Below are 47,020 nucleotides of genomic sequence, written 5' to 3'. Positions count from 1 at the left end.
CGGTGCCGGAGTCGAAGATCGTGGAGACGCTGATCGAGGAGGCGTTGAAGCTGGCCGAGCAGATGCAGGACGAGGGCGTCGCCTCCGGCGCACCCACCGTCGCCGTCAGTGAGTAGTAGCCACCAGGTGCCGGCCGGTCCCAAGCGCTTGCGCCCCACCCTCTTCCCATCCTGAGCCGACGGGATAGGGTTCCTCAATGCTGAGCAGTTCGGTGACGACGACCCGGGTCCTGGAACCCGGCGACCTCCCGGCTGCCCTGGAAGTGCTCGACCGCGACCCCATCGCCAACGCGTTCGTCGCCTCACGTGTCGCCGTCGCCGGGCTCGACGCCTGGCGGCTCGGCGGTGAGATGTGGGGCTGGTACGACGGCCGCCGCCTGGACGGGCTCTGCTACGCCGGAGCCAACCTCGTCCCGCTGAGCGCGGGTCCCGAGGCCGTCCGCGCTTTCGCCGAGCGTGCCCGCCGCCAGGGCCGCCGCTGCTCGTCCATCGTCGGCCCGGCCGAGTCCACCGCTCTGCTCTGGTCGCTGCTGGAACCCAGTTGGGGACCGGCCCGTGAGGTGCGCCCCAACCAGCCGCTGATGGCCACCTGGGAGCCCTCCACCGAGATCGCCCCCGACCCCCGGGTGCGCAGGGTGCGGCGGGACGAGATGGACCTGCTGATCCCCGCCTGCGTCGCGATGTTCACCGAGGAGGTCGGCGTCTCCCCGCTCGCGGGGGACGGCGGCCTGCTCTACCGGGCCCGGGTTGCCGAGCTGGTCAGCACCGGCCGCGCCTTCGCCCGCTTCGAGGCGGGGAAGGTCGTCTTCAAGGCGGAGATCGGCGCGGCCACACCGAGCGCCTGCCAGATCCAGGGAGTCTGGGTCGCCCCTGGACACCGGGGGAGAGGCCACTCCGAGAGCGGTATGGCCGCTGTGGTCGAACACGCGCTGCGTGAGGTCGCCCCGGTCGTGAGTCTGTACGTCAATGACTTCAACACCGTCGCCCGGGCCGCCTACCGTCGAGTGGGTTTCTCCGAAGTAGGCACGTTCATGAGTGTGTTGTTCTGAACCAGAGCTGCTTCTGAGCGCTTGAGGGACAGCTGCGTCAGGAGTTCCGGGAACCCGCTCGCACGGTCGCACGCCATGCATACACTCGCGCCGTCATCACCTTGAGTGACATTCCCTCCCCCGGGACGGGCTCTTCCCCGCCCGTATGTCACCTTCCCCCGAGGTGCCCTCTGACAAAGGACCGCGAGTGTCACGTACCCATCAGCGCTCCAGCCGACACGCAGGTCAGCGCGACGAACGACGCCCCGCGCAGCACCGCTCCTGGCGCCACCGGATGCGCCGGAACCGCTACGCCACCCTCATCGGCGCACTGGCCGGATTCCTCGGCCTCGCCACCCTCCTCGGCACCGCCTTCGGCGCGACCACCGCGGCCCCCGCCGCGCAGGCCCCGGCAGCGGCAGCCACCCCCAACGCGAACTGCACCCTCACCGTTCCGGCGAACCCGCTGAGCGCCAAGGGCCTCTCGACGCCCTATCAGCTCTCCGCCACCGACGCCGCCCAGGGCCCGTGCAACGAAGCCAACGTGAACCAGTCGGCGTTCGTCCAGGCCACGGTGGTCGATCCGGCAACCGGGGCACTCTCCGTCTACAACCCGCTGGTCATCGACAAGGGCACCAAGGCCGCCGCCGCCCCCGTCGTCCCCGCCCTACCCGCCGGAGCCGTGGTGGGCATCTGGTTCGGCTTCAACGGCAACAACCTCACCCTGCGCAGCCAGCGCAACAGCCTGGCGGCGGGAGGCTGCGTCAACGGATCCAACGGGTCGATCTTCGGTCAGTTCGCCTACTGCAACGCCGGTAAGTTCTTCGCCGCCGCCAACACGGCGCAGGCCGCAGGGAAGCTCACCGTCCCCGCGATCGGCACCGGCAAGGACGGCAAGTCCTGTCTGACCACCCGTGACTTCGGGCTGGTCGACCAGGACCAGAGCGACAACGTCACCTCCGACTACCTGGCCAACGCCAACGGGCAGATCGCGCAGAAGACCGCGGCCAACACCGCAGCGATGGTCGGTTCGGTGTCCCTCCTGAACGGGAGCGACAACCTGCTGCTGACCGCGTTCGTGGATCCCGCACTGGGCTGCACCGCGTTCACGGCGCCCGACCTGGCGAACCCGGGCCAGCAGGCCACCTCGCTCGGACTGGACGAGATCCAGGCGGCCAAGGCCCAGGCCGCGCCGATCGCGCTCGTCCCGCTGAACGACCCGATGGTGCAGGTCAACGCCAAGGCCAGCCGAACCAAGACCAACCTCTACCGGGTCGGGGTGGGTCAGGCCCGCCTCGGTGCCGCCAACAACGGCGATCCACTGGCCTACTGCAAGAGCCTGTCCACGCTCGGGGCCCAGCGCATCAAGGCCGACCAGCAGTTCTTCGCGGCTGCTCCCTCACCGCAGGCCGGACAGAACCTGTTCGACTTCCTGACGGCGCGGCTCGCGGCGTCACTGACCAACCTCAACTGCCCGCAGGCCGCGGCACCTGGCGCGAGTGCCTCGGCGAGTGCGTCCGCGTCCGCGTCGAGCAGTGCCTCGACCAGCGCGTCGGCAGTGGCGTCGGCAAGCGGTACGCCGATGATGAGCGCGCCGGCGTCAAGCGCGCCGGCCTCGGCCCCGGCGTCGGTCGGCGCCTCGGCTCCGGCATCAGCGTCCGTCCCCGCGGCGCCTTCGGTCCCGGCCAAGACGACCCCCGCCCGCCCCAGCCCTGTCGTCGGCTCCGCGACCGCGGTCGCGGCGCCGATGATGAGTGCGCCGGCGCCTGCGTCCGCGCCGGCGTCGATGGCAGCCGCCATGAGCCCTGCGCCCGCAACGGGCCCGGCCATCGGGATCCCGGTCTCGGCGACCTCCCAGTCGGCCCCCCGGGTCGTTCCTGCGCATGACGTCGTCCCGCAACCCAGCGCGGTCGGCACGGTCCTCGGCAACGCGGCCACCATGCCCGCCACCATGACGACCGCCGCGGGCGCCGCCACCCGCTCGGCCGCTCCCGCCGCCTCCGCCGTCCGTTCCGCAGCCGCCACCGGAGTCCTGGCCAAGACCGGCGCCTCCAGCACGACGCTGCCGATCATCGGCCTCGCCGTGTCCCTGCTGCTGCTCGGCCTGTCGGCCTTCCTCCTGGTCGGGCGACGTCGGCCGCGATGACTCTCCGTCGGCCACGGGCGCGGGAGACTGTCCCGCCCCGTGGCCGACCGGGTACCGTGCGAGGCGATGAACGACGTCACGATCGAGCCATTCGACCTCGCCGGGCGGGCAGCGGAGGCCCTGGCGGTGCAGGCCGCCGCTTTCGGCCTGACCAGTGAGGAGGTCTCGGTACGGCTGCAGATCGTGGGACGGCACGCCCTCGCCCCCGGGGTACGCGCCTTCGGCGCGGTGGCGCGGAGCCGTCCCGGCGACTTCGGACAGTTGGTGGGCTTCGGCTACGGGATGCCCAATGACCGCTCCCACTGGTGGAGTTCCGTCATCGAGCCGCATCTGGAGGCCAACGGGAACGGCTTCTGGCTGGACGACTCCTTCTCCGTCACCGAACTGCACGTGCACCCCGAGTACCAGGGGCTGGGCCTCGGTCGACGCCTCATCACCACCCTCTGCGCGAGTACGCAGCTGCCGCGGACGATCCTGTCGGCCATCGACCGGGAGACCCCGGCCCGGTCCCTGTACCGCTCGCTGGGATACCGGGACCTCGCCCGCCACGTGATGTTCCCGAACACGGCGGTCCCCTACGCGGTGATGGGCGCTCCGCTGCCGTTCCCGCCCCGCTACTGAGCGCCCCGCGCCGACCCGACTCCACCGATCCCGTGTCGTGAGCGCTTCGTCAGCGCTGTGCCGGCAGGGTCGCGAGCAACTGGAAGCCGGCCTCCGACGGCTCTGCCGTCAGCGTGCCGCCGGCCTCGACCAGACGTTCCGTCAGCCCCCGCAGCCCGTTGCCGTGCCCGTTCGCCGACTGCGGGCGGCCCGCGCCGTCGTCGCTGATGCTCAGCCGCACCGGGTCCGTGTCGCGATCGATCCGGATCTCGCAGTGCCGGGCGCCGTTGCTGTGCCGCACCACATTGGTCACGCCCTCCCGGACGACCCACGCCAGCAGGCCCTCGGCCTGCGCCGGCAGCGACGGTCCCGACTCCCGTACCACCGGCTCGATCCGGGCCGCGCTGAGCAGCGAGCGCGCACGCTCGAGTTCCTCGGCGAGCCCGGTCTCCCGGTAGCCGCTGACCGCCTCGCGGATCTCGGCGAGGGCCTTCCGGCTGACCTGTTCGATCTCCTCCGTCTGGGCCAGGGCCGCCTCCAGGTCGGTCGGCGCGAGCCGCCGCACCACCTCAGCCTTGAGCGCGATCACGGACAGGCTATGGCCGAGCAGATCGTGCAGGTCGCGGCTGAACCGCAGCCGCTCCTCGGCGACCGCGACCCGGGCCAGTTCCCGGCGGGTCTCCCGGAGTTGGGTCACCACGGTGAAAAGCTTGAGCATCACGAAGACGATGGCGCCCGGCAGGAAGGTGCTCCAGAGGGCGCTGGGGATGCTGCTGCTCTGCCCGCGCATGTAGGCGGTGAGGCCCGCCAGCGCGGGCACCCCGATCAGCACGAGCGGCCCGCCCCGGCTCGGCACCACCACGGCGCAGGCGATGGCCAGGAGCGAGTAGAGCACCAGCCCGTGCGGCAGGGATCCGGCCAGAGCACCGGTGACCGGCACCATCACCAGGGCCAGCGCCGTCGGCACCCGGCCGTCCTGGACCCGGGGCTGGAAGGCGGTGAGGACGGTCGCGCAGTAGAGCAGAGCGAACAGCCCCAGCCCGCACATGGCGGCGACGGGGCGCGGGTACGCCCCGTCCAGGACCGCGAGCAGCGGGCTGAGCGCCAGCAGCACCCAGGGCAGCAGGGCGTAGGGGTTGAACCCGCGGATCTTCTCGATCTCCTCGTCGGTGATCCTTTTGCGGGGGGGACGGCCGGCCACGGGCGGGGTCCTCTCGTGGGGACAGGCTCTCGGCGGAGGGTGAGTGCGAGGTGTTGCGAGGTCTTGCGGACGAGCGGCACCGCTCACAGCATCGCGGCGAACTCCAGGTACAGCGCGGCGGTCCTGGCGTCGCCGACCTCCAGGCTCCACAGCCCGGCCTCCACGGTGCGGAACAGGGTCCAGCCGCGCAGCCGGTCCCGGTCGACCTCGACCGCGTCGGACAGACGCTGGAGCCTGCGCCGGGCGGCCGCCTCCGGTCCCGGAACCCCGGCCAGGGTCTCCAGCCGGTCCTGGGCGAGCCAGGCCAGGTCGTAGGCCCGCTCGCCGACGAGCGGTTTGGGATCGATGGCGAGCCAGGGGGAGCGTTCGGCGGAGAGCACGTTGCCGTGGTGGAAGTCCCCGTGCAGCAGCAGCTGTTCGGGCTCGCCGCCGAGCAGGTCGTCGGCGGTGGCCAGGGCCTCGTCCAGCAGCGGACGCAGCTCGGCGGCGCTGGGCAACTCCCGGCGGCGGTTCATACTCTCGCACAGGGCGGGCACGTAGTCGGCGACCAGAGTGAACGGGTGGTCCTCCGGTGGCGCGACCCACAGCCGCTGGATCGTCCCCGCGGCTTCCAGCATCGCCTTGCTCTCGGCGAGGGACAGCAACGGCACCTCACCGTTCAGGCGTTCCAGCAGCATCGCGCCGTCCTCGGGGGCGGCCTCCAGCAGACGGACGGCGCCGCGCCCGTTCCAGTGCGCCAGGGCGGCGTGTTCCTGGGCCGACTCGGGCGAAGGCAGTCCCAGCTTCAGCACGGCTGGTGTGCCGTCGGCGCGTCTGACGTACAGGACCAGGCTGAGCTGGCCACCCGGCTCGACGACCCGTTCCACGGTGAGGTCCCAGCGCAGGAGACAGGTCGTCACCAGCGCGTGCAGCGAGCCGAGCCAGGCCGCCCCCCGTGCCCCGTCCCAGGCTCGGACGGTCTCCTGGAGTCGGGCGGGAATGCTGATCTGCTGGTCTGCTGCCGACATGCTGGCCTTTCGTTCGCTCGCCCCCGTGGTGGTGCACCCGACCATTGTCAGCCATGCGGGAGGCCGGGGAAGGCACTGCCGGTGCCGCTCCAGGCGAGGGTGTCCAGCGCGGCCTGCCGCAGTGACGTGGCCACCGAGCTGCGAAGAGGCCCGGTCGTGGCCTCGACGGCGTTGGCGTAGACGGCCGAGATCCGGTCCTCGATCAGGGCCGCGAGCCGGACCGCCGAGCCGGTGTCGGTGACCGGGGCCGGCAGCTCGTAGGCGGGTGCCGCAGCGGCCGGGGCAGCGCCGGCGGCGCTGATCCGCTGCTGCAGGGCGCCGCGCCGGGACCGGTGTGCCTGGTAGGCGGCGTCGGCCTGGGCCCGGCGGTCGCCGTCGAGCTGCGCGCCGATGACGCCGTAGCCGTAGACGGCGGCGTCCTCGGCTGCGAGCGCAGCCTGCAGTGCGGCGAGTGCCGCGGGCGGCAGGGTCGTGGTCAGGGGTGCGGCCGCGGACGTGGCCGGAGCGCTGCCACCGAGCCGGACCGCGTGCTGCGCCCCGCTCGCGGCGATGGAGGCGAGCAGCCGCGCCAGGGCGGGGGAGGCCGTGAGCAGGTCGGCGGTGCGCCCCTGGGCGGTGGTGCGTTCGGCCGACGCGAGTGCGGCGAGAGCCGCGGTGCGGGTGCCGGGCACGGGCGTGCCGGTCGCGGTCTGCGATGCCGTCTGCGATGTCGCCCGCAGGATGCCGGACGACGCGGTCGGCCCCGGGTTTGCGGACGCGCCGGCGGTCGGCGTGGCGGAGATGCCGAGCGCCGAGGCGTGCGCGGCCAGTTCCACGCGCAGCGGGTGCAGCGTGGTGCCGAGCGCCGGGTAGCCGGTCAGGGTGGCGTCGTAGCGGGCGATCAGTGCCTCGGTCGCCCGCAGGGAGCGGGTACGCACGGGCGTGTCGGGGTCCGCCGCGTCCACCGACCGGGCCGGGCGGCCGCCGGTTGGCGTGGTGCTCCTGGCGGTGGTGTCGCTGCAGGCGGAGAGCAGGCCGATCAGCCCCACGCCGAGCAGTGCGCGACGGCGGGGTCCGGGTACGGAGAAGGTCACGATCACGGACGCTACCGCCTGTTCCTCCGGCGTGGACACCGGCCCTGAAAAGTCTCCGAATCGGCACTTGGGGGCAGTACCGGATAGGCTGTGGGCTGTTCTTTGCGACCTTCCGACAACAGCAGACGCGGCCGAGGAGTCACCCGGATGAGCACGACCCTGAACGACCGGCTGCATGTTCTGCTGGAACCCCTCGCTGTCACAGCGGGCGTGGATCTGGAAGAGGTCACCCTCAGCAAGGTCGGCGGGCGCCGCGTCCTGGACGTGACCCTGGACGCCGACGGCGGGGTGGACCTGGACACCGTCGCTGAACTGAGCCGCGCGTTCGGCGAGGCCCTGGACGGCCCCGAGGGCACGGCAGTGCTGGGCGACGGCGAGTACCGGCTGGAGGTCGGCTCCCCGGGTGTCGACCGCCTGCTGACGCTCCCCCGGCACTGGCACCGCGCGCGTACCCGCCTGGTCAAGGCGCAGCTCGGCGCGGGCGGTGAGGTCACCGGCCGGGTCCTCGAGTCGGACGAGGACGGCGTCCTCCTGGAGATCCCGCCGGTCAAGGGCCGGGGCAAGGCCACCGAGCGCCGCCTGGCGTATGCCGAGATCGCCAAGGCGCGGGTGCAGGTGGAGTTCAACCGCAAGGGCCTGGACGACGCGGACGAAGCAGACGACGCAGAAGACGTAGACGACGTAGACGGCGTAGAAGACGCAGACGTCGAGCCGGACGAGGCGTAGCGCCACCGCAGTACCCCGAAGACACAGCAAGAAGAAGAGGAGGCGTAGCCGTGGATATCGATATGAGTGCCCTGCGCAGGTTGGTGCAGGAGCGGGAGATCAAGTTCGACCTGCTGGTCCAGGCGATCGAGTCGGCCCTCCTCATTGCGTACCACCGCACTGAGGGCTCGCGGCAGAAGGCCCGCGTGGAGCTCAACCGCGAGACCGGCCATGTGACGGTCTGGGCCAAGGAGGACGCGGACGAGGTCGCCGAGGGCGCCGTGCCGCGCGAGTTCGACGACACCCCGAGCGGCTTCGGCCGGATCGCGGCCAGCACCGCCAAGCAGGTCATCCTGCAGCGTCTCCGCGACGCCGAGGAGGAGCTGACCTTCGGCGAGTACGCCGGGCGCGAGGGCGACATCGTCTCGGGCGTGGTGCAGCAGGGCAAGGACCCGAAGAACGTCCTGGTGGACATCGGCAAGATCGAGGCGATCCTGCCCGCCCAGGAGCAGGTCCCCGGCGAGGAGTACAAGCACGGGCTGCGGATCAAGTGCTACGTGGTGGCGGTGCGTCGGGGCGTTCGCGGCCCGTCGGTGACCCTGTCGCGCACCCACCCCAACCTGGTCCGGCAGCTGTTCGCGCTGGAGGTCCCGGAGATCGCGGACGGCTCGGTGGAGATCGCCGCCATCGCCCGCGAGGCCGGTTTCCGCAGCAAGATCGCGGTGTGGACCGGCAAGGCGGGCCTGAACGCCAAGGGCGCCTGCATCGGTCCGATGGGCGGCCGGGTGCGCGCGGTGATGGCCGAGCTGCTCGGCGAGAAGATCGACATCGTGGACTGGTCGGACGACCCGGCGGAGATGGTGGCCAACGCCCTGTCCCCCGCACGGGTGACCCGGGTCGAGATCGTCGACTACGACACCCGCTCCGCACGGGTGACCGTGCCGGACTACCAGCTGTCGCTGGCGATCGGCAAGGAGGGCCAGAACGCCCGCCTCGCCGCCCGGCTCACCGGTTGGCGCATCGACATCCGCCCCGACGTCGAGGCGGCGGGGTCCGCGGGCGCCGACGGAACGGACGCCCCTCGCCGGGACTGACCGGGCTCTTTCGGAGTCCCGGTTTCGAGTTGCGGACATCGGGCCCTTATCAACAGGGTCGGAGTGAAGACCACCAGAGGGGTAGACTTGGACGTGTCTGGCCGGACGCGTGACCGTTCATGCCCGAAACGCACTTGCGTCGGGTGTCGGAAGCGAGCTGCCAAACATGACCTGCTGCGTGTGACGGCGGTCGAGGGCGAATGCGTCCCCGATCCCCGCGGCACGCTGCCCGGCCGGGGCGCGCATCTGCACCCCGTGTCGGGGTGCCTTGACCTGGCGCTGCGCCGCCGGGCGTTCCTGAGGGCGTTGCGCCTCCAGGGGCCGCTCGACACCGCGGCACTTCAGCGGTACGTCGAGGCACTGCCGAGGGTCTGAGACACGACAGAGCACGGAGCTGCCGCACCCATGTGCGGGGGCCGAGCAACAGGTACCTCGCGAGTTCGAAAGTAGGTCGAGATTGCGATGAGCACTCGATGAGTACGCGATGAGTACGAGCATGAAGTAGCGACGGTCCGGCGGAACACCCGGACCTAGAAGGAGCGAAGTGGCTAAGGTCCGGGTATACGAACTCGCCAAGGATTTGGGCGTTGAGAGCAAGGTCGTCATGGCCAAGCTCCAAGAGCTCGGTGAGTTTGTTCGTTCGGCGTCCTCGACGATCGAGGCGCCTGTGGTACGAAAGTTGGAAGTTGCCTTCGGTGGGGCCGCGAGCCCTGCGAAGCCCGCGTCGGCGAGCAAGCCGGCGCCCCCCAAGCCTGCCGGGTCCGCGTCCGCGGCACCCCGGCCTGGCGCCCCGCGCCCCGCTGCGCCGCGTCCGGCCGCCGCACCGCAGCCTGCTGCTGCGGCACCGGCCGCGTCTGCCGCGCCGCGTCCCGCCGCTGCACCGGGTCCGCGTCCGGCGCCGCGTCCGGCCGCGCCCGCTGCCGAGTTCTCGGCACCGGCTCCGGCCACCCCGGCTCCGGCCACCCCTGCTCCGGCCGCGCCTGTCGCGCCCGCCGCCGCTGAGGCTCCGGCCGCTCGTCCCGCCGCTGCGGGCCCGCGTCCCGGTGCTCCCGCGCCGCGTCCCGCCGCGACTCCGGGCGCCCGCCCGGCCGGCCCGCGTCCGGGCAACAATCCCTTCACGTCCAGCAACACCGGCATGTCCCGTCCGGGCGCCCGTCCGTCCGGCCCCGGTGGCGAGCGTTCCGGCGCTCCCCGGCCCGGCGGCGACCGTCCCGGTGCCCGTCCGGCCGGTCCCGGTGAGCGTTCCGGCGCTCCCCGGCCCGGTGGCGACCGTCCCGGCGCGCCGCGTCCTGGTGCGGAGCGCTCCGGCGCCCCGCGTCCGGGTGGCGACCGTCCCGGGGCTCCGCGTCCCGGTGGCGACCGTCCCTCCGGTGGCGCTTCGCGTCCCGGCGGCGACCGTCCCGGTGCTCCCGGTGGGATGCCCCGTCCGCAGGGCGGCCCCCGCCCCGGCGGTCCGAGCCCGTCCGGCATGCCGCGCCCGAACCCGGGCATGATGCCGCAGCGTCCCGCGTCCAACGGCGGCCCCGGCGGCCGTCCCAGCGGCCCCGGCGGCCGTGGCCCGGGTGGCCCCGGCGGCCGTCCCAGTGGTCCCGGCGGCGGCGCCGGTGGCGCGCGTCCCGGCTTCCAGGGCCGTCCGGCCGGTCCGGGCGCTCGCCCGGCCGGTGGCGGTTTCGCTGGTCGTCCCGGTGGCGGCGGTGGCGGCGGCTTCGGTCCCCGTCCCGGTGGCTTCGGCGGCCGTCCTGGTGGCCCGGGTGCCCGTGGCGGCACGCAGGGTGCCTTCGGCCGCGGCCCGAACGGCCGTCCGGCGCGTGGACGCAAGTCGAAGCGCCAGCGTCGTCAGGAATACGAGTCGATGCAGGCGCCGTCGATCGGTGGCGTGATGCTGCCTCGCGGCAACGGCCAGACGGTCCGTCTGTCGCACGGCGCTTCGCTCACCGACTTCGCCGAGAAGATCAACGCCAACCCGGCGGCGCTCGTCTCGGTGATGCTCAACCTCGAGCAGATGGTCACCGCGACCCAGTCGGTCCCCGACGAGACGCTGCAGCTCCTCGCCGAGGAGATGGGCTTCGTCCTGGAGATCGTCAGCCGTGACGACGAGGACCGCGAGCTGCTCGAGTCCTTCGACATCGACTTCGGCGAGGACGAGGGCGACGAGGACATGCTCGTCGCGCGTCCGCCGGTGGTCACCGTCATGGGTCACGTCGACCACGGCAAGACCCGCCTGCTGGACGCGATCCGCAAGACCAACGTGGTCGCGGGCGAGGCCGGCGGCATCACCCAGCACATCGGTGCCTACCAGGTGGCCGCGGAGGTGAACGGCGAGGAGCGCCGCATCACTTTCATCGACACCCCCGGTCACGAGGCGTTCTCCGCCATGCGTGCCCGTGGTGCCAAGTCCACCGACATCGCGATCCTGGTGGTCGCGGCCAACGACGGCGTCATGCCGCAGACGGTCGAGGCGCTCAACCACGCCCAGGCCGCCGGCGTGCCGATCGTGGTCGCGGTCAACAAGATCGACGTCGAGGGCGCCGACCCGACCAAGGTCCGCGGTCAGCTGACCGAGTTCGGCCTGGTGGCCGAGGAGTACGGCGGCGACACCATGTTCGTCGACATCTCCGCCCGTCAGGGCCTCAACATCGACCAGCTGCTCGAGGCCGTCGTGCTCACCGCCGACGCCTCGCTGGACCTGCGCGCCAACCCGGAGCAGGACGCCCAGGGCATCGCGATCGAGGCCCACCTGGACAAGGGTCGCGGCGCCATGGCGACCGTCCTGGTCCAGCGCGGCACGCTGCGCGTCGGCGACTCCATCGCCGTCGGTGACGCCCACGGCCGTGTCCGGGCCATGCTCGACGAGAACGGCAAGAACGTGCTCGAGGCGGGTCCGTCCCGTCCGGTGCTGCTCCTCGGTCTCACCTCGGTGCCCCGCGCCGGCGACAGCTTCATCGTCGTCGACGACGACCGCACCGCGCGCCAGATCGCGGAGAAGCGTTCGGCCCGTGACCGCAACGCCATGTTCGCCCGTCGCCCGATGCGGATCTCCCTGGAGAACCTCGACAAGGCGATCGCGGCCGGCGGCATCCAGCAGCTCAACCTCATCATCAAGGGCGATGTCTCCGGTTCCGTGGAGGCCCTCGAGGACGCGCTGGTCAAGCTGGACGTGGGCGAGGAGGTCGAGCTCCGCATCCTGCACCGCGGTGTGGGTGCGATCACCGAGTCCGACGTGGACCTGGCCATGGGCTCCGACGCCATCATCATCGGCTTCAACGTGCGCGCCGAAGGCCGCGCCCGTACGGCAGCCGAGCGCGAGGGCGTCGACGTCCGCTACTACTCGGTCATCTACCAGGCGATCGAGGAGATCGAGGCTGCGCTCAAGGGCCTGCTCAAGCCGGAGTACGAGGAGGTGCGCCTCGGTTCCGCGGAGGTGCGCGAGGTCTTCCGCTCCAGCAAGTTCGGCAACATCGCGGGTGTCATCGTCCGCGAGGGCCTGCTGCGCCGCAACGCCAAGGCACGCCTCATCCGCGACGGCAAGGTCGTGGCGGAGTCCCTCACCATCGAGGGTCTGCGCCGCTTCAAGGACGACGCGACCGAGGTCCGCGAGGGCTTCGAGGCCGGTGTCACCCTGGGGTCGTTCAACGACATCAAGGTGGACGACGTCATCGAGACCTTCGAGATGCGCGAGAAGCCGCGCTCGTAAGTCGCAGTGACGGTCGGGGTCGGTCGGCAGATAATCTTGTCGACCGGCCCCGGCCGCGTTCAGTACGGTGGCGGCTCCACCCCTTCAAGGCCTCACAGGTCGGCGTGACCTGTTCACCCATGTTCGTAGGAACACTGACCTTCGACCTGCTCCTCGGCGACGTCCACTCGTTGAAGGAGAAGCGTTCGTTGGTCCGGCCGATCGTGGCCGAACTGCAGCGCAAGTACAGCGTCTGCGCCGCCGAGACCGGCAACCAGGAACTCCACCGCAGGGCCGAGATCGGCCTGGCCGTGGTGTCCGGGGACGCCGGTTACGTCGGCGAGGTACTGGACAGCTGCGAGCGGCTGGTCTCCGGCCGCCCGGAGGTCCAACTGCTGGCGGCCCGCCGCCGGCTGCGGGACGACGACGACGAGTAACGGCGTTGTCGAATAGGACAATCAGACATGGCATCCCTAGGTGGGTGCGTCCGGGTAGGTTGAGCACGGGCCCGGAGACCGACGGGAACACCGGTATCTTTGCGAAGCCGGGCCCACAGCACGAGGAGGACCAGTGACCGACACCGCGAGGGCGCGCAAGCTCGCAGACCGCATCCGGGTGGTCGTCGCGGAGACCCTGGAGCGGCGGATCAAGGATCCGCGCCTCGGTTTCGTGACCATCACCGACACCCGGGTGACCGGTGACCTGCGCGAGGCCACCGTCTTCTACACGGTCTACGGCGACGAGACCGACCGGGCAGCCACGTCGGCCGCGCTGGAGAGCGCCAAGGGCGTGCTGCGCACCGAGGTGGGCCGGCAGACCGGGGTGCGGTTCACGCCGTCGCTGACGTTCATCGCCGACGCCATCCCGGACACCGCCCGCCACCTGGACGACCTGCTCGTCAAGGCCCGGGCGCAGGACGCCGAGGTGCGCAGCGTCGCCGTCGGCAAGTCCTACGCCGGTGAGGCGGACCCGTACCGCAAGCCCGGCGAGGACGACGACCTCGACTCCGACGACGTCGAGGACGAGTAGCAGTGCCCGGCCAGCAGGCCGCGGGAACGCCCGCCATGACCGTGGCGGGCGTCCCCGCGCTTCCGTCCCCGCGCGCGGAGCAGTCCGCTCACGTTGCCGCAGGCCACGCCGTGGACCACAGCACCAGCCTCACCGACCGCGACTGGGACCGGGCGCTGGCCGCCATCGACCACGCCGCCTCGGTCGACCTGGTGTGCCATGTGATGCCCGACGGTGATGCACTCGGCTCGGCGCTCGCTGCCGGGCTCGCGCTGCGCTCGCTGGGCGTCGAGGTGCGCGTGTCGTTCGGTGACGACCCGCAGATCGTCCCTGGTTCGCTGGAGTTCCTGCCCGGTCAGGACCTGCTGGTGCCCGCCGCCGCAGTGCCCGACCAGCCCGAGCTGATGATCACCTTCGACGTGGCCGACGCGCAGCGGCTCGGGCTGCTCAGGCCCAAGGCCGAGGCGGCGACCGAACTGGTCGTCATCGACCACCACGCCTCCAACGGCGGCTTCGGCACGCACCAGCTGATCGACCCCAAGGCCCCGGCCACGGCCGTGCTGGTGGACGAGCTGCTGCGCCGCCTCGGGGTACCGCTGGACCGCGACATCGCGACCTGCCTCTACACCGGCGTGGCCACCGACACCGGTTCCTTCCGCTATGCGGCGACCACCCCCGCGACCCACGAGCTGGCGTCCCGCCTGCTGGCCACCGGGCTGCGCCACGACCTGATCTCCCGCCGGCTGTGGGACACCCAGTCCTTCGGCTACCTCAAGGTGCTGGCCGCCGCGCTGTCGCGGGCCGAGCTTGACCCGGCGGCGGCGGAGGGCCGCGGGCTCGTCTGGACCTGGGTGCCCAATGCCGACCTGCTGGCCCACGAGGTCCTCCCGGAGGAGATCGAGGGTCTGATCGACGTGGTCCGCAAGGCGTCCGAGGCCGAGGTCACCCTGGTCCTCAAGGAGGACCCGGACGGCAGCCTGCGCGGCTCCTCCCGCGCCAAGGGCGCGGTGGACGTCGCGGCGGCCTGCGCCGCCCTCGGCGGCGGCGGGCACGCCTACGCGGCGGGCTTCACCTCGTACGACGGCGTCACCGCCACCGTGGCGCGGTTCCGTGCCGCGCTCGAATCCAGCTGAGAGTCTGATCGTTGAAGCGCAAGGGAACCGGTCCTGACGGCCTGGTCATCGTCGACAAGCCCGCCGGGATCACCTCGCACACCGTGGTGGCCCGGATCCGCCGCCTGGCCGGTACCCGCAAGGTCGGGCACGCGGGGACGCTCGACCCGATGGCGACGGGCGTCCTGGTGATCGGCTGCGAGCGGGCCACCCGCCTGCTCGGGCATCTGGCGCTGACCAGCAAGACCTACGAGGCCACGATCCGCCTCGGCCAGTCGACCGTCACCGACGACGCCGAGGGCGACGTCACGGCCACCACCTCGACCGCGGAGGTCACCCCGGATGCCATCGCCGCCGGGGTGGCGGCGCTGACCGGCGACATCCAGCAGGTTCCCTCCTCGGTCAGCGCCATCAAGATCGACGGCAAGCGCTCCTACACCCGTGTGCGCGAGGGCGAGGAGGTCGAGCTCGCCGCGCGTCCCGTCACCGTCTCCCGCTTCGAGGTTCACCACCGTCGCGACGAGCGGGCCGAGGACGGCACCCCGTTGATCGACCTCGACGTCACCGTGGACTGCACCTCGGGCACCTACATCCGCGCCCTGGCCCGGGATCTGGGCGACGGCCTGGGCGTCGGCGGCCACCTCACCGTGCTGCGGCGCACCCGGGTCGGTCCCTACACCGCCACCGGCTCGCACACCCTGGCGGCCCTGGAGGAGTCCTTCGCCGACGCTGTCCTCCCCATCGCCGACGCCGCCGCGGCCGCCTTCCCCCGCTGGGACGTCGACGCCGAACAGGCCCGTCTCCTGGTCAACGGCATCCGCATCGACGCCCCCGGCATGGACGCCACCGACCCCATCGCCGTGTTTGACCCCGACGGCCGCTTCCTGGCCCTGATCGAGGAGCGCGGCGGCAAGGCCAAGTCGCTCGCCGTCTTCGTCTGAACCCCTTTTCGCCCTTCCTCTTTCGCCCTCCCTCAGCACCGCTGCAAACGCAGGCTCACCCGTGCGGGCGAGCGCGTGGAGTGAAGCAGGGGGGTGTGCGGGGCGCAGGGGGTCGCGCGGCCGCACGGGCGGGCAGCCTCCACCCGGGCGACCGGGCGGGGGTGTGCGGTGCGGCGGGCGGATGGAGCACTGGTACGGGTCTCCGACCCGGGTGGGCAGTCCAGGGGCGTCGCGTTCCCGGTCGACCACGAGGGAACCCTGCTGACCAGCCACGAGGCCGTGGACACGCTCACGGCGATGCTACTGACCTGGCCGGGCGGGGCGGTTCGCCGACTCAGCGCCGACGACGTGGTCCCGCTGCCCGAGTTCGACCTCGCGCTGCTGCGCACCGACGCGGTACTCCCGCCTCTCCCGCTCGCCGACGGCCACGGCACCCGGCTGGTCACCCTCCCGCACGCCGAACACGCCCTCCAGGGCGGCGTCGCGGGTCTGGTGACGGCCCGATACGCCCCCGCCGACCGCTGGCATCTGCTCGCCGACGTGTGGCTGCTGGAACTTGATCAGGCACCCTACGGCCTGGCTCTCGAGACGACCGGAACTCCGGTTCTGGACGCCGAGACCGGCGCGGTCGTCGGCGTGGCCACCGCTGCGCTGCGCAGCCACCGGCGCGGTGCGGTGCTCGCCGTCCCCCTGCGCGCCGCCGCCGGGCACCCCGCCGTCGCCGACCTGCTGGCCCGCAACGCCGCGACGGTTCCGGCGCACGGACGGGCGCTGAACCTCGCCGGGGTCCTGGAGCTGACCGCCGCCACGCTGACCGCACTCAACGGGACCGCCGCGTGCCGGGTGGACCGGCCCGACGGACTCCTGGCCGCCTACCCGCACTGGTCCCCGGACCGCCCGGTGCAGGCCCTCGTCGGCGAACCCGGCAGCGGCCGCACGACCGAGCTGGCGGCGCTCGCCGTCCACCGGGCGCAGTCCGCCCACCGGCTGCCCACCGTGTGGTTGCGCGGCGCCGACCTGCGGCCCGACGACGGCTCGGTGCTGGACGCGGTCGAGCGGGCGCTCCAGCGCCCCCGCCCTCGACCCACTGCCGTCGGCGCTCCCTCCGAAGGCGAGGGCGACAGCCTCGCCGACCAGGTCTGCCGCCTCGCGGCCGCAGCGCACCGACCGCTGCTCGTCGTTCTCGACAATCCGGAGGAGATGCCGCTCGGGCTGCTGACCCGGCTGGGCGAATGGAGCGCAGAGACCGGTCGCCGGCTGCGCCGCACCGAGACCAGGCTGGTGGTCGGCTGCCGGCCCGAGTACTGGGAGCAGGCCGGGCCGCTGTTCTCCGCCGAGGACCTGCAGCCCCGGCTGGAGCTGGCGGATCTGCCCGCCGACATCGCCGCCGAGACCGCCCGCCGCTACGGTCTACCCCTCGCTGCGCCCTCACGGCACCCGCTCAGCCTGCGCCTGCTCGCGGAGATCCGCGCCGCCCTGCCGACCGCCGACGGCGATCACGCGGTCACCCCCGCACCTGATCAGGAGCCCGGGTGCGGACCCACCCGCGCGGAACTCCTCGGCGCGCGGATCGACCTCGCCTGCCTGCGCATCGCCGAACGCCTCTCAGCGCCCGATCCCGGCTCGGGCCCCGGGCAACGCCGCCGACTGGCCACCGCTGCCGCAGGCCGCGTCCACGAGGCCGCACGCCGGATGCTCGGACCCGGCGGCGGGTCGCTCGACCGCAGCGACTTCGACGGGATCTTCCCCTGGGCCGAGGGCTGGGCCCAGGCCGTGCTCGGCGAAGGACTGCTGGTCCCGGCAGGACCGGTCTACCGTTTCGCCCACGAGGAACTCTCCGAATGGCTCCAGGGCGGGCATCTCGACCTGGCCACCGCCCTGGACACGCTCCTCGGCGATGGCCCCGAGGCCCTGCACCGGCCTCCCGCCCCCGGCGCCGCCGTTCCGCCGCCCCATGGCGCCCACCGGCGCGGCGGCCCGCGTGGCCAGGCCGTGCCGCCGCCGCAGTCGCCGCCCCAGCCCCCGCCACCGCTGCGGCCGGTCCCGCACCACCGCATCGGACCGGTCAGGGAAGCCCTGCTCCGCCTGACCGAGCAGCAGGACCCCTCGGCGCTGGAACCCTGGCTCAGCCACCTCGTCCTCCGCCTGGACGGTCCCGAGGCCGCGCCACCCCACAGCGATGCGCACTGGTGGGCGGCCAACCTCCTGACCTCGGTGCTGCTCCGTCTCCCCGACGCCGAACCCCACCTGCCGCTGCTGCGCTCGCTCGCCGCCCGCATGGCCTCGCGCACCCAGTCGGCCCGCGGCGGAGAGCACGTCCTGCCGCTCGGCTTCTGGACGGACCTGCCGCTACCCCTCGCCGCCCGGATCGACCTGCTCCGGCTGCTGGCCCGCGGCGGCGCCCCCGAGACCCTGGACGCCGTGGCCCACCTGCTCCGTGCCGACCCGCCGACGGCGCTGCCCGCCCTCTGCCTCTGGTTCCAGGACGAGCAACTGGCCGCCTCCGCGCTGCATCTGCTCCGCACCCACCGCCGGATCGCCCTGGACGACCTGGCCGAGGCCCTGGTCGCCGCAGCCCACCCCCGGGCCGACGCGCTGCTCCGCGAGCTCGCTGTCATCGAGCCGTCCGCGCTCTGCCGCGCCGTGGACCGCTGGGCCCACGACCCCCGCCCGGAACGGCATGTCGCCGCCGCGGTGCACGCGCCGACCGTCAACCCGGGCAGTCCTGCCGACCGCGCCCTGCTCCGCTATGCCGCCGAGGCCCTGCTCGCCCGCGCGACCGAGGAGAGGCTGCACGGCGCTGCGCTTGCGGTCCTGGTCGCCGACCCGGACACCCGCGGCCGCCACCTCCCGGCCGCAGTGGCGCGCTACATCGCCGCCGACCCCATGCTCACCGCCGAGGCCCTCGCTCCCGCCCTGGACGCCCACCCGGCGCTAGTCCTCTCGGCCTTCAAGGCCCGGCTGAACCAGCCCGGCGAGGAGGCCGCAGCGATCCTCCACACGCTCGGCAGCGTTCACGCCCCCCACGCCCAGCGAGCCGCCGCACGGCTGGTCGGCGAGCACCTGTCGAGCCGTCCCGAGGCGGCCGCGCAGGTCGCGACCTGGTTGGACGCCCGCACCCGCTACGGCCCCTCCGAGCGCGCGACCCTGCTCCCTTTCGTCCGCGATCTCGCCGCCGAGCAGCCCGAACCCGTCCGCGCTGCCTTCCGTGCCGTCCTCTCCGCCCACTCCACGGCCCTCCACCAGGAACTCCTGTCAGCGCTGCGGGCAGCCGAGCCAATGCAGGGCACCGATCAGCCGCATGGCACGCTATAGGGGTCACAGTGGTACGAACGAGGAGCGGTCAGGGTGCAGCGCTGGCATGGCCTGGAGGAAGTCCCCGGGGACTGGGGGCGCAGCGTCGTCACCATCGGTTCCTTCGACGGGGTGCACCGGGGCCACCAACTGATCATCGACCAGGCGATCGCACACGCCCGCGACCTCGGTGCCCGCTCGGTGGTGGTGACCTTCGACCCGCATCCCAGCGAGGTGGTCCGACCGGGCAGCCACCCCGCGCTGCTGGCCTCGCACCGACGCCGGGCCGAGCTGATGGCGGAACTGGGCGTGGACGCCATCCTGCTGATCCCGTTCACCCCGGCCTTCTCGCACCTCTCACCGGAGGACTTCGTCCGGCAGGTGCTGGTCGACGCCCTGCACACCACTCGCATCGTCGAGGGCCCCAACTTCCGCTTCGGCCACCGCGCCTCCGGCGACGTGGCCCTGCTCGCCACCCTCGGCGAGCGTTACGACTTCAGCGTCGACGTGTGCGACCTCACCGTCCAGGGCGAGAACGGCACCCCCTTCTCGTCCACGCTGGCCCGCCGCCTGGTCGCCGAGGGTGACGTGGCCGGTGCCGCAGAGGTGCTGGGCCGCCCGCACCGGGTCGAGGGCACCGTGGTGCGCGGAGCACAGCGCGGGCGCGAACTCGGCTACCCGACCGCGAACGTGGAAACCCTGCCGCACACCGCGATCCCCGCGGACGGCGTCTACGCGGGCTGGTTGACGGCGAATCAAGAACGGATGCCGGCCGCGATCTCGGTCGGCACCAATCCGACCTTCGACGGCACCGCGCGGACGGTGGAGGCGTACGCCATCGACCGGGTCGGCCTCGACCTGTACGGGCTGCACGTCAGCGTCGACTTCCTGGCCTACCTGCGCGGCATGGAGAAGTTCGACACCATCGACGCCCTGCTCGACCGCATGGCCGTCGATGTGAAGCAGGCCCGCGAGCTCACCGACTGAGGCCGGCCGGCGAGCGACGCGGAAACACGGAGCGGGAACAGGGGGCGGAAACAGGGAAGGGAGCCGCGAGGCCCCCTTCCCTGTTCCTGCTCGACTCCCTGCCCGCCCGCTACTGCTGCGGTGGGTAGTAACCCGGAGGCGGAGGCGGCGGTGGCCCCCACTGCGGTTGCTGCTGGGGCTGGTGTTGGGGCTGCTGCGGTGCCTCCCACTGCTGCTGCGGCGCTTCCCACTGCTGTTGCTGCGGCGGTACGCCCGGCCAGCCCATCGGCTGCGGCTGGGTCCGCGGGAAGTCCGCGGCCACCATCGCCGCCAGGTCGAAGTACGCGTCGCGGGTCTTCGGCCGCATCCGCGACAGGTCCACCTCGGCCCCCGCAGACAGGTGCTCGTCGAAGGGGACCACGACCACACCCCGGCACCGGGTCTGGAAGTGCGCGACGATGTCCTCGATCCTGATCATCTTGGACGTCTCCCGCACCCCGGACACCACCGTGATGCTGCGCTGGACCAGGTCCGCGTAGCCGTGGGCGGACAGCCAGTCCAGCGTTGTGCTGGCGCTACTGGCACCGTCGACGCTGGGCGTGGAGACCACGATCAGCTGGTCCGCCAGATCCAGGACACCGCGCATCGCGCTGTACAGCAGGCCCGTTCCCGAGTCCGTGAGCACGATCGGGTACTGCCGCCCGAGGAACCCGATGACCTGCCGGTAGTCCTCGTCGTTGAAGGTCGTCGAGACGGCGGGGTCGACGTCGTTCGCCAGGATCTCCAGACCGCTCGGAGCCTGCGAGGTGTACCTCCGCACATCCATGTAGCTGCTGAGATGCGGGATCGCGGTGACCAGGTCCCGGATCGTGGCCCCGGTCTCGCGGCGGACGCGCCGGCCGAGGGTTCCGGCGTCCGGGTTGGCGTCGACCGCGATCACCTTGTCCTGGCGCTCCGAGGCCAGGGTCGCGCCGAGCGCGGTCGTCGTGGTGGTCTTTCCGACGCCGCCCTTGAGGCTGATCACGGCGATCTTGTAGCAGCTCATGACGGGCGTGCGGATCACGGCCAGCTTTCGCTGACGCTCCTCCTCGGCGGCCTTTCCGCCGAAGCGGAATCGTGAGGGTGCGGAGCGGCGCTCGTCCGGCTGCTTGCGCAGCAGCCGGTCCGAGGACAGTTCCACGGCAGCGGTGTAGCCGAGCGGCGCGCCCGGCGCGGCCCCCGGCTGCTGCTGCGGCCATCCGCCCTGCCGAGGATCGGCGACTGGCGGCGGGGCCCATTGCTGTTGCGGCTGCTGTAGCCGCTCGGCCCCGGGTGGGGGTGCCCACTGCTGTTGCTGCGGCGGCTGCTGCTCGACCGGCGGGGGTGCCCACTGCTGCGGCGGCTGCTGCTCGACCGGTGGGGGTGCCCACTGCTGCGGGGGCTGCTGCGGCTGCGGCTGCTCGGGCAGCGGCGGCGGGGTCCACGCCTGCGGCTGCGGCGCGACCTGCTGCTGCGGGAGCCACGGAGCCGGAGCGGGGGCCAGCGGCACCTCCCCAGTGGCCGGGCGGTAGGGCTCAGGAACGGGGTGAGCAGGCGGTTGGACGGGCTCGGCGGCGGCCTCCGACCCGACCTGAGGGGAAGCCGGCCAAGCGGGCGAGGGCACGGGGGCCGGCGCAGCGGGCGCCACCGGTGGCTCCGGATCGGTCTCCTGAGCCGCCGTCGCCTCCGGCTCGGACTCCGGGCGCACGACAGGTGCCACTGGTACGACGGCTGCCGGCGCGGCCGGCAGGCCCTGTTCCCGCGGCGCGACCGCCCCGAACACCTCGGGCATCTCGGCAGGCACCGGCACCGGCACCGACAGAGGCGCGGGCGGCGGACCCGTCACAGCCGGCGGACCGGGCTGCGGAGCAGCCTGCGGCACCGGGACTCCCAGCGCCGGCGTGTGCGCCGGCGCCACCACCGGCGCCTGCCCGCCGACCTGCTGGGCGTTCTGGGTGTACCAGGCCGGAGGCGTGTATTCAGGCGCGTCCGACCACTCCTCGTCCTCGTCCGGCGCATTGTCGCCGACGTAGACGCCGTCGCGATCGCTCGTCGTCACTGCTGTCCCTCTCGTTCGCCTCCGTGATGCACCAGCGTAGTCGGCGAAGCGCCCGGCTCGGCAGCCCCTCTCCCCTCCCCGGGTACCCCGCCCCTACCGCTTTGACGTCGCACCACGCTCGCCACCCACAGGGCTCGGGCGCCCGCCGCCCGGCACCTCCGCTTGCCGCGTTGCCGCTCTGACATCGGCGGCTGGCGCCGCGCGCCCAGTAGCTCCGCTACAACGGCGTCCCGGCGCCTTGCCATCGAAGGCCGCGCGGCGGAGCCGCAGAGTGTCACTGTGGCGGCGTGCGCTGACCCGAGCCCTATCGCTCCGCAGGTCGTCAGTCCACCCGCCGCGCCTGCCCCAGCACCTGCGCCTCGGCACCGGTCGGTCCTCCCTGGACAAACGCGCGCCGCCGCCGGTTCCCCCACAGGGTGACCCCGTCACCCAGATTGGACAGCGCGGCGATCTCCGACGCCGGCAGCGCCAGCGCCTTCCCCGCCAACTCCGCCTCCTGCGGCGCGATCCGCTGCACGCCCACCAGGTCCGCCGAGGCGAGCAGCCGCTCCGCGCCGGGGCCCAGGAACGGCAGCAGGGTCAGCGTCGTCTGCCAGGGGCCCGCCGACAGCCGGCTCCTGGTCGGCCGAGCGCCGCAGTCGCGTACCACCAGCACCGGTGCGGCAACGGACGCGCCCTGCGGGCCGATCCGTCCCACCGGGTGCACCGTCACACACGGCTGCCCGCCGCCCGCCGCCTGCGCGACCGGGGCCCAGGCCTGGCCGCGTCCGGTCTCCACGGCCACGCGCGCACCGGTCGCGGCCGCCCGCAGGGCGATCAGCTGCGCCGTCCACACCCCGCCGACCAGGACCACGTCGTAGGCCGTCGGCCGGAACAGGCCCAGCACGGCCGGAGCACCCTGCCCGTCGGTGCCGATCAGCACCCCGTCGTCACCGACCGGAAGCGCCATCGCGGACAACTGGTCCCTGGTGAGCACATGCTGATCCCGGCGCGGGCCGTGCAGACCGAAGCCCGCCCAGGCCCGCCTCGCCCGGCCGCCGCCTCTCGACTCGCCCGAACCCGCGGCAGATCCCGTCACAGCCACCGAACCCGATCCCCTCACCGTGTCCCACCCAACGGCAGCGTCGCCAGCACGCCCGGCACCTGCTCGTGGTCCAGTCGTACCAGCCCGACCCCGGCGCTGCGCGCCCGCGACTCCAACTGCCGGGTGACCTGCTCGAGCTCGCTCTCGCCGCGCGCCGTCACCCGCACCTGTCCGCTCAGAGCGACGGCCCCCGCCGATGCCTGACGTACCGTCAGGCTGAAGGCGCTCCCCAGCGCCGGCGTGCCCGTCAGCAGATTGACCAGGTCGGACGACCCGACTCCGGAGCCGCCTCGGGCACCTCCGGAGCCATGGCTGGACGGGGCCAGCTTCGGCCACTGCCCGACCCAGTACGTGGTGTGCCAGCGGTCGTCGCAGCGCCAGGCTCGCACCGTCTCCGCCGTACGCCGCCCGGCAGTTGTCGCCCCCGCTGCCGCGCCACCCGCGCGCAGCGGGTTCGCGCAGGTCGCCGTGGACACGGCGGCCGTCACCCCGCCCGCGTCCAGCACGACGGCGCGCAGCCCAGCCCCGACGAGTCGGCTGGCCAGCTGGTCGACGGCGCGCTGCAGCGACTTGCGGGCACCCACCTCGCCGCCGCCGCGTGCGGCGACGGCGCTGAGGCAGAGCTCGGGGTCGAGCCTGACGGCGACCCAGGTCATCCGCAGGCCCGGCGTGGAAGGCCCTTCCGGAAGCTCGCGGTAGCCCCGCGCCGCGAGCGCCTGCTCGGGCAGGTGCGGGGCCGGGGAGGGCTGGCTGTACTGCACGACCTGGATCGCGTCCACCACGATGTCGTCGACCTGGAGGCCGTCGGCGAGCAGGTCCAGCGGCAGCGGCCGGGAGCCGCGCGCGGGGCGCAGCGGCTCGTCCGGGGCTTCGACCTGGATGACGGCGGTCAGGAACGTACCGTCGCCGATCATGCCGATCTCCCGGCGCTCGCGTCGCGCCGTCGTCGAGCTGCCCTCGAACTCCACGGTGTGCTGGACGGTTCGCAGCGCGGGTTCGCACTCCAGCGCGGGAGCCATCGCCGGGTCCGTCCGGGAGTCACCCTGGACGTCCAGGGGGGCTGCGGCGGCGCGCCGTTGACGCGCCCGCAGCGCGGCGCGGGCCCGGACCAGCTCGGCGGGGGACAGGCCGTTCCGGCGCAGCAGAGCCAGCAGCACCAGCACAACGGCCGCCACGCCGCAGGGGATCAGCACGATCCGGATGGTGGCGAGGCCGATCACGACCAGGGCGGCGGCCGTCTCGACCAGGATCAACTGCGGCAGCCGCAACGGCCCCAGCCGACCCGGACGCGGCCGGATCGCCACCTGGACCGGCGCGCCGGACGGCCGGTCCTGCGGCATGGCGGGAGCGGGGCCAAAACCCCCGGTGGGCGGCCCGTACGGGCCGTCAGGGCGCTGGGAGCGCGGTGACGCGGTCTTGCTTGGCATCCCCCGGGTCAACCTCTCTGGATGGGCCCGCCGTCTGTCGACAAGCGGGAAACCGGTGGCCGGTTGGCTGATCGCAATACCGTACCCGTACGGTACGTACCGTTCGCGCGCGGACCCATAGCACTGGGACGGGGAGAGTCAACAGCATGCCATCACGCCGGAACGAGCTGAGCGCCTACACGTTTTCGCGGCGGCGCACGGTCGCCGCCTTTCTGCAACCCTCCGGCGGGGGCAACGAGGAGGACGCGCCGAAGGCGCTGCGCGCGGTGATGCCCAGCCTGGTCGTGGGCGCTCTGACGGTCGCCGGCTTCGGCGCGTACGGGATGATCAAGCCGTCGGCGCCGCTGCACTGGGACAGCGCCAACGCGGTCATCGTGGACAAGCAGACGACCACCCGTTACGTGATGCTCGGCGACCACAAGCTGCACCCGGTGCTGAACATCGCCTCGGCGCGACTGCTGCTCGGCGCCAACTCCTCGGTGGAGGAGGTCGACGACTCGGTTCTGAACTCCGGCACGGTGCCGCACGGCGCGACCATAGGCATCCCGTACGCCCCGGACAGCCTCCCCACCGCCAAGGACGCGGCGAGCGCCAAGGTGTGGGCCGAGTGCGACCGTCCGGCGAGCGGCGGACAGGGCGGCACGGACCAGAAGTTGTTCGTCCTCGGCGGAGCGGACGCCGCGAAGGTCGCCGGTGCGCGCCGGGTCGATGGGCGCCACGCCTTCTACGTCCAGGGCCCCGACGGGGCGGCGTACCTGGTCGACGCGACCGGGACGGCGCACCTCCTGGCCAGTGGCGCGGACAACAGCGCCAACACGCAGCTCTCGTCGGTGACAGCGGCCGGCGCGAGCAGCAGCCCGAGCCCCGGTTCGGGGTCGAGCTCCGGAAAGAACAAGAAGGGGAAGCAGGGCGCGGGGACCCCCGCCGCCTCTCCTTCCACCACGCCGTCCCAGCCCGCCGCGAGCCCCTCCTCGGCCGCCGGTTCGTCCTCCTCCATGCTCCTCGCCACCGCCGCGTTCGGTGCGACGGTCGGTCAGCCGCAGGCCGTCACCAAGGAGTGGCTGGCCACGCTGCGCATCGGCGACCCGATCACCGTCCCCAAGGCCGACATCGCCGGATACGGGCAGCCCACCCCCGTTCGCATCAGCGGGGTGAACCACGTGGGCGACCTCTTCCGGGTCCTCGGCGACAACGGCCAGTACCTGCACTACGTGGTGCTGCAGGACGGCATCCACCGGGTGTCCGACTTCACCGACCGGCTGCTCGGCGCCCTGCACACCGACATGGTCGACGAGCCGAGGGTGGACGCGGTGGCCGTGCCCGGAGCGAACACCGCAGCCCAGTTCGAGGGTGCCAAGGACTGGCCGCAGTCGACCGTGGGCCAGGTCAACTCGGCCACGAACGGCGGGGGTTCGACGTCGGGTTCGACGGTGGCCTGCAGCGTCTACACGGGCTCGACCTCCGCGTCGGGCGCTCCCGTGCTCGGCCTGTGGGCGGGCCCGGCGTACCCGATCGACAGCTCCTCGGGTTCTGCGGGCGTCTATGTCACCCCGGGCACGGGTCTGCTCTACCGCTCGGTGTCGGGGACCAGTACCACCGCTGGGGCGGTCGACCTGCTGACGGACACGGGCCTGCGCTACCCGGTGCAGATCAACACCGACAGCAGCGCTTCGGGCGCGGGAGCAGCAGTGTCCGGTGCCTCGTCGGCGCCCGCCGCTCCGCCGTCGACCACGGGCCAGGGCGGTGCGCAGCCCGACAACGCCCAGGCCCGGCTGGGGTACGGCGGGCTCAACCCGGCCCCGGTGCCCGAGTCCTGGTCCAGCCTGCTTCCCTCCGGGCCCAACCTCAACTCGACTGCGGCCGCTGAGCAGCAGGGATCCTGACGCTCGGTCACGCCGGGGCGGCGAATGCCCGCCGACTGCTCCAGAGCCCGGTGTTGGGGGCTGCGGTCATGACAGCTAGAGTTCTTCGGGGCATCACCGCTGTGGTGTCGGCTGGGCGTTCCTTGACCGGACACCCGGTCTCGATTGTCTGTCTCATGGGGGACGGTGCATATGTCGGGTCAGTTCAGGACTACCGCCGATGAGATGCGTGCCTTTTCGGGTCGCATCTCCGAGGTCAACAGCCAGATCCAGCAGGAGCTCGGTCGGCTCAACAACCTCATCAGCTCGATCACTTCGGGCTGGCAGGGTGACGCGGCCCAGTCGTACCACCGCCTTCAGGAGCAGTGGAACACCGACGCGGACAAGCTCAACCGGGTGCTGAACGAGATCAAGGATGCGATCGACTCGACCTCGGCTCAGTACACCAGCACCGAGCAGGAGCAGCACTCCTCGATCAGCAAGATCACCTCAGCTCTCGGCTGACGTGTCGTCGCTGGTTCGCTGAACAACTCCAATTGCTTGAGACTGCCTGAGAAGGAGACATCATGTCCGGCCACATCATGGTCAACTTTTCGACCATTTCCAACGCGGCCGAAGAGGTCCGCAGCACCGCGTCGCGAGTGCAGTCCCAGCTCGACGAGCTGAAGGCCGGCGTCAGCCGGATCGCCCAGAGCTGGGAGGGCAAGGCCCAGGAGGGCTACCGCGCCCGCCAGGCCGAGTGGGACAGCTCCGCCGCTGACCTGCACCAGGTGCTGACCCAGATCGCGGGCGCGCTCGACAGCGCCGCGCAGAACTACCAGGCGACCGAGAACAAGAACTCCAGCATCTGGGGCCACTGAACCCTCTCGTCGCCGTCGTGCCGATCCCTGGTCCGCCCCGGACGGGTCTCGGCACGACGGCGTTGCCGGGCAGTACGTACGTCGGAGTGGACACCGCGGGGGATCAGACAGCTGTGAGCAGGCACTACCGCCGCAAGGCGATTCCCGCGGTCCTCGCCGCAACAGCCCTGGCCGTGACCGCTCCCGCCGCGGTGCACGCACCGGCCCAGGCACCGGCCGGTTCCGCAGGTCAGTCCGTACCTCAGTCCGCACTTCAGTCCAACGGCCAGTGCGTCTTCCCGGCCGCCGAGATCCCGGGCAACCCCTGGTCCCTGCAACGGGTCCTGATGCCGCAGCTGTGGCGCTACGCCACCGGCAAGGGCGTCACCGTCGCCGTGATCGACACCGGCGTGGACGACACCAACCCGCAGCTCCGCGGTGCGGTCGCGGCCGGCACCGACTTCCTGCCGAAGCAGGGCGGCAACTCGCTCACCGACCCGGTCGGCCACGGAACCATGGTGGCGGGCATCATCGCGGCCCGTCCGACCACCGGTACCGGCTTCGTCGGTCTGGCTCCGGACGCCCGCATCCTCTCGTTGCGGCAGAACGACTCGCAGGGCAGCGGGAACGCCGACACGCTGGCCCAGGCCGTCAACGAGGCCGTCAGGCAGCACGTCGACGTGATCAACATCTCGCAGGACGTGGCCTCCAACGGCAAGCCGGTCGCGCTGGCCGACAACAGCAGCCTCGGGATCGCGGTCGCGAACGCCCTCAGCAACAACATCGTCGTGGTCGCCGCGGCGGGCAACGAGAACCTCTCCGCCGCCACCTACCCCGCCTCCTTCCCGGACGTCCTCGGCGTCGGCGCCTCCGACCGCGACAACGAGCGTGCCTCCGCCTTCTCCGAGACCGGCCGCTCGGTGCAGGTCGCGGCGCCCGGGGTGGACATGGTCTCCACCGTGCCCAAGGGCGGCCAGTGCGTCGACAGCGGAACCAGCTTCGCCAGCCCCTACGTGGCCGGGGTCGCCGCGCTGCTCAAGCAGTTGCACCCGACCTGGAAGGCGCAGCAGATCATCGCCAGGATCGAGCAGACGGCGCAGCGCACCGATCCTGGTCGCAACGACTTCATCGGATGGGGCGTGGTCGATCCGGTCGCCGCGCTCTCGGACACCTCGGCGCCGGAGATGGCGGCCGTTCCGACCGTCCGTACTGCCGGTTCGGCCGCGCCGATCCAGCCGCGCCCGCTGGGGCTCGGCGAGACCCAGGCCGATCGGGACCAGCGCACCGCGACCTACGCCCTCGGCCTGGGCCTGCTGGCAGTGATGGTCATCTCCGGTGTCGCGGTCGTCATCCGTGACTCGCGCCGCCGCCGCACCGCCTGAGGTGCCTGCGGAACGGTGAGGGCCCCACCCGTACGGGTGGGGCCCTCACCGCATTCAGCAGTGCGCATGGGTCAGATCGCGGACTTCTCGTCCTCCGGGATGGTGATGATCCAGCGGCTCTCCGGCCGGGGCCGCAGATAGAGGACCCAGTACAGGGCGGCGACCACGGTGATGCCGAGGGTATAGATCAAGGCCTTGGTGTCCTGCATGTAGAGGATGTAGCCCAGGCCGATCAGCAGCAGCGCAGGGATCGTCGGCCACAGTGGCATCCGCCAAGCTGCGCGCTCCTTGTGGGCACCTCGGCGCGAGGCAAGGGCTGCGATTGCGACGAACATGTAGAGGACGACCACGGCGACACAGGTGATGTTGTTCAGCGTGGTCTGCGGGACGAAGCAGAGCACCGCGCCGGGGATACCCACAGCGAGAGTCGCGATCCACGGAGACCCGTAGCGCTTGCTCAGGTTGCCGAACGCGCGGTTGACGGGTTCAGGCCACGCACGGTCACGAGCCGATGAGTAGAGCACCCGGGAGTTCTGGATGACCATGACGATCGCAGCGTTGATGATGGCGAGGGCGACGCAGAGACTGACGAAGGTGCCGATCGCCGAGTTGCTCCACGAGGTCACCATGCCGCTGATGTCGCCGCCCGCCAGCGCGTCCAGGCTGGGCGCGCCGAGTGTGATCGCGGCGGTCGGGATCAGGATGACGGCGGAGCCGATGCCCAGCGTCCACAGGACCGTACGGGACACGGTGCGACGGGGGTTTTCCATCTCCTCGGACAGGTACACGGCTGTGGAGAAGCCCTGGAGGATGAACAGTGCCGCACCCAGCCCGGCCACGATAGTAAGGGCGGAAACGGGCGATCCAGTACCGTGGGCCGCCGCGATTTCGGGGTGCAAGAGGACCGATGCCGAGCGCTGAGTGTGGGTGAAGCCGAGCACTGCGACCAGCCCGGCTGCGATGACCTCGAGACAGAGGAAGATTCCGGTGATCCAGGCGTTGGCCCGCAGATCCAGAAGGCCCATGAGGGTCGCCAGCAGCATGACCGCGGCGCCCATGATCTTCGGATCCACATTTACGATCGGGGCGAGGTACGCGGCGGTTCCCATCGCGATGATCGGAGGAACGATCATCACCACGATCAGCGCCTGGATGAAGGCCAACCAGCCGGAGAACCGGCCGATGGTCTGGCCCGCCATCGCGTACTCGCCGCCGGCGCTGGGGATCAGGGTTCCCAGCTCCGAGTAGCAGAAGGCCACTCCGACGCATAGCGCGATGGCGATGCAGATCGCCATCGCGGTCCCTGTCCCCAGTGTCGCGAACGACAGGGGCACGATCACGAACAGCGAGGATGCGGGGGTCAGGCAGGACAGCGTCAGCAGGGTCCCGCCGACGACGCCGATGGAGCGCTTGAGCTTCTGCGGCTCTGCGGCCTGCTGTCGGTCCTGCGGGGCTGCGGTGGCCGTGACGGCCGGGCTCAGCGTGTCGGTCATGTGCGTTCCGATCGGATCGGTGGGCCTCTGATGCGGGAGAAGCGGTATCGCCTCCGGTCGGATGGGATGCTGCGAATCTGTCGCTCTCCGCTCGCCATGTAACCCCCACGGTTTAGAAAGCGTCAAGGCCGGGTTTGCTTCGGATTTCGTTGCGGTACTCGACAGTCACAACGAATCTGATTCCAGGTCAGCGATGTGGGCTAAATAGCCCTTATGTCCACTTGCCTTCATATCCATTGTGCTGAGTGCAGTCGATCTACATATGAAAGGCATGTCCGCGCTTTGAACCCGCTATCGCCAACCCTCGTCCAACCCTGCTCCGGACATGCCGAAGGGGCCGCCGAGTGACGTATCACTCAGCGACCCCTTCGGATCTGACGGTGTTCGTCCGGATAACGATCCGGAACGCGGCCCGGCGGCCGACTACTGCGTCGTCGGCAGCCAGCCGGTCTGCACCGTGAAGGTTCCCCGACGCCGGGTGACCAGCACGCCCCGGCCCGGCGGCATCGGCTGCGGCTTCACGTTGCCGAGCAGCACGCCCTCGTCCTTCTCGCCCGACAGCACGATGCCCTGGGCGCCCAGCTCCTTCAGCCGCTGCATCACCGGTTCGTACAGGGCCCGGCCCGCCCCGCCCGAGCGGCGGGCGATGATGATGTGCAACCCGATGTCCTTGGCGAACGGCAGCACCTCAAGCAGCTGCGTCAGCGGATTGCCGGTGGAGGTCGCCACCAGGTCGTAGTCGTCGACCACCAGGAACAGCTCCGCACCCGACCACCAGCTGCGGTCGCGCAACTGCTCCTGGGTGACCTCGGGGCCGGGGATGCGGCGCTCCATGGAGCCCTTGATGTCGCCGAGGAACGCCTGCAGCGCAGGCTGCGCCGCCGCGTACTCCAGCAGATGCGGTGTGGTGACCTGGCCCAGCAGCGCGCGGCGGTAGTCGCCGATGACGATGCGGGCCTGCTCGGGCGTGTAGCGCTCGGTGATGCCCCTCAGCAGCAGCCGCAGCAGCGCGGTCTTACCGGTCTCGCCGTCACCGAAGATGATGAAGTGCGAGTCGGTGTCGAAGTTGAGGAACACCGGGGACAGCGAGGACTCGTCCACGCCGATCGCGATGCCCTGCTCGGGGTACTCGAAGCCCTTGGGCAGACTCTCGGCCGGCAGGATCTCCGGCAGCATCCGCACCTGCGGGGCGCGCGGCCCGGTCCAGGCGCTGTTCACGGCCTGGACGAAGGCGGTCACCCCGTCCGCGAGGTCCTCGATGCCGCTGGAGCCGTCGATCCGCGGCAGCCCCGACAGGAAATGCAGCTTGTCGGCCGTCAGTCCGCGACCGGGCGCGCCCGCGGGCACGTTCTGGGCGACCTTGCGGTCTATCTCCGACTCCATCGGGTCACCCAGCTTGAGCTCGACCCGAGTCTGCATCAGGTCCTTCAGCGCCGGGCGGACCTCCCCGTAGCGGGACGCGCCGATCACCACGTGCACGCCGTATGCCAGACCGCGCTGCGCGACGTCGGTGACCAGGGGCTCCAGCATCTCGAACTCCTGGCGGAAGGTAAGCCACCCGTCCACGACCAGGAACACGTCGCCGTACGCCTCGCCGGGCAGGGTTCCCGCCCTGCGCCGGTTGCGGAAGGTCGCGATGGAGTCGATGCCCTGCGCGCGGAACAGCTCCTCGCGCTGGTTGAGCAGCCCGGACACCTCGCTGATCATGCGGCGCACCTTGTCGGCGTCCAACCGGCCCGCGACCCCGCCGACCTGCGGAAGGCCCTGCATGCCGATCATGCCGCCGCCGCCGAAGTCGAGCAGGTAGAACTGCACCTCGGACGCAGTGTGGGTGAGCGCGAACGAACTGATCATCGAGCGCAGCAGGGTGGACTTGCCCGATCGCGGACCGCCCACGACCATGCCGTGCCCGGCCGCGCCGGAGAAGTCCAGGTACATCAGATCCCGGCGCTGCTCGAACGGCTTGTCGACCAGGCCGACGGGGACGACCAGGCGTCCCGCGCCGGCGTACTCCGGCGCGGACAGCCCGCGGTCGGGTGTGCCGGCGAGGGCCGGGAGCAACTGGTCCAGTGAGGGGGCCTCGTTCAGCGGCGGCAGCCACACCGCGTGCGCGGGCGGCCCCTGGCCTTCGAGCCGGTCCACGATCACGTCGAGCACGGTGTCGGCCAGCGCGTCGTCCTGGCGGCGCGGCGCCTCCGGCTCCACCTCGTTCAGGGGCAGCAGGGGCATCGCCACCGGCGCGCCGGTGAACAGCACCGGTTGCTGGCGACGGACCCGTCCGGTGGACTGCTGCGCGGCGCCGGCCCGATAGGGACCCGATACGTAGGCGGCCTTGAACTGCGCCATCACGTCCGTGCCGAACTTGAGGTAGCCCACGCCGGGCACCGGAGGCAGGTGGTAGGCGTCGGGGACGCCGAGCGCCGCCCGGGACTCGGCGGCGGAGAAGGTCCGCAGTCCGATCCGGTACGAGAGATAGGTGTCAAGGCCGCGCAGGCGGCCCTCCTCGAGCCGCTGCGAGGCCAGCAGCAGGTGTACGCCCAGGGATCGGCCGATGCGGCCGATCTGGATGAACATCTCGATGAAGTCCGGCTTCGCCGTCAGCAGCTCGCTGAACTCGTCGATGATCAGCAGCAACGAGGGCAGCGGCTCCAGTGGCGCACCGGCCGCCCGGGCGCGCTCGTAGTCGTGGATGTTGGCGTAGTTGCCCGCCGCGCGCAGCAGTTCCTGGCGGCGGTTGAGCTCGCCGGTGATGGAGTCGCGCATCCGGTCGACGAGGGTGAGCTCCTCGGCCATGTTGGTGATGACCGCGGAGGTGTGCGGCATGTCGGCCATGCCGGCGAAGGTCGCGCCGCCCTTGAAGTCGGCCAGGACGAAGTTCAGCACCTCCGAGGAGTGCGTCATCGCCAGGCCGAGGACCAGGGTGCGCAGCAGCTCGGACTTGCCGGAACCGGTCGCGCCCACGCACAGGCCGTGCGGGCCCATGCCCTCCAGTGCGGCCTCCTTGAGGTCCAGCATCACCGGCTCGCCGCCGGCCCCGAGGCCGATCGGGACGCGCAGCTTCTCGTGCATCGGCCGCGGGCGCCAGGTACGGGCCACGTCCACGGACATCGCGTCGCCGACGCCCATCAGGTCGGTGAAGTCCAGGTTCGCCAGCAGCGGTTCGTCGTCGTCGCCGACGGACGCCCGCAGCGGGGCGAGCTGTCGGGCCAGCGCCTCGGCCTGCCAGGAGCTGAGGGTGTCCGGCTTCCCGCGGTAGACGCCGCCACCCGCCGAGGTCAGCCGCATCCGCTCCGGGGTGACCACGACCGCGAGACCACCGCGCAGCTCGTCGAGCTCACCCGGGACGACCTCGATGACGGTGACACCCTGCAGGCCCTCGCTGCTCGCGAGCACCGAGTCGGCGCTGACGGCGGCGCCGTCCAGGACGACCACCAGGTGCGGCTGGTCGGGGACCGGCACGGCGTCACGATTGAAGCGGGCCCGGCCGGAGAGCTCGTCGGCGAGCAGCCCCTCCAACTCGTCGAGGGAGGGGCAGATCATGCGCAGCGAGCCCGCGCCGTCCGACTCCGAGGGATGCTGGACGTGCGGCAGCCACTTGGTCCACTCCCACTCGGGCGCGGCGCCGGGCGCGGCGGCGATGCCGACGAGCAGGTCGTCGGGGGAGTGCAGGGTCGTCAGCTGCGCGAGTGCGGCGCGCACGGTGCCGTACACGGTCTCCGGGTCACCGGAGATCGTGAGGTGGTAGAAGGCGCGCAGCGACACGGCCAGCGGCAGGTCCGGCAGAGTGCCGTGGGCGGCCAGGAAGCTCTTCATCGCCTCGGCGGTCAGCGGCTCCAGCTCGTCCACCGGTGCGGTCTGCGGCGCGATCAGACGGGTCGACAGCTGCTGCGGCCCGGTGCCGAGCCGTATCTGCCCGAAGTCGGCGTCGCCCGGACGGCGCTCCCACAACCGGCGGCCCTCGGCGACGACGGACCACAACTGGTCCGGCTGCGGGTGCAGGTAGAGCTGGGCGTCACGCTGACGGGAGGCGGTGCGGCGCACCTGCTTGCGCAGCTGCGCGAGGTACTTGAGGTAGTCGCGGCGCTCGTCCTCGATCTCCCCGCCGCCGCCCTTGCGCTGCGCGTTGAGCTGCGCGACGGCCATGGCGACGGTCGAGGCGACCATCATGCCGCCCATGACCTTCATCATCATCTGCATGCCGGGCATGAAGAAGAAGGCGGCGGAACCCGCAGTCGCCAGCATCGGCAGCAGCGACTGCCACCAGCTGCCGCTGTCGCCGCGCGGCAGCTCGGGCGGCGATTCCAGGCGGACTTCCTCGCCCGGTACCGCGGGCGGGTATGCCCGCGGCGGTCGCTTGACGGTTACCACGCTCAACTCGGTACCAGCCTCGTCCTGTCGAGTCCCCTGACGGGCACGGACAGCGCCGCAAGCGCCCCCCGCGTCACCGCTCTTCGCAGGGGCCGATCCTAGTCCCTGCCGTGACAGGGCCAGGGCAGGGGGTTGCGAGGCCCGATCAGCGGAGAGTTCCGATCCCGGGCCCAACCCCCGGCCCCAAGCCTGGGTCTGACGTCCTCGGAGTCCGGTCGCTCTCACCTGCACGGGGCAGCTGTGCGCACCCGTACGGGCCGAGGAATGACCCCTCCGCAGCGGACGGTAGGGTGAGCCGCTGTCAGTTCACAGACACTCACAGGGGGAGGGGCTCCGGGTGAGCACCAGCACCAGCACCGGTTTCTGCCGGGTCACAGTCGTCGCGCCGGACAGTCGGATCGACGTGGCGCTGCCCGAGGACGTCCCGCTCGCCGACGTCTACCCGGAGGTCCTACGACTGTCCGGGCAGACCTTGCCCGAGGGCGCGCCGACCGGCTTCCACCTCGTCCGCCGCGACGGCTCGGTCCTGGACAGCAGTCTTCCGCTGATCGCCCAGCAGGTCCGCGACGGCGACCTGCTCAGCCTGCGCCCCTTCGCCGAGTCGCTGCCGCCTGCTGTCTACGACGACGTGGCCGAGGCGGTCGCCACCGCCGTCGCAGCCGACCGCACTCTCTGGGGCCCCGAGCTGATGCGCGGTGCCGGACTGATCGGCGGAGTGCTGCTGCTCGCGCTGCTCGGCTTCGCGCTGTGGTTCTCCGATCTGCAGCACGACATGCACTCCCTGCCCGGGCTCCTCTCCGGGGTCACCGCCTTCGTCCTGGTTGCCCTCGCCGGCGTCCGGGCCCGCGTCTACGACGACCGCGGGTCCGCACTCGCGCTCGGCCTCGCCGCCCTGCCGCATGCACTGATCGGCGGGTCCGGGATCATCGCCCCCGCCCTCGGCCACGGCCCGGGGCGGATCCAGTTCCTGGTCGGCTGCGTCGTCGTGCTGATCGCCTCGGTGCTGCTCACCGCGCTGATGCCGGGCGGCGACGCACCCTTCGTCGCGGCCACCGTGGTGTCCGCCGTCGGTACCCTCGCCACCTTCGGCGCCGTGCTCGGCGACGCCTCGGCCCGTGAGGTCGCCGCCGCGTCCGCCGTGGTCGCCGTCGCCCTGATCGGCTTCCTGCCCCAGCTCTCCGCCCGCTTCGCCCGGCTCCCGGTCGCCTTCCACGCCCCCCAGCAGGTCGGCGGCCGGGTCGAGGCCGAGCAGAACGCCGACGACGAGGAGACCGCCGACTACACCCGGATCGCCGCCAAGGCCCGCCGCGGCCACGAGCTTCTGGTCGGCCTGGTCGGCGGCTGCGCCGCCGTCGTCGTCGGCTCGGCGACCGTGCTCGCCTTCAGCGGCAGCCGCTGGCCGGAACTGCTCGCCATGGTCCTCGGCGTGACGACGATGCTGCGCGCCCGTCTCTTCCGGCACACCACGCAGGTGCTCTGCCTGCTGACCGCCGGGCTGCTCAGCCTGGGCCTGCTGGTCCTCGGCGTGGCACTGCACATGCAGCTGTTCCTCTACCAGAACCTGAACAACGCGTCCGCGGTCGATCTGCGCACCATCCTGCTCGGCGTCTCCATCGCCGTCGGCGCCGCCTTCCTGGTCGCCGTCGCCCTGGTCGTGCCCGCCCGAGGCGTGTCGCCGTTCTGGGGCCGCATCCTCGACCTGGTCGACGGGCTGATGCTCGCCGCGCTGATCCCGCTGGCCCTGGCCGTCCTCAACGTCTACGCCGCGGTCCGCGGCTTCACCAGTTAAGGCCGACCGGCAAATGGAGGGCGGCGTCGCGGGCAAGGGGGCACCTCCCGCCCGAAGGGTGGGGGAGGCTCTCGCCCAGACGGCTTCTCCTCAGTCGCCAGGGCTCCGCCATGGCTCCTTCGTCGGCACCGCCTGGACTCGGCCCTCGACCCTCCCCCAACCTTCGGCCGGGGGGACCCCCTTCTTCTTCCACCCTCCATTTGCCGGTCGGTCCAAGGCCGACCGGTACATGGGGGCCCGCGACGCCGCCCCCCATGTGCTGGTCGGCCTAAGAGCTGTTCCGCGCACTGGTAGTCTGGTGCGGGGCGCGAGCCCCGACCGCCGGGTTCCATCAGTTCCTGTGAAGCAGACCAGGACCACCCGGCACCATTGAGACTCACAAGGAGTTGCTGTGGCCCTCGACGCCGCTGTCAAGAAGCAGATCATGGACGAGTTCGGCCAGAAGGAGGGCGACACCGGGTCCCCCGAGGTCCAGGTCGCCATGCTCAGCCGCCGTATCTCGGACCTGACCGAGCACCTCAAGCTTCACAAGCACGACCACCACTCCCGTCGTGGCCTGCTGCTCCTCGTCGGCCAGCGTCGCCGCCTGCTGCAGTACCTGGCCAAGAAGGACATCGAGCGCTTCCGTACGCTGGTCGACCGCCTCGGCATCCGCCGCGGTGCCGCCGGCGCGGCTCGCTAGTACCTCGCCTGGGGGCGGCTCTCGTTCGGGAGCCGCCCTTCGGCGCATCCTGACCCAGCAGATAGACAGATGGTTGGGCAGGGCGCACGCGTGGGAAAGACAGCGTGCGTAAGGTGAGAACGAAGGGTGAAGGACCATCCGAGCACGCGCGCCGCGCGTGAAGTCGAGGTGGCACCTCACCGCGGGACGACCGGACCGGTCGCCGCCCGCAAAGACGCGGAGCGTCCACACGCATCCGACCGCTGGCGCCACCAGGCGCCGGTCCTCGGTAGTGGCCGCCGGAGGAGCGAGCGCGACAAGCGCCGTACCCGTCCGGAGGCTTCGATCGAAGACCGGCCCAGCCGGGGCCGCCACGCCGTCGGCGCAGCGATGGGGACGCTCCACCTGAGGACATGAAGGAGATCTTCCAGGTGGAAGACAACACCACGCACGAGGCCGTAGCCGTCATTGACAACGGCTCTTTCGGTACCCGCACCATCCGCTTCGAGACCGGCCGTCTGGCCCGTCAGGCCGCCGGTTCCGCCGTGGCCTATCTGGACGACGAGACGATGATCCTCTCGGCGACCAGCGCCTCGAAGCAGCCCAAGGACCACTTCGACTTCTTCCCGTTGACGGTGGACGTCGAGGAGCGGATGTACGCGGCCGGGCGCATCCCCGGCTCGTTCTTCCGTCGCGAGGGGCGTCCCTCCGAGGACGCCATCCTCACCTGTCGCCTGATCGACCGCCCGCTGCGCCCGTCCTTCGTCAAGGGCCTGCGCAACGAGATCCAGGTCGTCTGCACGATCATGGCGCTCAACCCCGACGACCTGTACGACGTCGTGGCGATCAACGCCGCGTCCGCGTCCACGCAGCTCGCCGGCCTGCCCTTCTCCGGCCCGATCGGCGGCGTCCGCGTCGCGCTGATCAAGGGCCAGTGGGTCGCCTTCCCGAGGCACAGCGAGCTCGAGGAGGCCGTGTTCGACATGGTCGTCGCGGGTCGCACCCTCGCCGACGGCGACGTCGCGATCATGATGGTCGAGGCCGAGGCCACCGCGAAGACCATCGAGCTGGTCAAGGGCGGCGCCACCGCGCCGACCGAGGACGTCGTGGCCGCTGGTCTGGAGGCCGCCAAGGTCTTCATCCGCGAGCTGTGCCGTGCCCAGTCCGAGCTGGCCGCCGCCGCTGCCAAGCCCACGGGTGAGTTCCCGATCTTCCTGGACTACCAGGACGACGTGTTCGAGGCGCTCAGCGCCGCCGTGAGCGAGGAGCTCGCCCAGGCGCTCACCATCGCCGGCAAGCAGGCCCGTGAGGCCGAGCTCGACCGGGTCAAGGGTCTCGCCTCCGACAAGCTGCTCCCGCAGTTCGAGGGTCGCGAGAAGGAGATCTCCGCCGCGTACCGCTCGCTGACGAAGAAGCTGGTCCGCCAGCGCGTCATCAAGGACAAGGTCCGCATCGACGGCCGCGGCGTCACCGACATCCGCACCCTGGCCGCCGAGGTCGAGGTCATCCCGCGCGTCCACGGTTCGGCCCTGTTCGAGCGCGGCGAGACCCAGATCCTGGGTGTCACCACGCTGAACATGCTCCGCATGGAGCAGCAGCTGGACACGCTGGCGCCGGAGACCCGCAAGCGCTACATGCACAACTACAACTTCCCGCCGTACTCCGTCGGTGAGACCGGCCGCGTGGGCTCGCCCAAGCGCCGCGAGATCGGCCACGGCGCGCTCGCCGAGCGGGCACTGGTTCCGGTGCTGCCGACGCGCGAGGAGTTCCCCTACGCGATCCGCCAGGTCTCCGAGGCCCTCGGGTCCAACGGCTCGACCTCGATGGGCTCGGTCTGCGCCTCGACCATGTCGCTGCTGAACGCCGGTGTGCCGCTCAAGGCCGCCGTCGCCGGTATCGCCATGGGTCTCATCTCGCAGGAGATCGACGGCGAGACGCACTACGTCGCGCTCACCGACATCCTCGGTGCCGAGGACGCGTTCGGCGACATGGACTTCAAGGTCGCCGGTACGAAGACCTTCGTCACCGCGCTGCAGCTCGACACCAAGCTCGACGGCATCCCCGCCTCGGTCCTGGCCGCCGCGCTGAAGCAGGCCCACGACGCGCGTCTGCACATCCTCGACGTGATGAACGAGGCGATCGACGTCCCGGACGAGATGTCCGCGTACGCGCCGCGCATCATCACGATCAAGATCCCGGTGGACAAGATCGGTGAGGTCATCGGCCCGAAGGGCAAGATGATCAACCAGATCCAGGAGGACACCGGCGCGGACATCACCATCGAGGACGACGGCACCATCTACATCGGTGCGGTCGACGGTCCCTCGGCGGAGGCTGCCCGTACGACGATCAACCAGATCGCCAACCCGACCATGCCGGAGGTCGGCGAGCGCTACCTGGGCACCGTGGTGAAGACCACGACCTTCGGCGCGTTCGTGTCGCTCATGCCGGGCAAGGACGGCCTGCTGCACATCTCGCAGATCCGCAAGCTCGCCGGTGGCAAGCGCGTGGAGAACGTCGAGGACGTGCTCGCGGTCGGCTCCAAGGTCCAGGTCGAGATCGCCGAGATCGACCCGCGCGGCAAGCTCTCCCTGATCCCCGTGGTCGAGGGCGAGGAGGCCGCCGAGGCCGAGGCCAAGTAAGGCTTCGCCTGACGGCGTAGGTACGTAGGTACGTCGCGGCCCGGTCCACCGCTCTTCCGCGGAGGACCGGGCCGCACCCCTGCCGGGGGCCCGGGGCCGAGCCCTGGAAATTACTCTGTTCTCGAACCTGAAGACCCATGCCGGAGGCATAACGTGGCACAGCCCACGGCAGCGCAGCAGCGGCCCGGAACGACCAAGACACTGCTCAAGGGCGTGGACGGGGCCGGTGTGGTCCGCCGCACGGTCCTCCCCGGGGGACTGCGCGTCGTCACCGAAACGCTGCCGACCGTCCGCTCGGCGGCCTTCGGCATCTGGGTCGGCGTCGGCTCGCGCGACGAGACGCCGGTGCTGAACGGTGCGACGCACTACCTGGAGCACCTGCTCTTCAAGGGCACCGACCGCCGCAGCGCCCTGGACATCTCCTCCGCGCTGGACGCGGTCGGCGGCGAGATGAACGCTTTCACCGCCAAGGAGTACACCTGCTACTACGCGCGGGTGCTCGACAACAACCTGCCGCTGGCCATCGACGTCGTCAGCGACATGCTGACCAGCTCGCTGATCCGCCAGGAGGACGTCGACACCGAGCGTGATGTCGTCCTCGAAGAGATCGCGATGACCGAGGACGACCCGAGCGACGTGGTCCACGACCTGTTCGCGCAGGTCATGTATGGTTCCTCGCCGCTGGGGCGTCCGGTGCTCGGCACCGTCGACACCATCAACGCGCTCACCCGCGACCAGGTCGCGGGCTTCTACCGGCGCCGCTACCGCCCCGAGCACCTCGTCGTGGCCGCAGCCGGCAACATCGACCACGCCAAGGTCGTCCGCCAGGTCCAGCGCGCATTCGCCGACGCCGGCGCGCTGAGCCGCGAGGACGTCGTCCCGGCCGGGGCGCGTGGCGGCGTCCGGGCGCTGACGACCGCGGGCAAGGTCGAGATCCTGGACCGGCCCACGGAGCAGGCGCACCTCGTCCTCGGCCTGCCCGGTCTGGCCCGTGCCGACGAGCGCCGCTGGGCCCTGGGCGTCCTGAACTCGGCACTGGGCGGCGGCATGAGCTCGCGGCTGTTCCAGGAGGTACGGGAGAAGCGCGGCCTGGCGTACTCCGTCTACTCCTACTCCTCCGCCTTCGCCGATACCGGCCTCTTCGGGATCTACGCGGGCTGCCAGCCCAAGCGGGTCGAGGAGGTGCTGAAGATCTGCCGCGAGGAGCTCGAGCGCGTCGCGGAGCAGGGCATCACCGAGGAGGAGCTGAAGCGGGCGATCGGCCAGATCTCCGGCTCCACCGTGCTCGGCATGGAGGACACCGGCTCGCTGATGTCCCGCGTCGGCAAGGCCGAGCTCTGCTACGGCACGCACCTGTCGGTGGACGACCTGCTCGCGAAGATCTCGGCGGTGACCCTCGACGACGTGCGCGACGTCGCCTCGTCCGTGCTCGGTGCCTACCGGCCCTCGCTCGCCGTGATAGGTCCGGTCAACGGCAAGCGCGCCGCCCGCCTGACCGAAGCCATCGCCTGACTTCCTCTTCTGATAGGAGCTACCGCCATGAGCACGCCCCTGCGGGTCGCCGTCCTCGGCGCAAAGGGCCGGATCGGCGCCGAGGCCGTCCGCGCGATCGAGGCCGCGCCGGATCTGGAACTGGTGGCCGCGCTCGGCCGCGGCGACAAGCTGGAGACGTTGACCGAGGCCGGAGCGCAGGTCGCCGTCGAGCTGACGCACCCCGACTCGGTCATGGCGAACCTGGAGTTCACCACCACCCACGGCATTCACGCCGTCGTGGGAACCACAGGCTGGACCGAGGAGCGTCTCGCCTCACTGCAGGGATGGCTGGCCGCCTCCCCGTCCACGGGTGTGCTCATCGCGCCCAACTTCTCCATCGGCGCGGTCCTCACCATGCGCTTCGCCCAGCAGGCCGCCCGCTTCTTCGAGTCCGTCGAGGTCGTCGAGCTGCATCACAACAACAAGGCCGACGCCCCCAGCGGCACCGCCACCCGAACGGCGCAGCTCATCGCCGCCGCCCGCGCCGAGGCCGGGCTCGCCCCGCAGCTGGACCCGACCACGCACGGGCTTCCCGGTGCGCGTGGAGCGGACGTCGACGGTGTCCCGGTGCACGCGGTCCGGCTGCGCGGACTGCTGGCGCATCAGGAAGTGCTGTTCGGCGACACCGGCGAGACCCTGACCATCCGTCACGACTCGCTGCACCACAGCTGCTTCATGCCCGGCATCCTGCTCGGCGTGCGCAAGGTGGTGGACACGCCGGGGCTGACCTTCGGTCTGGAGAACTTCCTCTTCGCGGACTCGGGAGAGTGAACCGATGGTCGCCCGCGTGACGTACGTCGTCGTCTCCGCCGCCCTGCTGCTCGGCTTCCTGGTCATCGTGGTGACCGGCGGTCAGCTGATAGCCACCGGCAACGGCCTGGCCATCGGCATTGGGATCTGCGCCGAGGTCCTGGTCGTGCTCGGCGTCTGGTTCCTCTGGAAGACCTACCGCTTCGGCCGCCGCAGCGGCCAGCTCGCCCGCGAACTGGAGGCCGAGGGTGCGTTGCCGGCGGACGAGCTGAAGCGCAGCGCCGGTGGCCGGATCGATCGTGACTCCGCCGACGCGGTCTTTGCCCGCCGCCAGGCGGAGACCGAGGCAACCCCGGACGACTGGCGCTCCTGGTTCCGCCTGGCCGTGGCCTATGCCGACGCCCGGGACACGCCGAGGGCCCGGAAGGCCATGCAGCACGCCATCAAGATCCACGACGCGCAGGTGTAGCGACGGTGTCCGGCTGTGCCCGGCGTTGGTTGACGACGGGCGCCGGCAGGTTCCCGTACTGCAGCTCCGTCAGCATCACTCCGCCGAGCTGCAGCTCTGTTCGTTCGCCGGTGGCGTGCAGACCCTGGCGCTCGTAGAAGGCCCGGCCACGGGTGTTGCCCTCCAGCACCCACAGCACCTGCCGCTCGTGCCCGTCGGCGCGCAGCCGGTCCCGGGCGGCGGCGAGCAGCGACGCGCCCGCGCCGGTGGACCAGGCGCCGGGATGGGCGTACAGCGCATACACCTCGCCGCGCGGCGTCCCGGCCCGGACCTGCTCCGGCATGGGCCGTTCGGGGCCGCACATGACGAAGGCCACGATCCTGCCCTCGCGCTCGGCGACCAGGTCGTAGTACCCGTCGGGGCTCTCCTCCAGTCGGCGGACCGCGCGGGCCACGACCTCCGGCCCGGTCTCCATGGCGTCCAGGTACACCGGCGGTATCAGGCCCGCGTACGCGGCCCGCCACGACGCCGCCCGGAGCCGCACGATGTCGGCCACGTCGGCTGGAGTCGTGTCCCGGATCAGCGGCCCGGCCAGTCGTGGCTGCATCGCCATCCTTTCGTCATGCACAGGATAGAGAACGGGCGGGGTCCGCGGCCGCCGCTACGCTGGTCGGCGGCCGGAACCAGCCACGCACGCACCATCGAGAGGATGTACCAGGTGACTGACGAAGCCGCCGTCGCACCCGAGCCCACCTTCCGCGACGACGTCACCGTCGAGCTCGTGCGCAGCAGCGCCCAGGACGGCGATGTGCTCTTCGCCGCCCGGGTCTCCACCGCCGGCGAGCAGTCTCTGGACGAACTGCAGCAGGACCCGGCCCGCTCCAGGGGCCTCATCAACTACCTGATGCGCGACCGCCACGGCACGCCGTTCGAGCACAACTCGATGACCTTTCTGGTCAGCGCCCCGATCTTCGTCTTCCGCGAGTTCCATCGGCACCGCGCCGGGTGGAGTTACAACGAGGAGAGCGGCCGCTACCGCGAGCTGCAGCCGGTCTTCTACGTCCCGGGCGCCGAGCGCAAGCTGGTCCAGAGGGGCCGTCCGGGCAAGTACGAGTTCCATGCGGGCACGCCCGAGCAGTACCGGGCGGCCACGGTCGCCATGGAGGCGTCCTACCGCCAGGCGTACGCCGCCTACCAGGCGATGCTCGCCGACGGCGTGGCCCGGGAGGTGGCCCGCGCGGTGCTCCCGGTCGGCCTGTTCTCCTCGATGTACGCGACCTGCAACGCCCGTTCGCTGATGCACTTCCTGTCCCTTCGGACCAAGGACGAGCGAGCGACGGTCCCCTCCTTCCCGCAGCGCGAGATCGAGATGGTCGCGGAGAAGATGGAGCAGCAGTGGGCCGCGCTGATGCCGCTCACGCACGCTGCCTTCAACGAATACGGACGCGTCGCGCCCTGAGCGACGAGGGGCCCGAGATCTCACTTTCAGTCAGATCTGCTGTATGTCCCATTTGCGGGAAATCAGGGTGTTCCTTAGTCTCAAAAGCACGAGCCCCGGTGCTGCCTGAACCCCCGAGCAGGCAGCGCCGGGCTCCTCATTCGTGTTTCTCCTGATGGACCGCCTGTGCTAGCACACACCCGCAACGAGTAGCGTTGGGTTCATGGCTCCGACCTCCACTCCTGAGACCCCCTTCGGCAGGGCTCTGACCGCGATGGTGACTCCGTTCACCGCTGACGGTTCTCTCGACCTCGAAGGCGCCCAGCGTCTGGCGGCCCACCTCGTCGACGCCGGCAACGACGGACTCGTCGTGAACGGCACCACTGGCGAGTCGCCGACAACCAGCGACGCGGAGAAAGCCGCGCTGGTACGGGCCGTCGTGGAGGCAGTCGGGGACCGGGCCCATGTCGTCGCCGGCGTCGGCACCAATGACACCCGCCACACCGTGGAGCTCGCCCGCGAAGCCGAGCGCATCGGCGCCCACGGGCTGCTCGTCGTGACGCCGTACTACAACAAGCCGCCGCAGGAGGGCCTGTACCGGCACTTCACCACGGTCGCCGACGCCACCGGCCTGCCGGTCATGCTCTACGACATCCCCGGCCGGAGCGGCGTGGCCATCGACACCGAGACGCTGGTCCGGCTCGGCGAGCACCCCCGGATCGTGGCCAACAAGGATGCCAAGGGCGATCTCGGTGCGGCCGGGTGGGCCCTCTCCCGCAGCGGCCTGGCCTGGTACTCCGGCGACGACATGCTGAACCTGCCGCTACTCTCCATCGGCGCGGTCGGCTATGTCAGCGTCGTCGCCCACGTGGTCGCCGCCGAACTCCGGAGCATGCTGAACGCCCACCTCGCGGGTGAAGTGGCAAAGGCCGCAGAGATACACCAGCAACTTCTGCCTGTGTTCACCGGTATGTTTCGTACACAAGGTGTGATCACCACCAAGGCCGCCCTGGCACTGCAGGGCCTCCCGGCCGGTCCGCTGCGGCTGCCGCTGGTCGAGGCCACCGAAGCAGAGCTCGACCAGCTGAGGAAGGATCTCGCCGCCGGAGGGGTACACCTCTGACAACAGACTTCCACGTCCTGCCGTCGCGGTGACGTGTTGCACCAAGGAAACCGAAGAAACGATGCCGCCTGCGCTGTGCACCCACCTGGGGTGTGCGGCGTGCGCGGAGAGGAGAAACTTTTGAGCCATCCGCACCCTGACCTGGGCACCCCGCCGCCGCTCGCCGAGGGGGCGCTCCGCGTCACCCCGCTGGGCGGTCTCGGCGAGATCGGTCGCAACATGACGGTCTTCGAGTACGGCGGCCGCCTGCTCATCGTCGACTGCGGTGTCCTCTTCCCGGAGGAGGAACAGCCCGGTGTCGACCTGATCCTTCCGGACTTCACCTCCATCCGGGACCGCCTGGACAAGATCGACGGCATCGTCCTCACCCACGGGCACGAGGACCACATCGGCGCAGTCCCCTTCCTCCTTCGGGAGAAGCCGGACATCCCGCTGATCGGGTCCAAGCTGACCCTGGCGCTGATCGAGGCCAAGCTCGCCGAGCACCGGATCCGCCCGTACACGCTGGAGGTGAAGGAGGGCGAGCGCGAGCGCATCGGAGCGTTCGACTGTGAGTTCATCGCCGTCAACCACTCCATCCCGGACGCGCTGGCCGTCGCCATCCGCACCCCCGCCGGCATGGTCGTCGCCACCGGTGACTTCAAGATGGACCAGCTGCCGCTCGACAAGCGGCTCACCGACCTGCCGACCTTCGCCCGTCTGGGCGAGGAGGGGATCGACCTGCTGCTGGTGGACTCCACCAACGCCGAGGTCCCCGGGTTCATCGCGCCGGAGCGGGACATCGGCCCGGTGCTCCAGCAGGTCTTCGACCGCGCCGACAAGCGGATCATCGTGGCGAGCTTCGCCAGCCACGTCCACCGCATCCAGCAGGTTCTGGACACCGCCCACGAGTTCGGCCGCAAGGTCGCCTTCGTCGGTCGTTCCATGGTCCGCAACATGGGCATCGCCCGCGACCTCGGCTACCTCAAGGTGCCGGGCGGCCTGGTCGTCGACGTCAAGACGCTGGACGACCTGCCCGACGAGGACGTGGTGCTCGTCTGTACCGGCTCCCAGGGCGAGCCGATGGCGGCGCTGTCCCGGATGGCGAACCGCGACCACCAGATCCGCATCGTCGAGGGCGACACGATCATCCTGGCCTCGTCGCTGATCCCCGGCAACGAGAACGCGGTCTACCGGGTCATCAACGGCCTGACCCGCTGGGGCGCGGACGTCGTCCACAAGGGCAACGCCAAGGTGCACGTCTCCGGACACGCCTCGGCCGGCGAGCTGCTGTACTTCTTCAACATCTGCAAGCCCCGCAACCTGATGCCGGTGCACGGGGAGTGGCGCCACCTGCGCGCGGTGTCCGACCTCGGACAGAAGACCGGCATCACCAAGGACCGCATCGTCCTCGCCGAGGACGGCGTGGTCATCGACCTGATCGACGGCGTCGCCAGGATCGTCGGCAAGGTCCAGGCGGGTTACGTGTACGTCGACGGACTCTCGGTCGGCGACATCACCGAGGGTTCGCTGAAGGACCGGCGAATCCTCGGGGAGGAAGGCATCATCTCGGTCTTCCTGGTCGTCGACTCGGCGACTGGCAAGATCGTCGGCGGCCCGAACATCCAGGCCCGCGGATCGGGCATCGAGGACGACGCCTTCGGCCCTGCCATCGTCAAGATGCAGGATGCCCTGTCGAAGTCGGCCCAGGACGGCGTCATCGAGCCGCGTCAGGTCCAGCAGCTCGTCCGTCGGGTCCTCGGCAAGTGGGTGTCCGACACCTACCGCCGTCGCCCGATGATCCTCCCGGTCGTGGTCGAGGTCTGACCTCCGTCCCCGTCCGGCGCGTCAACTCGGATGCCCCCGCAGGCTTTCAGCCTGCGGGGGCATCCGCACGTAAATCGGGCGACAGTCCGGGCAGGCGGTGGCGCTCCGACTCGCCATTCCTCGGCCGTCGGGCGACGTTCCCTGGAACGGCCGGTCCGGCCGGCCGAGCGGGCAGGACGGTCGGTGCGTACATCCGCGCCGACCTCGCCTGCTCGCTGAACGTGCGGGCACGACGCGCTCGGGTCTGGTTTGACATGCCTCGCAGGCATGCGTAATGTTCTGCGGGTTGCCCTGCGGACAGCGGTGGCGACGCTCCCTAAAACCGATCATGCGACCTCTGGTTCGTCATGTCCTTTTTCGGGGAATGCGGTTGAATTCGCTCGTCCGAGCGAAATCGGCTAGAGTTTTACTCGTCGGAACGGGCCGGAAACGGTGCGGGAAGGCGGAAATC

General features: G+C 71.3%; 35 protein-coding genes. 26 read left to right on the top strand and 9 right to left on the bottom strand.

Annotation, left to right across the window (positions count from 1 at the left end; all coding sequences use genetic code 11):
- Positions 1 to 196: 196 nt before the first annotated feature.
- From ABIA33_RS36025 to ABIA33_RS36015, 3 genes are all read left to right on the top strand, one after another.
- A complete protein-coding gene (locus tag ABIA33_RS36025; protein ID WP_370088037.1) occupies positions 197 to 1,048 on the top strand; it encodes a GNAT family N-acetyltransferase in 852 nt (283 codons plus the stop codon).
- A 187-nt stretch (positions 1,049 to 1,235) separates the two neighbouring features.
- The gene (locus tag ABIA33_RS36020; protein WP_370088035.1) at positions 1,236 to 3,173 is read left to right on the top strand and encodes an LPXTG cell wall anchor domain-containing protein; all 1,938 of its coding nucleotides are present in this window, start codon (positions 1,236 to 1,238) and stop codon (positions 3,171 to 3,173) included.
- 66 nt (positions 3,174 to 3,239) lie between these two features.
- Positions 3,240 to 3,794 (top strand): GNAT family N-acetyltransferase, encoded by a 555-nt coding sequence (locus ABIA33_RS36015; protein ID WP_370088033.1) that lies wholly within the window; start codon positions 3,240 to 3,242, stop codon positions 3,792 to 3,794.
- A gap of 49 nt (positions 3,795 to 3,843) precedes the next feature.
- Here the strand turns inward: ABIA33_RS36015 and ABIA33_RS36010 are convergent, their stop codons facing one another.
- From ABIA33_RS36010 to ABIA33_RS36000, 3 genes are all read right to left on the bottom strand, one after another.
- Complete coding sequence (locus ABIA33_RS36010) at positions 3,844 to 4,974, bottom strand: sensor histidine kinase (RefSeq protein WP_370088031.1); 1,131 nt, start codon at positions 4,972 to 4,974, stop codon at positions 3,844 to 3,846.
- 83 nt (positions 4,975 to 5,057) lie between these two features.
- Positions 5,058 to 5,981 carry an aminoglycoside phosphotransferase family protein gene (locus ABIA33_RS36005; RefSeq protein WP_370088029.1) on the bottom strand — a complete coding sequence of 308 codons (924 nt, stop codon included), beginning with the start codon at positions 5,979 to 5,981 and terminating at the stop codon, positions 5,058 to 5,060.
- A 47-nt stretch (positions 5,982 to 6,028) separates the two neighbouring features.
- On the bottom strand, positions 6,029 to 7,054 hold the full coding sequence (locus ABIA33_RS36000; RefSeq protein ID WP_370088028.1) for a DUF4439 domain-containing protein: 1,026 nt from the start codon (positions 7,052 to 7,054) through the stop codon (positions 6,029 to 6,031).
- A 147-nt stretch (positions 7,055 to 7,201) separates the two neighbouring features.
- Between ABIA33_RS36000 and rimP the strand changes: the two genes are divergently transcribed.
- The 10 genes from rimP to ABIA33_RS35950 all read left to right on the top strand — a co-directional run bounded on the left by rimP (position 7,202) and on the right by ABIA33_RS35950 (position 19,868).
- Positions 7,202 to 7,780, top strand: coding sequence for a ribosome maturation factor RimP (rimP, locus tag ABIA33_RS35995; protein WP_370088026.1), 579 nt, complete (start codon positions 7,202 to 7,204; stop codon positions 7,778 to 7,780).
- A gap of 50 nt (positions 7,781 to 7,830) precedes the next feature.
- A complete protein-coding gene (nusA, locus tag ABIA33_RS35990) occupies positions 7,831 to 8,853 on the top strand; it encodes a transcription termination factor NusA (protein WP_370088024.1) in 1,023 nt (340 codons plus the stop codon).
- 93 nt (positions 8,854 to 8,946) lie between these two features.
- Positions 8,947 to 9,228 (top strand): YlxR family protein, encoded by a 282-nt coding sequence (locus ABIA33_RS35985; protein ID WP_370088039.1) that lies wholly within the window; start codon positions 8,947 to 8,949, stop codon positions 9,226 to 9,228.
- Between the two features lie 169 nt (positions 9,229 to 9,397).
- A complete protein-coding gene (gene infB, locus ABIA33_RS35980) occupies positions 9,398 to 12,547 on the top strand; it encodes a translation initiation factor IF-2 (RefSeq protein ID WP_370088022.1) in 3,150 nt (1,049 codons plus the stop codon).
- A 119-nt stretch (positions 12,548 to 12,666) separates the two neighbouring features.
- Positions 12,667 to 12,963 (top strand): DUF503 domain-containing protein, encoded by a 297-nt coding sequence (locus ABIA33_RS35975; protein WP_370088020.1) that lies wholly within the window; start codon positions 12,667 to 12,669, stop codon positions 12,961 to 12,963.
- Between the two features lie 133 nt (positions 12,964 to 13,096).
- A complete protein-coding gene (gene rbfA / locus ABIA33_RS35970) occupies positions 13,097 to 13,555 on the top strand; it encodes a 30S ribosome-binding factor RbfA (RefSeq protein WP_370088018.1) in 459 nt (152 codons plus the stop codon).
- Between the two features lie 2 nt (positions 13,556 to 13,557).
- Positions 13,558 to 14,667 carry a bifunctional oligoribonuclease/PAP phosphatase NrnA gene (locus ABIA33_RS35965; protein ID WP_370088016.1) on the top strand — a complete coding sequence of 370 codons (1,110 nt, stop codon included), beginning with the start codon at positions 13,558 to 13,560 and terminating at the stop codon, positions 14,665 to 14,667.
- 11 nt (positions 14,668 to 14,678) lie between these two features.
- On the top strand, positions 14,679 to 15,587 hold the full coding sequence (truB, locus tag ABIA33_RS35960; RefSeq protein ID WP_370088014.1) for a tRNA pseudouridine(55) synthase TruB: 909 nt from the start codon (positions 14,679 to 14,681) through the stop codon (positions 15,585 to 15,587).
- Positions 15,588 to 15,755: 168 nt separating this feature from the next.
- The gene (locus tag ABIA33_RS35955; RefSeq protein WP_370088012.1) at positions 15,756 to 18,902 is read left to right on the top strand and encodes a serine protease; all 3,147 of its coding nucleotides are present in this window, start codon (positions 15,756 to 15,758) and stop codon (positions 18,900 to 18,902) included.
- 33 nt (positions 18,903 to 18,935) lie between these two features.
- Positions 18,936 to 19,868: a bifunctional riboflavin kinase/FAD synthetase gene (locus ABIA33_RS35950; protein ID WP_370088010.1), complete on the top strand. Its 933-nt coding sequence runs from the start codon at positions 18,936 to 18,938 to the stop codon at positions 19,866 to 19,868.
- A gap of 109 nt (positions 19,869 to 19,977) precedes the next feature.
- Here ABIA33_RS35950 and ABIA33_RS35945 read toward each other — a convergent pair whose 3' ends face one another.
- From ABIA33_RS35945 to eccE, 3 genes are all read right to left on the bottom strand, one after another.
- On the bottom strand, positions 19,978 to 21,924 hold the full coding sequence (locus tag ABIA33_RS35945) for an AAA family ATPase (RefSeq protein WP_370088008.1): 1,947 nt from the start codon (positions 21,922 to 21,924) through the stop codon (positions 19,978 to 19,980).
- 322 nt (positions 21,925 to 22,246) lie between these two features.
- Positions 22,247 to 22,900 (bottom strand): hypothetical protein, encoded by a 654-nt coding sequence (locus ABIA33_RS35940; protein WP_370088006.1) that lies wholly within the window; start codon positions 22,898 to 22,900, stop codon positions 22,247 to 22,249.
- Between the two features lie 122 nt (positions 22,901 to 23,022).
- Positions 23,023 to 24,435 carry a type VII secretion protein EccE gene (gene eccE, locus ABIA33_RS35935; RefSeq protein WP_370088004.1) on the bottom strand — a complete coding sequence of 471 codons (1,413 nt, stop codon included), beginning with the start codon at positions 24,433 to 24,435 and terminating at the stop codon, positions 23,023 to 23,025.
- Positions 24,436 to 24,581: 146 nt separating this feature from the next.
- Between eccE and ABIA33_RS35930 the strand changes: the two genes are divergently transcribed.
- The 4 genes from ABIA33_RS35930 (at position 24,582) to mycP (ending at position 28,518) form a co-directional block, all read left to right on the top strand.
- The gene (locus tag ABIA33_RS35930; RefSeq protein ID WP_370088002.1) at positions 24,582 to 26,318 is read left to right on the top strand and encodes a type VII secretion protein EccB; all 1,737 of its coding nucleotides are present in this window, start codon (positions 24,582 to 24,584) and stop codon (positions 26,316 to 26,318) included.
- A 171-nt stretch (positions 26,319 to 26,489) separates the two neighbouring features.
- Positions 26,490 to 26,801 carry a WXG100 family type VII secretion target gene (locus tag ABIA33_RS35925; protein ID WP_370088000.1) on the top strand — a complete coding sequence of 104 codons (312 nt, stop codon included), beginning with the start codon at positions 26,490 to 26,492 and terminating at the stop codon, positions 26,799 to 26,801.
- Between the two features lie 62 nt (positions 26,802 to 26,863).
- Complete coding sequence (locus tag ABIA33_RS35920) at positions 26,864 to 27,157, top strand: WXG100 family type VII secretion target (protein WP_370087998.1); 294 nt, start codon at positions 26,864 to 26,866, stop codon at positions 27,155 to 27,157.
- Between the two features lie 113 nt (positions 27,158 to 27,270).
- Entirely contained in the window at positions 27,271 to 28,518 is a 1,248-nt protein-coding gene (mycP, locus tag ABIA33_RS35915) for a type VII secretion-associated serine protease mycosin (protein ID WP_370087996.1), read from the top strand.
- Between the two features lie 71 nt (positions 28,519 to 28,589).
- Here mycP and ABIA33_RS35910 read toward each other — a convergent pair whose 3' ends face one another.
- Both ABIA33_RS35910 and eccCa read right to left on the bottom strand, forming a co-directional pair.
- The gene (locus ABIA33_RS35910) at positions 28,590 to 30,011 is read right to left on the bottom strand and encodes an APC family permease (protein WP_370087994.1); all 1,422 of its coding nucleotides are present in this window, start codon (positions 30,009 to 30,011) and stop codon (positions 28,590 to 28,592) included.
- 423 nt (positions 30,012 to 30,434) lie between these two features.
- Entirely contained in the window at positions 30,435 to 34,385 is a 3,951-nt protein-coding gene (gene eccCa / locus ABIA33_RS35905) for a type VII secretion protein EccCa (RefSeq protein ID WP_370087992.1), read from the bottom strand.
- Positions 34,386 to 34,716: 331 nt separating this feature from the next.
- On the opposite strand from eccCa, the gene eccD reads away from it, so the two are divergent.
- From eccD to ABIA33_RS35875, 6 genes are all read left to right on the top strand, one after another.
- A complete protein-coding gene (eccD, locus tag ABIA33_RS35900) occupies positions 34,717 to 36,168 on the top strand; it encodes a type VII secretion integral membrane protein EccD (RefSeq protein WP_370087990.1) in 1,452 nt (483 codons plus the stop codon).
- A gap of 391 nt (positions 36,169 to 36,559) precedes the next feature.
- Entirely contained in the window at positions 36,560 to 36,850 is a 291-nt protein-coding gene (rpsO, locus tag ABIA33_RS35895; protein WP_370087988.1) for a 30S ribosomal protein S15, read from the top strand.
- A 392-nt stretch (positions 36,851 to 37,242) separates the two neighbouring features.
- On the top strand, positions 37,243 to 39,471 hold the full coding sequence (locus tag ABIA33_RS35890; RefSeq protein ID WP_370087986.1) for a polyribonucleotide nucleotidyltransferase: 2,229 nt from the start codon (positions 37,243 to 37,245) through the stop codon (positions 39,469 to 39,471).
- A 153-nt stretch (positions 39,472 to 39,624) separates the two neighbouring features.
- Positions 39,625 to 40,983: a M16 family metallopeptidase gene (locus tag ABIA33_RS35885; RefSeq protein WP_370087984.1), complete on the top strand. Its 1,359-nt coding sequence runs from the start codon at positions 39,625 to 39,627 to the stop codon at positions 40,981 to 40,983.
- Between the two features lie 27 nt (positions 40,984 to 41,010).
- A complete protein-coding gene (dapB, locus tag ABIA33_RS35880; protein ID WP_370087982.1) occupies positions 41,011 to 41,775 on the top strand; it encodes a 4-hydroxy-tetrahydrodipicolinate reductase in 765 nt (254 codons plus the stop codon).
- Positions 41,776 to 41,779: 4 nt separating this feature from the next.
- Positions 41,780 to 42,223 (top strand): hypothetical protein, encoded by a 444-nt coding sequence (locus ABIA33_RS35875; RefSeq protein WP_370087980.1) that lies wholly within the window; start codon positions 41,780 to 41,782, stop codon positions 42,221 to 42,223.
- Here ABIA33_RS35875 and ABIA33_RS35870 read toward each other — a convergent pair.
- Positions 42,198 to 42,809, bottom strand: coding sequence for an N-acetyltransferase family protein (locus tag ABIA33_RS35870; RefSeq protein WP_370087978.1), 612 nt, complete (start codon positions 42,807 to 42,809; stop codon positions 42,198 to 42,200). The two genes, ABIA33_RS35875 and ABIA33_RS35870, sit on opposite strands and share 26 nt — an antisense overlap.
- Before the next feature lie 111 nt (positions 42,810 to 42,920).
- Between ABIA33_RS35870 and thyX the strand changes: the two genes are divergently transcribed.
- From thyX to ABIA33_RS35855, 3 genes are all read left to right on the top strand, one after another.
- Complete coding sequence (gene thyX / locus ABIA33_RS35865; RefSeq protein WP_370087976.1) at positions 42,921 to 43,661, top strand: FAD-dependent thymidylate synthase; 741 nt, start codon at positions 42,921 to 42,923, stop codon at positions 43,659 to 43,661.
- A 202-nt stretch (positions 43,662 to 43,863) separates the two neighbouring features.
- The gene (gene dapA / locus ABIA33_RS35860; RefSeq protein ID WP_370087974.1) at positions 43,864 to 44,763 is read left to right on the top strand and encodes a 4-hydroxy-tetrahydrodipicolinate synthase; all 900 of its coding nucleotides are present in this window, start codon (positions 43,864 to 43,866) and stop codon (positions 44,761 to 44,763) included.
- A gap of 120 nt (positions 44,764 to 44,883) precedes the next feature.
- Positions 44,884 to 46,569 (top strand): ribonuclease J, encoded by a 1,686-nt coding sequence (locus tag ABIA33_RS35855; protein WP_370087972.1) that lies wholly within the window; start codon positions 44,884 to 44,886, stop codon positions 46,567 to 46,569.
- Positions 46,570 to 47,020: the final 451 nt, after the last annotated feature.

The organism is Streptacidiphilus sp. MAP12-16, assembly GCF_041262165.1.
Lineage (GTDB): Bacteria > Actinomycetota > Actinomycetes > Streptomycetales > Streptomycetaceae > Streptacidiphilus.
This window is presented reverse-complemented; position numbering and strand designations above follow the sequence as displayed.

Excerpts from the sequence above, each read along its gene's own strand:
- ABIA33_RS35910 (WP_370087994.1), bottom strand. The coding sequence starts at position 30,011 with ATGACCGACACGCTGAGCCCGGCCGTCACGGCCACCGCAGCCCCGCAG.
- dapA (WP_370087974.1), top strand. The coding sequence starts at position 43,864 with ATGGCTCCGACCTCCACTCCTGAGACCCCCTTCGGCAGGGCTCTGACC.
- ABIA33_RS35975 (WP_370088020.1), top strand. The coding sequence starts at position 12,667 with ATGTTCGTAGGAACACTGACCTTCGACCTGCTCCTCGGCGACGTCCAC.
- ABIA33_RS36025 (WP_370088037.1), top strand. The coding sequence starts at position 197 with ATGCTGAGCAGTTCGGTGACGACGACCCGGGTCCTGGAACCCGGCGAC.
- ABIA33_RS35875 (WP_370087980.1), top strand. The coding sequence starts at position 41,780 with ATGGTCGCCCGCGTGACGTACGTCGTCGTCTCCGCCGCCCTGCTGCTC.
- ABIA33_RS35920 (WP_370087998.1), top strand. The coding sequence starts at position 26,864 with ATGTCCGGCCACATCATGGTCAACTTTTCGACCATTTCCAACGCGGCC.
- ABIA33_RS36015 (WP_370088033.1), top strand. The coding sequence starts at position 3,240 with ATGAACGACGTCACGATCGAGCCATTCGACCTCGCCGGGCGGGCAGCG.
- ABIA33_RS36005 (WP_370088029.1), bottom strand. The coding sequence starts at position 5,981 with ATGTCGGCAGCAGACCAGCAGATCAGCATTCCCGCCCGACTCCAGGAG.
- eccE (WP_370088004.1), bottom strand. The coding sequence starts at position 24,435 with ATGCCAAGCAAGACCGCGTCACCGCGCTCCCAGCGCCCTGACGGCCCG.
- ABIA33_RS35870 (WP_370087978.1), bottom strand. The coding sequence starts at position 42,809 with ATGCAGCCACGACTGGCCGGGCCGCTGATCCGGGACACGACTCCAGCC.
- rimP (WP_370088026.1), top strand. The coding sequence starts at position 7,202 with ATGAGCACGACCCTGAACGACCGGCTGCATGTTCTGCTGGAACCCCTC.
- ABIA33_RS35890 (WP_370087986.1), top strand. The coding sequence starts at position 37,243 with ATGAAGGAGATCTTCCAGGTGGAAGACAACACCACGCACGAGGCCGTA.
- ABIA33_RS35930 (WP_370088002.1), top strand. The coding sequence starts at position 24,582 with ATGCCATCACGCCGGAACGAGCTGAGCGCCTACACGTTTTCGCGGCGG.
- ABIA33_RS35925 (WP_370088000.1), top strand. The coding sequence starts at position 26,490 with ATGTCGGGTCAGTTCAGGACTACCGCCGATGAGATGCGTGCCTTTTCG.
- dapB (WP_370087982.1), top strand. The coding sequence starts at position 41,011 with ATGAGCACGCCCCTGCGGGTCGCCGTCCTCGGCGCAAAGGGCCGGATC.